Below are 47,865 nucleotides of genomic sequence, written 5' to 3'. Positions count from 1 at the left end.
ACGATCCTGCGCGACCTCGAGCTCGCGCGCCATGGGTATCGGTCGACGCCGGTCGGGCCGTACTTCCTGCCGTTCCCTGACGGTCGCGCCATCCTGCAGGCCGACGACGACGCGAAGAAGAACTACGAGTCGTTCGCCCAGTTCAGCAAGCGCGACGCCGACGCGATCGAGCGATGGGACGCGTGGATCGGCGGACTCGCCGAGGTGCTGGGGCCGCTGATGATGACGACGCCGCCCAGGCTCGGCTCGTTGAAGCCCTCCGATCTCACCGAGCAGCTGCGGCTCGCGTGGCGCTTCCGAGGGCTCGACGTGCGCGGGCTCGCCGACGTGACCCAGCTGATGACGATGTCGGTCGTCGACCTGCTCGATCGGTTCTTCGAATCCGACCAGGTGAAGACGGTCATGGCGCTCAACGGCCTGATCGGCACGTGGGCGGGGCCGTACGAGCCCGGCACCGGCTACGTGATGGCGCACCACTCGATCGGCGACGTGGGCGACGGCCACCTCGGCTCGTGGGCGGTGCCCGAGGGCGGCATGGGCGCCGTGAGCGACGCGATCGCCTCGAGCGCCCGTTCCTATGGCGCCGAGATCCGCACCGGGGCCAGGGTCGCGAGGATCCTCGTCGAGGGCGGCGCCACGACCGGCGTCGTGCTCGACTCCGGTGAAGAGGTGCGGGCGCCGCTCGTCGTCACGGCGATCCACCCGAAGATCACGTTCCTCGAGCAGATCGACCGGGTCGACCTTCCCGCCGACTTCATGGACGACATCGCGAACTGGAAGACGCGCAGCGGCGTCGTGAAGATCAACGCCGCGCTCGACCGCGCTCCGGTCTTCACCGCGATGCCGGAGCTCACCGACCTGACGGGCGGGTTCGAGCTCGCGCACTCGGTCGCCTACCTCGAAAAGGCCTTCGAGCAGGCGCGCGCTGGAGAGCCGGCGACCGCGCCGTTCAGCGACGGCGTGATGCCGACCGTCTTCGACCACACGCTCGCCCCCGAGGGCAAGCACGTCGTCTCGCTGTTCACGCAGTGGGTTCCGCACGAGTGGAGCGAGGAGCCGCACCCGGCCGAGCTCGAGGCGTACGCCGACCGCGTGATCGCCGGTTACGACGAGCTCGCGCCCGGGTTCGCCGACTCCGTGCTGCACCGCCAGGTGATCGGCCCCCACGAGATGGAGCAGGAGTGGGGGCTGATCGGCGGGAACATCTTCCACGGGGAGCTCAGCGCCGAGCAGCTCTTCCACATGCGACCGGCGCCCGGATACGCCGACTACCGCACGCCGATCCGGGGGTTGTACCAGTGCTCCAGCGCCACGCACGCCGGCGGCGGCGTCTGCGGCATCCCCGCGTACAACATGGTCCGCGAGATCAAGAAGGACCGCCGGCGCGGTCCGCTGAGACGGAAGGGTTGAGCAACCGATGGCCGAGCCGAACTCGTCGTTCCCGTTCTACTTCGCGAGCTGGTACAAGAAGTCGCCCTACTTCCAGCGCACCGTGGAAGCCGGGTGCACCAGCTGGGATCTGTACAACCACATGCTGATCCCGACGCTGTACGACGACGACATCAAGGAGTACTGGCACCTCGTCGAGAAGGTGACGCTCTGGGACGTCGCGGTCGAGCGTCAGGTGGAGATCACCGGTCCCGACGCCGCGCGGTTCACCCAGCTGCTCACGCCCCGCGACCTGTCGCAGACCCAGCCCGAACAGTGCAAGTACGTGCTGCTCTGCGCGCCCGACGGCGGCATCGTGAACGACCCGATCCTGCTGAAGCTCGCCGAGGACCACTTCTGGCTCTCGCTCGCCGACAGCGACGCGCTGCTGTACGCGCTCGGCGTGCAGGCGTTCGCGGACATGGACGTCGAGATCCGTGAGCCCGACGTGTCGCCGCTGCAGATCCAGGGCCCGCTGTCGAAGCCGCTGATCCGCGAGCTCTTCGGCGACGACGTGGCCGACCAGAGGTACTACTGGCACAAGCAGACCGAGCTCGACGGCATCCCGGTAGTCGTCTCGCGCACGGGATGGAGCGCGGAGCTGGGCTACGAGGTGTACCTGCGCGATTCCTCGATGGCCCACGACCTGTGGGACGCGATCATGGCCGCCGGCGAGGAGTTCGGGCTGCGGGCGATCGCCCCGAGCGACCAGCGCCGCATGGAAGCCGGCATCTTCAACTACGGCAGCGACATGGACATCACGAACAACCCGTTCGAGATCACCGGCCTCGAGCGGCTTGTCGAGCTCGACAGCGACAACGAGTTCGTCTCCCGGAACGCGCTCGAGCGGATCCGCGACGAAGGCGTGCAGCAGAAGCTCGTCGGCGTGAGGATCGACGGCGATCCCCTCGGCATGTGGCTCGAGGACTTCTGGCCGGTCGTCGATGGCGACGAGCAGGTCGGCCGGCTCGTGAGCGCCTCGTACTCGCCGCGGCTCGAGTTCAACATGGGCTTCGCGTGGGTGCCGATCGACTTAGCCGGCGATGGTACGCGCGTCGAGATCGCGTCACCCGACGGCCCGATGACGGCCACGGTGACCCCGTTGCCGTTCCTCGACCCGAAGAAGGAGATCCCGGCGAGGAGCTGAGCCGTACGCTCTTCCGCGTGACCTACGAGCATCTGGAGGTCTGGCGCGGCGACCCTCGGCTCTCATCATGGCTCGACGAGCTGCCGGCGATCCTCGACGCGTGCTCGCGGCGGTGGTCGCTGACGCTCGGGGAACCGTGGACGAACAGCATCGCCTCGCTCACGATGCCGGCGAGTCGCGACGGCGAGGCGGTCGTGCTGAAGATCGGCATCCCCGACCGCGAGGGAGAGCTCGAAGGCGAGGCGCTCCGCCGGCTCGACGGGAGCGGCGCCGTGCTCCTGCTCGACGAAGATCCCGACCGACGGGTGATGTTGCTCGAGCGCTGCACGCCGGGCACGCCGCTCACGAACGAGGACACCGAAGCCGCCCTCGACGTGTTGATCGGGCTGCTCCCGCGGGTCTGGATCGCGGCCGGTGAACCGTTCAGACCGCTCGCCGATGAGGTCGCCGACCTGATCGTCGAGATGCGCGAGCACTGGGAGGGCACGGGTCGCACGATCGAGGAGCGGCTGATCGACGCCGCGACGGAGGCGTTCGAGTCGCTCGCGCCGACGCAGGGCGAGCAGGTGCTCGTGAACCAGGACCTGCATGCCGACAACGTGCTCGCGGCCGAGCGAGAGCCGTGGCTCCTGATCGACCCGAAGCCTCTGATGGGAGAGCGCGAGTTCGGGGTCGCGTCGATCGTGCGTGGCCGGGAGCTCGGACACACCCGGGAGGCGGTGTTGCGACGACTCGACCGGGTCACCGCGGAGCTCGGGCTCGACCGGGAGCGGGCGCGGCTGTGGTCGATGGCACACACGGTGTCGTGGTGCTTCGACGACGACGGGCCGATGCGCGAGCACATCGAGGCAGCCACATGGCTGCTCGACGCGGCATGATGGAGGGGTGGAACCTCTCACCGGCCATCTGCTGATCTCGAACTCGAACCTGTTCGATCCGAACTTCCGTCGCACGGTCGTGCTGGTCGGCCATCACGACGACGACGGGGCGGTCGGGGTCGTGCTGAACCAGTCGCTCGGGGTGTCGGTCCGCGAGGCGGTGCCGCCGCTCGGTGACCTGGTCGACCCCGAGGAACCGCTGTTCGATGGCGGCCCGGTCGAGCCCGCATCGATCGTCGTGCTCGCCGACTTCCTCGATCCTTCGAGGGCCGAGCTGTTGGCGGTGGGGTCGATCGGCTTCCTGCCCCCGGAGGCCGGCGGCGACATCGGCGAGGTGATCCGCCGTGCGCGCGTATACGCGGGGTATGCCGGGTGGGGCCCCGGCCAGCTCGAAGCGGAGCTCGAGGAGGAGAGTTGGGTGACCGCGCCCGCGCTGCCCGACGACGTCTTCCACGACGATCCGGGGCGCCTGTGGGAGGACGTGCTGCGCAGGCTCGGGCGCGGTTACGACCTGCTGCGCCTGATGCCGCGCGACCCTTCCTTGAATTGACCGGCGGGACTTGCCGCGGCCCGGCCGGCCAGGGATGCTGACCGCATGAGCGCGGCGCCGGTCGACCGAGATGCATTGCAGCGGTGCGCCAGCCCGTTCGGGCTCTCGCACGGGCTCCCCGGCGAGGCCTACACGTCGCCAGACGTGCTCGCGTGGGAGCGAGAACGCTTCTTCGACCGATCGTGGGTGTGTATCGGGCGGACCGGCGCCCATCGCCGTGCGGCCGGGCAGATCGAACGCGGGGGGTGGGTGTTCGTGCGCCGTGACCCCGACGGCATCGACGCCGAGGAGCAGTTCGGGAACCTCTGGGAGCACCTCGCGCCATGGGAGCCCGAGCGACTCGTGGCGGCAGCGCGGCACTCGTACGAGATCGCGGCGAACTGGAAGCTGATCCACGAGAACTACCAGGAGTGTTACCACTGCTCCGAGATCCACCCCGAGCTCTGCACGGTGACCCCGCCCGACAGCGGCTACTCGATCGACATCCAGGGACTCTACGTCGCGGGGCCGATGGACCTGTACGAGGGCGTCGAGACGATGTCGCTCGACGGAGCATCGCACGGCGTGCCGATCCGCGGCCTGCGCGGTCACCAGCTGCGCGAGGTGGGCTACTTCGGCATCTTCCCGAACCTGCTGATCAGCCCGCACCCCGATTACGTGCTCACCCACCGGATCGAGCCGATCGCACCAGACCGGAGCTACGTGGAGTGTGAGTGGCTGTTCCCGCCGGAGGCGCTCGAGCTCGGGGGCTTCGATCCCGCCTACGCGGTCGACTTCTGGGACGTCACGAACCGTGAGGATTGGGCCGCGTGTGAGTCGCTGCAGCGCGCGGCGACCTCGCGCGGTCACCGGGCCGGGCCGATGTCGACCGTCTGGGAAGGCGGTGTCTACATGCAGGTGCGCATGATCGCCGACGGCTACCTGCGGGGCGACGTGCCGGGGCGACCCGAGCAACCTTCATCCACCGCGTACCCGCGTCGGGAACTGCTGCACGGGGCATGAGCGACTCGGTCTCGTTCGACCGGGCTGCCTCGTTCTACGACTCCACCCGCGTCACCGACGAGGAGACGCTCCGCGTCACGGTCGACCTGCTCGACCGTGACGTCGCGATCGGCGAGGGTCCCGTGCTCGAGATCGGGGTCGGCACCGGGGCGCTGGCCGTGCCACTCGCTGCCAGGGGCGTCCGGGTCGTCGGCATCGACCTCTCCCGCGAGATGATGGCGCGGCTCCGCGAGAAGTCCCCGAACGTCGGGCTGGCGCTCGCGGACGCCACCCGACTGCCGTTCCGCGACGAGGCGTTCGTCGGCGCCTACGCCCGATGGGTCCTCCATCTGATCCCGGCGTGGCCCTACGCCGTGGCCGAGCTCGTCCGGACGGTGCGGCCGGGCGGGGTGGTCGCGATCGAGCCCGGGGGGTTCTCGGGCCTGTGGCGCGAGGTCATGGATCGCATGATCTTCGAGATCGGCCCCGATGCCGAGCCGGTCGGGTTGTCCCGCGACCGGGAGCCCGGGGCGCTCGACGAGGCGTTCACGGCTGTCGGAGCCGAGCCGTTCGGCGTGGTCGACGCCCCGGGCCACTTCGGCGGCTCGCTCTCGAAGTTCTTCGACGAGGCGTCGGCTCGCACGTACTCCTGGACGTGGCGGGCGAGCGACGAGGATCTCAGGCGTGCGATCGACGACGTGCGGGCGTGGGCGGCCGAGCGTTACGACGACTGGGATGCGCCTCTCGACCCCGAGGCGCCGATGCGCTGGCACCGCTACCGAGTCTCGGGCTCCACGTAGTCGTCCGGATGGTCGACGACGCCGGGCGCCTCGTCGACGACGTGCATCGCGGCCAGCTCGGCCGGCACGGGCCCGTCTGACGCCTCGGGATCGCCGACGAGATCCTTCTCGCGATCGACGCCGTCGTCGCTCTCGTCGACGAGGTCGACGCCTGCGAAGTCTCGGCGCGCCGCGAGCTGCTCGCGGCGGTTCCGCTCGTCGATCGTGTCGCCGTCGTGCTGCTCGGCGAGGGTCGTGTGCTCATCGGCACCCGCGTACCGGTCCATGCCGCTGATCAGGTCTTCCATCGTCTCACCATCGTCGGCGTCGACGTCGGTTGGCGACGGCCCCTCGCTCGGCGTCAGCTGATCCTCGTGCATACCGGCACACTACCGTCTTCCGTGCCTGGATCCGGCGTCGGCCCGTCTCGCGGGAGACGCCCGCCATCGGTATCCTTAAGGGCTACGCCCGTGTGCATCCCGCTCACGGACGACCCGAGGAGGTTCGACGGTGCCGATCACCGAGGTCGAGACGATCTGGATGAACGGCGAGCTCGTGCCCTGGCAAGAGGCCAAGGTCCACGTGCTCAGCCACGCCCTGCACTACGGCAGCGGCGTATTCGAGGGCATCCGGGCGTACGAGACGACCCGCGGCCCCGCCGTGTGGCACCTCGACGCGCACCTCGACCGCATGTACTCGTCGGCCTCCATCTACTTCATGGAGATCCCGTTCTCCAAGGCGGAGCTCATCGACGCGGTGAAGGACACGATCCGCGCCAACGGGTTGCAGTCGTGCTACATCCGCCCGATCGCGTTCCGTGGCTACGGCGAGATGGGCGTCAGCCCGCTCGCCAACCCCGTCGACGTCTCGATCGCGGTGTGGCCGTGGGGGGCCTATCTCGGCGAAGAAGCCCTCGAGCAGGGCGTTCGGGTGAAGATCAGCTCGTGGAAGCGCCACGACCAGAACTCGCTCCCCTCCGCCGCCAAGGCGACGGGCGGTTACCTCGGCTCGATCCTCGCGAAGGTCGACGCCACGAAGTCCGGCTACGACGAGGCCGTGCTCCTGAACGACGATGGCTACGTCACGGAGGGCTCCGGCGAGAACATCTTCGTCGTCAACGGCGGCACGATCGTGACGCCGCACACGGGACACGGGTGTCTGGCGGGCGTCACCCGGGCCGCGGTCATGACGATCGCGCGCGACCTCGGCTTCCCGGTGATCGAGCAGCACCTGGTGCGCACCGACCTGTACACGGCCGACGAGGTGTTCTTCACGGGGACCGCCGCCGAGATCACCCCGATCCGCGAGGTCGACGATCGCACGGTGGGCGCGGGGCATCGGGGGCCGGTCACGAAGGCCCTGCAGGACGCGTTCTTCGCCGCCACGAAGGGCGACGACGCGAAGTACGCGGACTGGCTGACCTACGTGAACGACTGACACCGGTACCGGTCCGGCTCACCCGATCTCGAGCGTCCGCACGACGTCCCATTCGTTGGTGCTCGGCGGCGCGCCGAGCTCTCGCGCGACCCCGAGCACGATCGTGTCCCCGCCGGGCTCGCCGGCGCGTGGCACCCAGAACGTGTACGCGACACCCGGTCGGAAGGCGATCGTGCCGCCTTGCGGCACCTCGAACACCGAGCGAGCCGGGCCGGGGAACGGGAAGGAGACCAGGTCGCCGCGCCGGCCGTCGTAGATCACGTCGTCGGCCACCTCGATGGGGCCGCGGTCGGTGAACGTCAGCAGCCATGCCAGGACCGGCGGCCCCCGCCAGTCGAGCCGGTGGCCGACCACCCGATCGCGCAGGCGAGGCTCCACGCGCGCCGTGTAGTCTCCGAGCGACCGTCGGAACCAGGCCGGGGTGCCCGGACGATCGAGCGGGGCATCCTTCGACACCGAGTACGGATGGAGGCGTCCGACGTCGAGGAGCGCGATGCTGACCGAGGCTCCCCGTCGCCCGCTGGAGACCGCCGCGAGCCCCTCGCCCGCCGTACCCCAGATCGAGTTCCCGGCCGACCACCCGGCCGGCACGGTGATCGAGACGGGGGCGGAGAGACCGGGCAGCGGATAGGTCCCTGGCTGCAGCGCCGACGTACCGGGGACGCCGGCGTCGCTCACCGTCGCGGACCGTGGAGGCTCGTTCCCGTCCTCGCTCACGATCACGGCCGCGATCGCGAGGAGGGTCACCACACCGAAGGACGTGAGCGTGACCATGCGCCGACGCGCGTCGGTTCGACGGTCGTGGTCGGAGACACCGGGTTCGGTCACGAACCCGAGCTCCACGTGGCTCCGGTCGGTGCCTTCGTCGCTTCGTGACGTTCGCATGGGTCCTGTCGGAACCTCCCCGAGCAGGGTCTCACGGGTTCGCGTTCACGGGGAACGATGCCGCGGAACGCACCCACCTCACGAGCGGTGGCGGCACGATAGGCTTCGGGTCCATGCAGGATCGTTACCGGCTTCCCCGCACCGTCGTCCCGACCCGATACGACCTAGTCCTCGAGCCCGACCTGGAGGCGGCGACCTTCTCGGGCACGGTCCGCGCCGTCGTCGAGGTGCACGAACGCGTCGACGAGATCGTGGTGAACGCGCTCGATCTCGCGATCGACGATGCGGTCCTGCGTCACGACGACGGCACCGAGATCACGGTCACGGCCGTCGCGCTCGACGAAGAGCTCCAGCGCGCCACCCTGACGCTCGAGAGCGCCGCCGATGCGGGGCCGTGGTCGCTCTCGGCCTCGTTCCGAGGGGTGCTGAACGATCAGCTCCACGGTTTCTACCGGTCCACCTACACCGACGACGAGGGCACCCACACGATCGCGACGACGCAGTTCGAGGCGGCCGACGCTCGCCGGGCGTTCCCGTGCTGGGACGAGCCCGACCTCAAAGCGGTCTTCGGCATCGCGCTCGTCGTGCCCGGCGACGTCGTGGCCCTCTCGAACGGGCCGGAGATCGAGCGCGAGCGGATCGGGGACGGCCGCGTTCGCGTGCGGTTCGCCGACACGATGTCGATGTCGACCTACCTCGTCGCGTTCGTCGTGGGCCGGCTGGAGATCACCGACCCGATCGACGTCGACGGCGTCCCGCTGCGGCTCGTGCACCTGCCCGGCAAGGGTCACCTCGCCCGGTTCGCCCTCGAGGCGGGCGAGTTCTCGCTGCGGTTCTTCACGGAGTACTACGCCATCCCCTACCCCGACCGGAAGGTCGACTTCATCGCGATCCCCGACTTCGCGCAGGGGGCGATGGAGAACACGGGCCTGATCACCTACCGGGAGTCGCTGCTGCTCGTCGACCCCGAACACGCGACCCAGCCCGAGCTCGAGAACATCGCCGACGTCGTGGCGCACGAACTCGCACACCAGTGGTTCGGCAACCTCGTCACGATGCGGTGGTGGAACGGGATCTGGCTGAACGAGGCGTTCGCCACGTTCATGGCGCTCGTCACGGTCGACGCGTGGCGCCCCGACTGGGAGCAGTGGAACACGTTCGCCCGCGGCGTGACCGCCGCGAAGGAGGTCGACGCGTTGCGCTCGACCCGTGCGATCGAGTACCCCGTGCACTCGCCCGACGACGCCTCGGGCATGTTCGACGTGCTGACCTACCAGAAGGGTGCCGCGATCCTGCGCATGCTCGAGCAGTACCTGGGGGCCGACCGCTTCCGCGAGGGCATCCGGCTGTACCTCGCCCGTCACGCCTACGGGAACACCGAGACGCATGACCTGTGGCACGCGATCGAGGAGGCGAGCGGCGAACCGGTCCGTCGCATCATGGATCAGTGGATCTGGCAGGGCGGCTACCCGCTCGTGACCGCCTCGCCGAGCGCCGACGGGGTGCGACTCGATCAGCGACGGTTCCTTGCCGACGGCGGCACCGATCACTCCGTGTGGGATGTGCCGTTGCGCGTGCGGGCGCTCGACGGGGGCGAGTCGTCGGTGTTGGTGCCGGCCGACGGCATCCTCGTGGACGAGGCCGCCGACGCCGCCGTGGTCGCGAACGCGGGGGCGAGCAGCTTCATCCGGGTCCGCTACGAGGGAGGTCTGCTGGAACGCCTGACCGACCGGCTCCCCGAGATCTCGCCCCTCGAACGTTACGGCCTGGTCGACGACCACTGGGCCGCGGTGTCGTCGGGGGCCGCGTCGGCGTCGGAGTTCGTGGTCGCGGCATCGCGGTACGGCGACGAGGACGACCTCGCCGTCTGGCAGGTGCTGCTGCAGGGCCTGGGGTGGTGCGACCGCTTCCTCGAGGGGGAACCGCGGGAGCGGTTCCGTGCCTTCGTCCGGCGCCTCGTGGCGCCCGCGATGGATCGGCTCGGGTGGGAAGCCGATGCCGACGAGTCCGACCGCATGCGGGCACTGCGGGGGGCCCTGCTGCAAGGCCTCGGCGTGCTCGGCGCAGACCCGAACGCGGAGGCGGCCGCCCGGGAGTTCGAGGCGGAGGCGCGCGCTGGCAAGCCGGTCGACGCGTCGCTCGCGGCGGCCGCCGTGAACGTGGTCGCGACGAACGGCGATGCGGCCGACTACGAGCACTACTGGACGGCCTACCGGGAGTCGCCCACGCCCCAGGAGCAGTACCGGTATCTGTTCGCCCTGCCGCTCTTCCGCGATGCCGAGCTGTTCGAGCGCACACTCGAAGCGACGTTCGGCGACGACATCCGCAGCCAGGATGCGCCGTTCGTTTTCGCGTACTCGCTGATCAACCGCGACCTGGGCGATCGCGCGTGGGCGATCCTCCAGGAACGCTGGAACGAGGCCGAGGAGCGGTTCCCGTCACAGCTCACGATCCGCCTGGTCGAAGGCGTGCGCTACCTCACGCTGCCCGAACAGGTGAACGAGGCCCAGGCGTTCTTCGCCGCGCACCCGATCCCGCAGTCGGCCAAGATGCTCGAGCAGATGCTCGAGCGCCAGCGGGTGGCGGCGGCGCTGCGCGAACGGGCGACGCCCGACCTCGAGGCGCACTTCTCCGGGTAGGCGCGCGGCCCGGGCGGTCAGCCGATCCGGACGGTGCCGACCATGCCGAACGCGTAGTGCCCGGGCAGGTGACAGCCGAACAGCGTCGTCTGGGGCGACGTCGGGAAGGTGACGGTCGTCGCCTGCGTCGCGCCCGCGGGCACCGTGATCTCTCCGGGCCCCGGCGGATGGTGCGCCTCCGAGCCGCGCTCGTGCGCGAGCTGCACGCGGGCGTCGCCGACGATGAACTCGTGGTCGATCGGGTCGGTGTTCTCGAGCACGAACCGCACGGTCTCACCCGACTCGACCTCGACGGTTGCGACGTCGAAGCGCGAATGGTGCACGACGATCCTTACCTCCCGGGCCCCGTCAACGCCCGGGACCGCGCCGCCGCCCATCGCCAGCGCGCCGAGGAAGATCACGCCCACGGTGGCGACGGTGAGTCCGGCGGCGGGCCGGGCGATCACGCGGGCCGCCGGAAGCCGCCGCGTCGCCGACCGATCAGCGCCAGCCCCGTGGCCACGACGAGTGCCGTGCCGACGGTGACCGCCGCGAGGGCACCCACGGGGATCGTGCCGGCGGAGGCCGCGCGCATCGGCCGCGCCAGTCCCGCCGCGATCGGATCGGGCTGTCCGTAGCCGCTCGCGTCGATCGCGAGGTCATGGGTGAGCCGGTCGGCTCGCTCGTTGACCTGCACCTGGGTGAGCCACATGTCCTGCTCCGGGAGCCAGCCCATGCGCGCGTCCGAGCGCAGATCGCGCATCAGGGAGTCCGACGCCCGCTCGCTGGTCCGCAGGATCAGCCCCCGCTGATCCTCGTCGCCGTTCGGCTCGACCGCCTGGGGGAGCATCGTCGGGGCCACGTCGGTCAGCAGGAACACATCGGCCTGCACGATCTCGGACGGCTGCCGTCCGAGCCCCAGGATCCGAAGGGGCACCCACGGGTCGGGGGTCGGGATCACTACGTGGATCGGGGTGCCTTCCCCGCGCTGCTCGCCTTGCTCGGCGGCCCGCTCCGCGTTGAACCGGGCAGCGAGGAAGATCGGGCTCCGCTCGGCGTAGAACTCCAGCACCGCGGGGGCGTCTGGGGGCAGGAAGTAGCCGTGCTCTCGGGCCCACGTGCCCACCGCGAGCGCCCCGCCCCTGAGGACGGTGATGTCGAGGGAATCGATCTCGGTCTCGAGCAGCACCTCGGCCGCGCGGTCGGCGGCGACCGCGAAGAGGGCGGATTCCGGGGCGGGAGGCTGCGTCTCGATCACGAGCCGCTGCAGCGTCCAGTCGCCGCCCTTCACGACCTTCGTCGGCACGCCGGGCAGGGGCACGATCGAGCCGATCTCCTGGCCCTGGCCGGCGAACTCGAACGACGTGACGTAGTGCTCGACGCCCCGGTGGTAGGCGGCCAGGGTCGTCGTGCGCACGAGGTTGATCGTGCCGTTCGGCGTGACGAGCCCACCGCACGCCAGGGCGGCGCCGGCCGGCCCGGTCACGAGGATGGCCGCCGAGAGTGCCACGATCGCGGATCGACGCAGACGGTGCGGTGTCCCTGCCATGTCGGGTCCTTTCCGTGCTGAGGCGACTCCGACGAATGGGGTGGCTGCATCGGTTCCCAACCGCCCGGGTTCGAGGGCTGCCGGGAGCGCGGGCTCCGGCTTGACAGCTTCCCCTGCCCCCCATACCGTTCGGACACGAACGACCTTCCGAGGTCCTCTGACATGGGGAGGGAGCACGACGAGTCGCGCCGTCGTCGAAGGCATCGAGGTCTCGACCGAACACTGGATCGGTGGCCGACGCGTGCCTTCGACAACCTCGTTCTCCGACATCTCTCCGATCGACGAGCAGCCGATCGCTCAGGTGGCACGCGGCGGCGCCGGCGAGGCCGAGAACGCGGTCGCTGCTGCCCGTGCGGCGGGGGCGACGTGGGGATCGACGTCGCCGAAGGAGCGCGCCGAGGTGCTGCACCGCATCGCCGACGGGGTCGAGGCGCGGGTACCCGAGCTCGCGGCGGTCGAGACGCGCGACAACGGCTCGCTGCTCCGCTCGATGCGGAACTCGGTGATGCCGAGGGTCGCGCGCAACTTCCGGTTCTTCGCGGATCAGCTGCTCTCCCTCGAGACCGGCGTGAAGGACTACGACGGGTTCGCCGAGCGTGTGGCGTGGGACCCCAGCGGCGTCACGGTCGTCATCACCCCTTGGAACGCCCCGCTGATGCTCGCCACCTGGCGGGTCGCGCCGGCCCTCGCCGCCGGCAACGCGGTCGTGCTGAAGCCACCGGAATGGGCGCCGCTCACCGCCTCGATGCTGGCCGACATCGCCCACGAGGCGGGGCTGCCCGTCGGCGCGTTCAACGTGCTGCAGGGCATCGGCGAGGAAGCGGGCGCCGCCCTCACCGCGCACCCGGGTGTCGACCGCATCGCCTTCACCGGCAGTGTGCCGACCGGGAAGCTCGTCGCCCGGGCGGCCGGCCCGAACCTCACGCCGGTCTCACTCGAGCTCGGTGGCAAGTCGCCGTTCCTGGCGTTCGCGGACGCGGACCTCGATGCGGTCGTGCGCCAAGCGGTGAACCAGTTCGACAACGCCGGCCAGGTGTGTCTCGCCGGCACCCGGCTCATCGTCGAGCGCTCGATGTACGACGCCTTCCTCGAACGGTTCGTCGAGGCGGCGGGCGCGATCGTGCAGGGCGATCCTCGCGACGAGGCCACCGACATCGGACCGCAGATCACGCGTGAGCATCTCGAGCGGGTCGATGGGTTCGTGCAGCGCGCGAAGGCCGACGGGGCGACGGTCGTGTTCGGCGGGGGTCCGAACGAGGACCTCGGCGGCCTCTACTACCGGCCGACGTTGTTCACCGACGCGCCCGAGGGCTCGGAGATCCTCACACAGGAGGTCTTCGGGCCGGTGCTCACCCTGCAATCGTTCGAGGGCGAGGACGAGGCCGTCGCGCTCGCGAACTCGACCGAGTACGGCCTGGCGGCCATCCTCTACACGGGCGACGAGGCCAGGGCGGAGCGCGTCAGCTCCCGTCTCGTGGCCGGCACCGTGTGGGTCAACTGCTTCTTCGTCCGCGACCTCGCGGCCCCGTTCGGTGGCGCGCGCGGTTCGGGCATCGGCCGCGAGGGCGGACCCTGGAGCTTCGACTTCTACGCGGACGTGAAGAACGTCTGCACCGCACCGTGGAGCTAGGTCAACGATCAGCGCGAGGATGAGGAGGAACGCAGATGGGTGAAGTCGTCGGCGGGGCCCTGGTGGCCCACGTTCCCACGATCATGCTGCCCGAGGAGACCCGTCGGGAGATCAACGACGGCAACGAGATCACCCTCGTGCCCGGGCTGCATCGCATGAAGAGCGAGTGCCTGGACCGTCTGAAGCCGGACACGGTGGTCGTGTTCGACACGCACTGGGAGTCGACGTTCGAGCACATCGTGACGGCGCACGAGCGACGGCAGGGGAAGTTCACGAGCCACGAGCTGCCTCGTGGCATGGCTGGCATCCCGTACGACATGCCGGGTGACCCCGATCTCGCGAAGGGGATCGCGGCGCAGGCCGACGGCCGCGACGACTGCTGGATCCTGGCGTGCGACGACCCGTTCCTGCCGATCTTCTACGGCACGGTCAACATCTGGACGTTCCTCGGCGATCCGGCGACCCGTTGGATCAGCGTCGCGATCAACCAGACCTGCACCACCGAGGACTTCCTGCTGTTCGGGAAGCTGATCGGCGACGCGATCGCCCAGAGCGACCGCCGCGTGGTGCTGCTCGCGTCGGGGGGCATGACGCACCGGTTCTACCCGTTCCGCGAGCTGCGGCAGCACGAGAGCTCGAAGGCGCCCGGGAACATCCTCCACCTGGAGAGCTACGAGGCAGACCAGCACGTGCTCTCGATGTTCGCCAAGGGCGATCACGCCGGCGTGATCGACTGGATGCCCGAGTACCGCAAGGCCGCGCCCGAGGGGCACTTCGGCCATTACCTCATGATGGCCTCGGCTCTCGGCGGCGCGCGCTGCCAGGCTCCGGGCGAGCTGTTCAGCGAGTACGAAGCCTCCGTCGGCACGGGCCAGGTGCACGTCTGGTTCGAGCGCCCGGCCGACGGCTGGACCGGGAGCGGCGCCGCGGCGTAGCGTTCGTCGGCACGGAGAAGGAAGGGGGGCTCCAGTGGCAGACCAGCAGGGTCAGTCACAGGATCTGGGCTACGAACGATTGGGCGAGGCGAAGCTCTCACTCATCGACGTGGTGGCCCAGTCCGTCGGATTCATGGGACCGGTCTTCTCGGCCGCGTTCATCATCCCGCTGATCATCGGCGTGAACGCTGCCGCCAGGGGTGCGGGAACGTCCGCTCCGCTCGCTGTGCTCCTCGCGGGGGTGGGCGTCTTCGCCCTCGGGTGGATCGTGGCTCAGTACGCGAAGCGCATCCACGCGGCGGGTTCGCTCTACGACTACGTCACCGAGGGGCTGGGCTCGACGATCGGCGCGGCCTCGGGGTGGCTCTACTACGGCGGGACGATCATCCTCACGACCGGCCTCGGTGTGTTGCTCGGCTGGTTCGTGAACGACAACGTGCTGCCGGCGCTGGAGATCGACCTCGATCTTCCGCTGTGGTTGTGGGACCTGATATTCACGGCGCTGCTATTCGTGGTCCTCTACTTCGGCGTGCAGATCTCCACGCGTGTGCAGCTCACGCTCGCCCTGATTTCGATCGCCGTCGTGCTGGTCTTCTTCATCATGGTGATCATCGATCTGGGCGACGCGAACGACTTCGGGCAGGCGCTGGACCCGAGTCCCGAAGGTGGGTTCAGCGGCGTCCTGTTCGGGGTCCTCTACGGTGTGCTGATCTTCGTCGGTTTCGAGACCGCCGCGAACCTCGCAGAGGAGACGACCGATCCCAAGCGTTCGATCCCTCGGGCGGTCCTCGGTGCGGTCGTGCTCGTCTCGATCTTCTACCTGATCGCGGCCTACACGGAAGTGGCCGGCTTCGGCTTCGACCTCGCGGTGATCACCAGCCCCGAGGTCGCAGGGGCGCCGCTGTTCGCGCTCGGGGCGCCGGGCTCTCCGTCGGGTTCCGAGCTCTGGCTGAAGGTCCTGCTCGTCGTCGTCTTCCTCGACATGCTCGCGGTCTACGTTGGGGCGGCGGTCGCATCGACCCGTGGGACGTTCGCGATGGCCCGCGACCGGCGCTTGCCGGCGTCGATGGCGTCGGTTTCGTCGAAGTACGGCACCCCGATCGGCGCGATCGTGCTGCTGATGATCGTGCAGCTGGCCTTGATCGCCGCCGCGGAGTTCTGGGATTCGCTCTTCGCGCTCGAGGGACTGGATCATTACTTCGCCCTGTTCGCCTGGTGCGCGACGTTCGGTGGGTTCGCTCTCCTCGTCGTCTACCTGCTGATGTCGATCGGCGTGCTGGCCAGGCTCGGCGAGCAGCCGAAGCCCGTCGGTGTCGCGATCGCCGCCGTCGTGGGGATCGCGATCACGGGTGCGGCGATCTGGGGCTCCTTCTACAAGGTGCCGGCGCCCACGATCTGGGCTCCGCGCTACGCCGTGATCTGGTTCGTGATCGGACTCGTCTACATGGCGATCGTGAAGGGTCGGGAACCGGCGAGCCAGGCCCTCCCCGACCTCACTTCGAAGGAAGCGGGGTAGGCCGGGGTCGGTACCATCCCGGCATGAGCGACGACCGACCGCTGCGGCTCGATGCGCCTCGCGACGAGGCGCTCGAGCACGCGGCGCGCCTGGTCGCCGAGGCCTGGCGCAGCTTCGACCGCTTCCGCCCTGAGGAGCCGCCGCTCGACGACCGGGTGCGGCGGCTCCTCCAACGCGCCTTGCCCGCCGAGCCGTCGCCGGTGCACGACGTACTCGACGACGCCGCGCGCATCCTCGACGAGTCGATCGCGCAGGCACGGCCCCGGTATTTCGCGTTCATCGGGTCGAGCGGGCTCGAGATCGGCACGCTCGGCGACTTCCTCGCGCACTCGTACGACATCAACCTCGCGGTCGACGCTCGGGCGGCGACCCAGACCGAGGACCAGGCCGTCCGGTGGGTGGCCGAGTTCGTAGGCTTCCCGGCCACAGCCGGGGCGTTCACGAGCGGGGGCACCGTCAGCAACGTGACGGCGATCGCCGCCGCGCGGGAACGCGCCCTGCCAGGGGCGCGCCACCGGGGGCTCGGGCAGGTAACCACTGCCGTGTACTGCTCGCAGGAGGTGCACTACTCGGTGACCCGGGCCGTCGAGCTGCTGGGCATCGGCTCCGACAACCTGCGTGCGATCGAGATCGACGGGCTGCGGCGCATGCGGCCGGAGGCGCTCGACCGCGCGATCGTCGACGATCTCGGGGCGGGCGTGACGCCGATCGCCGTGGTGGCGACCGCGGGCACCACCCTGACGGGCGCGATCGATCCGCTCGGCGACGTGGCCGACGTGTGTGAGGAGCGCGGCGTCTGGATGCACGTCGACGGGGCCTACGGCCTGCCGGCGGCGTCGGTCCCGTCGAGGCGCGACCTGTTCGCGGGGCTCGACCGGGCCGATTCCTGCTCGATCGACGCGCACAAGTGGCTGTACCTGCCCAAGGCGTGCGGCGTGGTCCTCGTGCGCGACGACGAGGCGCTGGCGAGCGCGTTCAGCCACGAGCAGGGCTACCTGCCGCACCAGCAGCACGAGCTGCACGCCGCCGACATCACGCTCGAGTACTCCCGCCCGTTCCGGGCGCTGAAGCTCTGGCTCGCGTTCCGGGCGCACGGCGCCGCGCAGTTCCGCGACGCGATCGAACGGAACCTCGCCGAGGCGGACCTGCTCTACCGGCGGGCGCAGCACACGGAGGACTTCGAGGTGATGGAGGCCACGCCACAGCTCTCGATCGTGCCGATCCGGCACGTGCCCAGCGGCGTCGCCGACGTCAACGCCCACAACCAGGCGCTGGCCGAAGCGATCCAGGCCGACGGCCGCGCGTACCTCGCGCCGGCCCTCATCGACGACGAGGTGTGGCTGCGCCCCTGCTTCGTGAACTTCCGGACCACCGAGGAGGACGTGGTGGCGCTGCTCGACGTCGCACGCGAGCTGGGTGAGCGGATCGCCCGCACGGGGAGCGCGGCGTGAGCCACACGACGCGCCCCGGTGAGCGCCACCTGCCGGGCGAGGACGGCCTGCTGCCGGCCGAGCGGAAGGTGCAGGAGGAGCTCGGGCAGCTCCACCTCGACTTCCGGGCGATGTGGGCGATCTCGAACCTCTTCCGCAGCTCCGCCGCGATCCGCCGGCACATGGAGGCGAAGGTGCTCGCGCCCGACCGCCTGAGTTGGACGTCGTTCGTCGGGCTGTGGGTGCTGTGGGTCTGGGGCGAGATGGAGGCCCGCGAGTTCGCCGCCGCCGTCGGCATCAGCCGACCGACGGCGACCGGGGTGATGACCACGCTCGAGTCCCGGGGGCTCGTCACCCGCCGGAAGGACGCGAAGGACGGGCGGATGGTGATCGTCGAGCTCACGCCGTCGGGCCGCGCCACGATCGAAGATCTATTCCCGAAGTTCAACGCTGAGGAATCTGCGGTGGCCGGCCACCTGGATCCCGAGCAGCAGGACGACCTGGCAGCGATGCTGCGGTCGTTGCTGCGGGCCGTGGCGCCCTCGACGAGCGAGGATCCGGGCCCGGTCGTCTGAGCCGGACTAGCCCCGGACGCGCGCCTCGACGCCGTCGACGACACGCCGCAGGAGCGCCGGGATCTCGGTCGGATCGTCGGTGAACTGGCTGGGCTTGATGCAGATCGTGGTGAACCCCCGTTCCACGTGCTCGGGGATCTGGTCGAGTGCTCCGTCGAGCGCGGCCGGGTGGCTCGCGTCGGGGAACGAGCCTCGCGTGCCACCGACCATCTCGAGCTCCGCCATGTCGCGGCCGGCCGCAGCCATCGCCGAGGCGAGGCGTTCCAGGTCGTCGTCGCTCGCGCGGCCGAGCGGGTTGAAGCCGTGGCCGTAGGTCACGAGCCGCCGCAGCTGCCGGTCGTGCAGGCGCTCACCGCCGAACCACAGGTGCGGCCCGTCGGTTCGGAAGGCCTTCGGCTCGAGCCAGACGTCGTCGAACGCGTAGTGCACGCCGCGGAAGCTGCCGGGGGAATCCCGCCAGAGCAGCTTCCACGCCTCGAGGTGTTCGTCCAGGCGCACGCCGCGCGTCTCGAACGCCACGCCGAGCGCTTCGTACTCCGCGCGGTGCCAGCTCACGGTTGGCTGCACGACGAGCCGGCCACGCGAGAGTAGGTCGAGGGTCGCAAGCTCCTTCGCGATCTGCAGCGGGTGCCGAAGCGGCGGGATCACCGCGCTCGCGATCAGCCGCAGGTCGGTGGTGACCGTCGCGATCGCCGCGAGCAGCAGCAACGACGAGGGCCACGGCGTCGCCGGGTCTTGGTTCCCCGGCAGGGCGTAGTCGCGCGGGTTCTCGGGCAACCCGTCGACGTCGGCTCCCCGGCCGAGCACGATGTGCTCGCTCACCATGACGCCGTCGAACCCCGCGCGTTCGGCCTCGACCGCGACGTCGACCAACGCGCGCAGGTCCCGGGCCGGCACGAGGGTGTGGTTCTCGCTCAGCACGAGCACCAGCCGCGGAGGCTTCATCGGGCGCTACTTCGTTCGCACGCGCACCGGCATGCGCTTGATGCCGTTCACGAAGTTCGAGCGGATGCGCTGGACGGGCCCGGTGAGCTCGATCGCGTCGAGGCGGGGGATCAGCTCCTGGAACAGGATCTTCGTCTCGAGCCGCGCCAGGTGCGCCCCCAGGCAGAAGTGGGGTCCCCCGGGCCCGAACGTCACGTGGTCGTTCGGCGTCCTCGTGACGTCGAACGTGTAGGGGTCGGGGAACATCGCCGGGTCGCGGTTGGCGCTGATGTACCAGGTCACGACCTTGTCGCCCATCGCGATCGGTTGACCGTGCAACTCCGCGTCGCGGGTGGCGGTGCGCCGGAAGTGGAACACCGGGGTGGCCCACCGCAGGATCTCCTCCGTGGCGTTCGGGATCAGCTCCGGCCGCTCTCGCAGCAGTTCGAACTGCTCCGGGTGTTGCATCAGGGCGAGCATGCCGTGGCTGATGGTGTGCCGCGTGGTCTCGTTGCCCGCGATCATCAGCACCCCGAAGTAGTTATGGAACTCGCGCTCGTCCAGCACCCCTTCGCTCTGCGCGACCGTGAGGGCTTGCAGCACGTCGTCGGCGGGCTCGGCCAGGCGCTGGTCGCGCTGGCGGTCGGCGTACTCGAACACCTTGAGCGCGGTGGGGGAGCGGAACGGCAGCAGCCGGTACGCCTCGGTGTCGACCTTGTCGACCACGGCAGCGGAGAGATCCGGGTCCTGGTTCGCGATCATGCTGTCGCCCCAGGCGATCAGCTGCGGGGCGTCTTCCTGTGGCACGGTGAAGATCGAGCACAGGAAGCGGATCGGCAGGTCGCGGCTGATCTCGCTCACGAAGTCGAACTCGCCTTTGGGCAGGGCGTCGTCGAGCACCGTGCGGGCGACGTCGCGGATCCAGTCCTCGTAGCGGCCGACGCCGCGCGCGCTGAACCGCTTCGAGCAGATCTTGCGCAGCTCCGTATGCCGGGGTGGGTCGGTCTCGAGCATCGACTTACGCACCTCGAGCTGTTCCTCGTCGAGCTCCTCGAGGGCGACGGCTCCGAGCTCCGAGGAGTAGGTCTGCCAGTCCATGTGCACGTTGGTGAGGTCGTCGTAGCGGGTGACGGCCCAGAAGCCCGTGTTCGGCGAGGGTTCCGGGTGCCAGACGATCGGGTGATCCTCGCGGAGGTGATCGAACCACTCGAACGGCACGCGTTCGACGTAGTTGTCGGGGTTCACGAGGTCGATATCGCCCAGCGTGTCACCCATGCGATCGGCTCCCCTCCGTCGGGTCGAGGCGGTGCGCGGCGCAGGTATTTTGCTACCGAACGACTTTCCGGGCAACTCAGCCCACTACGCTCGCGCGATGGACGAGCCGGAAGGACCCGAGGAGTTCTTCGTTGGTCATCCCGCTGCGCTTGCGGTGTTCGACCGGGTGCGGAGCATCCTCGACGAGGTCGGACCGCATCAGGTCCGCACGTCGAAGTCGCAGGTGGGCTTCCGCCGAGGTCGTGGCTTCGCCTTTCTCTGGCTGCCCGACCGGTATCTGCACGGCGACGTCGCTGAAGTCGTGCTCTCGATCGCGTTGGATCGCCCGATCGTCTCCGATCGGTTCAAGGAGGTGGTGCAACCCGCGCCGGGGCGTTGGATGCATCATCTCGAGGTGCGTCATCCCGGCGAGATCGATGACGAGGTCGCCACGTGGCTCCGGGACGCCGCGGACCGCGCAGGGCCTCAGATCACCTCGAAGTAGCGGCGGCGTTCCCACTCGGTGACGACGTCGGCGGCGAGGAACCGCTGCCATTCCCAGCGGGCGGCTTCCGCGTAGTGGGACACGACGTCGGCGCCGAACGTCTCGGCCGTCCAGTCGCTGTCGCGGAACGCGCCGGTCGCATCGCCGAGGTGCGTGGGCAGTTGTGGCACCTCACGATCCCAGTCCTCGCCGACGAGGGGCTCGCCGGGGTCGGTGCCGTCGGCGATGCCCTCACGAGCCGATGCGAGCAGCCCGGCGATCGCCAGGTAGGGGTTCACGTCGGCGCCGGGCACACGCCATTCGAGTCGGGTCGACGAGGGCTCCTCGACCAGCACGCGGCACGAAACCATGCGGCTGTCGAAGCCCCAGCTCAGTCCGTTGCCCGAGAACTCGCCGCCCGCGATGCGCCGGTACGAGTTCACGGTCGGCGCGTACCAGAGCATCAGCTCGGGGGCGCGAGCGAGGAGGCCGCCGATGGCGCCGCGCAGCGGCGCTGCGAGCGTCTCGCCGCTGGAGCCGTCGCCGAAGACGTTCCTGCCGCGGTCGTCGGCGAGCGAGAGGTGCAGGTGGCACGACGAGCCGGTCGTGTCGGGGAAGGGCTTCGCCATGAACGTCGCGGCCATGCCGTTCGCGGCGGCGAGGTCGCGCATCGCGAGCTTGAACAGGATGTGCCGGTCGGCCATCTCGAGCGCCTGCCGGTACTCGAGGTTGATCTCCCATTGACCGAGCCCCCACTCGACCTGGCTCGTCCAGGGGCCGAGGTTCGAGTCCACGAGCGCCTGACGGGCCGGGCCGAAGAAGGTCTCGTGCTGGTCGCCGGCCTGCACCGTGTAGTCCGCCCGCGCGGTCGTCGTCGGTACGAGCGTCTCGTACCCGTTCATCCGGCCGTCGTCATAGGTGCCTCGATAGAGCGCGAACTCGAGCTCGCTCGCGACCTGCGGGGTGTACCCGTCGGCGGCGAACCGCTCCACCTGCCGGCGCAGGATCGTGCGGGGCGCGACCGCGACGAGCGCATCACCGCCCATCTCCACGAAGTCGGCGACGCAGACCGCGGTGGCGTCCAGCCAGGCGGCCGGCCGGAGGGTGTCGAGGTCGGGCACGAGTCGCACGTCGTGCCACCCGGTCTGGTGACCCGTGTACGCTTGTGCCGGCCCTGGCCACTGGTCGAGGTCCCACCCCAGCACGCACGACGAGAGCGGCACCCCTTCGTCGAGCAGCCGGCGGAACACCTCGACCGGGAAGCGCTTGCCCACGAGCCGGCCGGTCACGTCGGCCGAGGTCACGATCACGGTGCGGAGACCGGCGTCGGTCAGGTGATCGGGACGGATCGCCGGACCGATCGGCGGCACGGTCATCGCGTGAGCCACCCCCCGTCGATCGGCAGCTGCGCGCCGGTGATGAACGAGGCCTCGTCCGAGAGCAGGAACGACGCCGCCGCCGCCACGTCCTCGGGCTCTCCGACGCGGTCGATGAGCAGGCGCCGCGACATGAACGCCCAGGCCTCCGGCGATCGGAGGTCGCCGCCCGGGATGAACGACGTGGCGATCGGGCCGGGTGCGACCGCGTTCACACGGATCCGCCGATGCGACAGCTCGACCGCGAGCGCCTTCGTCAGCATCTTCACCCCGCCCTTCGACGCGTTGTAGTGCACCTGCGGGTGACCCGCCGACGACACGACCACCTCGGACTCGACCGTCGACATGTTCACGATCGCCCCGCCACCGGCGTCGCCGATCGCGGGAGCGACCGCCCGGGTCACGATGTACATACCCTTGAGGTTCGTGTCGAGCACGAGGTCCCATTCGTCCTCGTCGAGATCGTCGAGCGCCGACATGCGGACGAGCCCGGCGTTGTTGACGAGGTAGTGGAGCGAGCCGAACGCCTCGAGGGCGGCGTCGCGGGCGGTCGCTGCCTGGGAAGGATCGCGCACGTCGAGCTCGATCGCGACGGCGCGGCCGCCGCGGCGGCCGATCTCGGCCGCCGCCTCGTCCGCAGCATCGAGGCGCACATCGGCCACCGCAACCGAGGCACCTTCGGCGGCGAGCCGTATCGCCACGGCTCGGCCGATGCCCGATCCCGCCCCGGTCACGAACGCTGTCCTCCCCGTGTGGTCGAAGCTCACTCGGTTTCTCCGCGCACTTCGTCGAAGGCGACCGACGCGATGTCGACGGCCATGCCCCCGCCGTCGACCACGAGCGTGGTGCCCGACACGTACGACGCCGCGTCGCTCGCCAGGAACAGCGCGCACTCCGCGATCTCGCCGGGCTCGGCGGCCCGCCGCATCGGCACGAGCTCGGTTGCGAGCCGGTACGCCTCGTCCCGCGAGACGCCGCGGACCTCGGCGAGCTCGTCCATCGACTCGTCGCCCATCGGCGTGTGCACCCAGCCCGGGCAGAGCGCGTTGGCGCGGATGCCCCGCGGACCAGCGTCGACCGCGATCGACTTCGCGAGGCCGATCATGCCCGCCTTCGACGCGACGTACGCGGCGCTCGAAGCAGAGCTCACGAACCCCGAGACCGACGATACGAGCACGATGGAGCCGCCGCCGCGGGCCTCGAGGTGCGGCATGGCGGCTCGAACGAGGTAGAGCGCTCCCGACAGGTTGATGTCGATGGTGGCGCGCCACGCGTCGTCGGCGACGTCGCCGGCCCCACCCCCGAACCCGACCCCCGCGTTCGCCACGACCAGGTCGAGCACGCCGAACGCGCGGACAGCCTCATCCACCGCTGCCGTGGCGTGCGCCGGGTCGGACGTGTCGCCCGCAACCGCGATACCGCCGATCGCGGCTGCGACCTCGCCGATCGGCTCGGGCCGCCGGCCGGTCACGACCACTTTGGCCCCCTCGGCCGCGAAGAGTCGTGCGATGGCCGCCCCGATGCCCGAGCCACCACCGCTGATCACCGCCACCTTGCCCTCGAGCCGCATCGCCCCTCCCGTCCGGTGCGGGGTAGTGTGCCGCATCACGGGGTCGTGAGCGAACGCCGAGGCCCCGGCCGGATCCGAGGGGTGACGTGGCGAACATGCGGCCCCTGCGACGTGAAGACCATCCGGAGCTGGAGCCACTCTTCGCCCACTACGACGAGACCCTCCGCTTCGTCCCCAACTCCTTGTTCACGATGGCGCGACAGGCCCGAGATCTTCGTGGCGTTCGGCGAACTGATCACGCAGATCTGGAACACCGGCACCCCGCCCAAGGCGCTGAAACCGCTGATCGCGATCGCCGCGAGCGTGGTCGCCGGGTGCCGCGACTGCCAGGCGCACGAGGCGATCGACGCCCGCGAGCGCGGGGTCGACGGGGAGAAGATCACAGAGATCTGGAACTTCGAGCGCAGCGCCCGCTACACCGAGGCGGAGCGTGCGGCGCTGCGATTCGCTCGTGACGCGTCACTCGTGCCCAACGAGGTCACGCCGGCGCCCTTCGTCGACCTCCGTCGTCACTGGGACGAAGGTCAGATCGTCGAGATGCTCTGTGTGATCGGCCTGTTCGGGTTCCTCAACCGATGGAACGACACGATGGCGACCGAGCTGGAACCCGAGCCGCTCGAGTTCGCCACGACGCGCTTCGGCGTCAACTGGGAGCAGGCAAGCACGCGACGGGGTGAGGGCTGCCTCTCAGTGGTACGGCATGTAGTAGCGCAGCTCCCAATCGCTCACGTCGGTCGTCGAGGTGTCTTCGACCGCCGCGACGTAGCGCTCCCACTCGCCGCGCTTCAAGATCGTGAACGCCTCGACGAGCTCGGGGCCCATGGCCTGCACGAGCCGTTCGTCGGCGTTCAGCTCGTCGAGTGCCACGGCGAGGTTTGCGGGGATGCAGACATCGGTGTCGGGGTCCTCGCCGACCGGCTGCGGAGGCTTGAGGACGAGCGAATCCTCGACGCCGAAGCGGGCGGCGTTGAGCACCGCGGCCCCGACCAGGTACGGGTTCGCGGCCGCATCGGCGGTGCGCTGCTCGAGTCGCGTGCCCTCGCCGCGCGCCGGGGGCACGCGCACCGTGACGCTGCGATCGTCGTGGCCCCAGTTGGCCCAGTACCCGTTCAGCATGTCGGGTTGCAGGCGCTTGTAGGCGTTCACGTGCGGCGCCATCAGCGCCGCCATGCCGGTGTGGTGTTGGAGGACTCCCGCCGCGCAGCGACGGGCGACCTCGGAGAGACCGTCGGGGTCGTTGGGGTCGTGGAACGCGTTCGAGCCGTCCTCGCGGCGGAAGCTGAGGTTCACGTGCATGCCGCTGCCGCCGCGGTCGTTCAGGGGACGGCCGATGAACGTCGCGAGCTTGCCGTGGTGCTCGGCGATCTCACGGACCAGCAGCCGGAACACGAACGCATCGTCGGCCGCCGGGATCGCGTCGTTGTACCGGATGTTGACCTCGTAGGCCGACTCGTCGTACTCGCTGCCCCAGCTCTCCACGGGGAAGCCGCACTCGAGCGCCGTGGTCACCATCGCGTCGACGCACCCCGTCGGGTCGATCGACGTGCCGGTGCCGTAGACGCGGTGGGCGGGGAGCGAGACCGGACGCCATCCGCCGCCCCCGTCGGGTTCCATCAGGTAGAACTCGAGCTCGAACGAGATCTGCGGCTCGAGGCCCATCGCCCGCCAGGCCTCGACCGCCTGTCGCAACACGTGACGCGGATCGATCGGGACGGGTTCCCCCCGGAACCGCGCGTCGCCGATGCCGATCACGGTCTCGGGCTCCCAGGAGTGACGCAGCGAGTCACGGTCGAGGTGCACGTCGATATCGGGTAGTCCGACGTCGAACTGGGTCTTCGGCACGGGCAGGATCTCGCGGTCGTGCGTGAGGGGGTACACGCCGATGCAGAACGCGGCGTGGCCCGACTCCGCGACCTCGCCGAACAGGTACTTGCCTCGCTCCAGCCCGTGGACGTCGGGGTAGAGCAGCCGCAGACGCTTGCCGTTCGTGTCCATGAACCCCCCTGGCGCGGTCAGGTGTGCACGGTATCGGCTGGGACCGAAGTTTGCGCGGCCCGGTCGTTCGGGCACAAAATACCCCTTCCGGGGAACGCGCGCGAAGGGGGTTCACGGCTCCGATGACGATCGGCGGGACGGTCACCCTGGAGGCGCTCGAGCGCGACCCCTACCCGATCTACACACGCCTGCGCGACGAGGAGCCGGTGAGCTTCGTGCCGGCCGTCGGTCTGTGGCTCGTCACCCGCCACGACGACGTGAAGCGCGTCACGAACGACCCCGAGACGTTCACGGCCGCGACCGAGCCCTCGACCCTCAACCGCACGATGGGCAAGAACATGCTCGGCATGGAAGGCCCCGAACAGCGGTGGATCCGGGCGATCACCGAGTCGCCGTTCCGTCCCCGCGACGTCGAGGAACGCACGCAGGGCATGATCCCTCGCCTGGCCGACGAGCTGATCGACGGGTTCGTCGAGCGCGGGCAGGCCGACCTGTTCCACGAGTACGCCGACCCGATGAGCGTGCGATCGCTTTGCTTCATGCTCGGGCTCGACGAGGTGCCGTGGCAGGACATCCTGCGATGGAACGAGGGCCTGATGCCCGGGCTGGCGAACTTCGAGGGGGACCCGGCGAAGCAGGCTCCGGCCGACGAGGCCTCGGCGGCCCTGCACGCGGCGATCGGCGGTGTGCTCGACCAGCTCGCCGACGAGCCCGACGGCTCGGTGCTCTCGTGGATGCTGCATCACGAGCAGGACGGACGGCGCATGAGCCGCGAGCAGATCGTCGCGAACACCACGCTGATGCTCAGCGGCGGCCTGCAGGAGCCACGTGACGTGATCGCGCTGACGCTGTGGGCGCTGCTTTCGAACCGCTCGCAGTTCCAGGAGGTCCGCGAGGATCGCTCCCTCGTGAAGGCCGCGGTCGAGGAGACACTGCGGTGGGCCGGCCCGGTCGGCACGGCGACGCGCCAGGCGACCCGAGAGGTCTCGCTCTCGGGGGTCGAGCTCGAGCGGGGTGCCTTGATCGGCGCGGTGCTCTCGTCGGCGAACCGCGATCCGCGCCGTTGGACCGATCCCGATCGCTTCGACGTCCACCGCAAGGAGGGCGCGCACCTCGCGTTCTCGGCGGGCACACACTTCTGCCTCGGCGCGTGGTTCGGCCGGCACCTCGCACGGGTGACCCTCGACCACGCGCTCGACCGGCTTTTCGACCTCGAGCTCGTACCGGAGCGCCCGGTGACGCTGAGTGGGTGGGAGTTTCGCGCGCCCGACTCGCTCTGGGTCCGCTGGGCGGTGTGACGTCCGTGGAATACGCGTTCGCGTCGCATCGCTGAGCCGGAGATGACGATGGGAACCATCGCGGTCACGGGGTGCACGGGGAAGGTCGGGGGCCGTGTGGCTGGTCGGCTCGCCCAGCGAGGCGTGCCGCAGGTGCTCTGCGTCCGTGACCCGGCACGCGCACCGGACTGCCGGGCGCCGAGGTGGCGGTCGCGGCCGGATACGACGACCACGACGCGATGCGCCGTGCCTTCGAGGACGTCACGAGCCTGTTCCTCGTTTCCGGACGGGAGACCGAGGATCGGCTCTCCCAGCACCGCAGCGCGGTCGACGCGGCCCGTGACGCGGGCGTCGAGCACGTCGTGTACCTCTCGTTCCTCAACGCTGCGCCCGACGCAACGTTCACGCTCGCTCGTCAGCACCACGAGACCGAGCGGATGATCCGCGAAGCCGGCTTCGTCTTCACGTTCCTGCGGGATTCGCTCTACGCCGACTTCGTGCCGTTCTTCACCGGGTCCGACGGCGTGATCAGAGGACCGGCCGGGGACGGGACCGTGTCGCGGATCGGGCGCGACGACATCGCCGAGGTGGCGGCCACGGTACTCGCCGAGCCGGGTCACGAGGGCGCGACCTACGACGTCACCGGTCCGGCCGCGCTCAGCCTCACCGAGACGGCCGTGGTTCTGAGTGGCGTGACCGGACGCACGATCGCCTTCCAGGAGGAGACGATCGAGGAGGCGTGGGCATCCCGGCGCCCGTCCGGCGCGCCGGACTGGGAGATCGAGGGATGGATCACGTCGTACCAGGCGATCGCCATGGGCGAGATGTCCACCGTGAGCGACGACGTCGAACGCATCACCGGCGTGCCGCCGGAGGCCCTCGAGCCGTTCCTGCGACGACGGCCGGAACTGTGGCAGCACCTCACCGAGCCAAGAAGGAGCGACGAGCGATGAGCGACGAGAAGCTGATCGAGGAAGCGCAGGCGTACCTGGGCGACGGCGAGCAGGTGCTCGCGGCGGGCATCTTCCAGCCGCGTGGCACGTCGGGCGGCATGGGCGGTGCGGTGGGCGCCGGCCTCGCAACGAACAACATCGTCGGCGAGCTCGCCGGGGCCGCCGCCTCGGTCGAAGCCGGGCGGGCGATGTCCCACGTCGACGGCGTGCCTCGCTGGACGATGCTCGCCGTCACACCCACGACGCTCTACGCGATCTCGTGTGGGCAACACGGCGTCGGGTGGCAGCCGCAGGAGACGTTCGCGACGTTCGACCGGTCGACCGCTCGCTTCACGGTCCACGGCCGGGTGAACGTACGCACGCTGTCGGTCGAGGAGCCCTCCTCGGGTCGCAGCTACCAGTGGGAGGGCAACCGCATCGGCCCAGCGCACGCCAAGGCGGTGATCGAGGCCCTCGAAGCCGAGGAGGTCGACCCACCCGAGGGGGAGGAGTGACCGGAAGGTCCCCGGCCCGGGCCGAGGTCGTCGGATCACTCCTGCGGCCGTCGGCGCTCCTGGCTGCGATCGATGCCTTCTACGAGCCGGGACACTCGGCGACGCTCGAAGAGGAACGCGCGAAGGATCGCACGGCGCTGCGGCAGACCGAAGACGAGGCGATCCGTGTTGCCGTGCAACGACAGCGCGACTGCGGGCTCGACGTGATCACCGACGGCGAGTTCCGCCGTTGGATGTTCATGAACTCGTTCTACGACGCGGTGAGCGGCGTTCGCACCGGCAAGTCCGTGACCTTCCGCAACGACCGTGGCGACGACGTCGAGCTCGCGGTGCACGAGATCGTCGCGCCGCTCGAGGCGGTCGATTCGCCGGGCGCGCGCGAGGCTGCGTTCATGTGCGAGGTCGCCGGCGACACGCCGTTCAAGGTCACGTTCCCGGCGGCGTCGATCTTCGCCCACCCGTTCACGACCGTGGAAGGCGCCTACGAGAGCGTGGACGCGTTCGTCGAGGCAGCGATCGCGATCGAGCGCGCGCTCGTGGCCGACGCGATCGAAGCCGGCGCCCGATACGTGCAGTTCGATTTTCCCTTGTATCCCTACCTGGTCGACCCGGCGTGGATCGGTCGGTTCGAGGTGGCGGGCCACGACGTCGAGACCCTCGTCGATCGCGCGATCGCCGCCGACGCAGCCGTGCTCGAGGGCATCCAGGACGAGGTCACGGTCGGGTTGCACATCTGTCGCGGCAACTTCCGGTCGTCGTGGATGTGCGAGGGATCCCTCGAACCGATCGCGGACCGGGTCTTCGGCGAACTTCCGTACGACTCGTTCCTCGTGGAGTGGGACGACGAGGGCCGTGACGGCGGGTTCGCGCCGGTGCGCCACCTCCGCGACGGATCGATCATGGTCATGGGGCTGATCAACTCGAAAACGCCGGAGCTCGAGGACGAGGGCGATCTCGTCCGCCGGCTCGAGGAAGCCGCGTCATACGCCGGTGGGATGGACCGGCTCGCGATCAGTCCGCAGTGCGGGTTCGCGAGCGTGATGCTCGGCAACGAGACGAACGAGGACGCGCAGTGGCGCAAGCTCGAGCTCGTCGGGAGGGTCGCCGACCGCCTCTGGTCGTGAGGAACGTCAGCGGCGGGGGATGAACCGGCGGTCGTCGGGGTTCGTGACGTTCGAGACGTAGCTGTCGTGCCGCCCGGGCTGCCTCGAGAACCACGCCTTCAGTCGCGCCCAGGCGCTCCGGCGTCGCTGCACGCCCTCGTCTCCGTAGTCAGGGCGCTCGGCGGGCTCCTTCGGCATCGAGAACCCGGGAGCGACTCCCGGGTGCGGTGGCGGGATATGGGGGCGGTCACCTTCGGAGTTGCTCATGGAGTCATCGTACGCCCGTCGCTATCGTTGGCGTCGATGCGTGTCTTGATCCTGAAGCCGCACGAGCTCGCGGATCCCGGTCTCGTAGGCGAGGCGTTCCGAGCGGGAGGCGCCGATCTCCACGAGCACGTGCTCGCCGACGCCGGCCCGCCGCCACCGCTCGACGGGTTCGACGCGACCGTCGTGATGGGCGCCCCGTGGTCGGTGTACGGAGACGAGGTCCGCGACTGGATCGGGCCGCTGCTGGAGCGGCTGCGAGAAGCCGTCTCCGACGACGTGCCGGTGCTCGGGATCTGTTTCGGCGCGCAGGCGTTCGCCGAGGCCAACGGCGGGTGGGTGGCCCGCGCCCGTGACACCGAGGTCGGGCTGCAGGCCGTCGAGAGCGCCGCTCCGGACGTCGTCCCGTCCGGACCGTGGTTCATGTGGCACGGTGACACGTTCGGACCACCGCCCGGTGCGAGCGTCCTCGCCGCCACCACGAACGGCCCCCAGGCGTACACGCTCGGGCCGCACCTGCTCGTGCAGTTCCATCCGGAGGCGACCGCCGACATCGTCGCCGGGTGGGTCGCATACGACGATGCCGACTTCCGGAACGCCTCTCTGGACCCGATGGACACCGTCGAGGCGTTGCGAGCCGATGAGAACGCCGCCCGCGAGCGGGCCCATCGGTTGGTCGCCGCGTTCCTCGAGGGCGTCTAGCAGATCAACGGTCGTCGCTCCCGAGGCCATGCCCGAAGCGCGAGCAACTGCACGATGCCCCCGGTGTCGGTCGCAGGCGTGCCGTCGTAGGAGCCGATCCCTCCGGTCGTGAAGAGCCCGTCGCGGTCGCGGCCCTCGCGCCACGCACGGGACAGGTAGGAGTCGAACGCCGGGCGCACGCCCGGCTGGCGAGGGCCGCTCGCGTCGAGTGCAACCAGGTTGCGGAACCACACCGCGTTGAACACCGGCGGATGCCTCCACGTGCGGTCGGCGCCGAAGCGTCGTAACGACGCTCGAGCGGTCGCTCGTGCCTGGTCGAGGGCGACGTCGTCGCCGGTCGCTCGATACACGAGCAGGTGCGCGCCGACCGGAGCCCCCTGGTTGTAGGTCCAGAGCGTCTGGGTGACCTTGCCGCGCGGATCGACGTGGTCTGCGTACAGGCCACCGCGCACCCGCAGTGTCCCGTCGAGCCAGGCGAGCGTGCGCCGGGCGAACACCAGCGTCTCGTCGTCACCGTCGGCGAGGTGCAGACGAAGGGCGAGCTGGGCGGCCGGGGCGGCCGAGCACGTGTGTCGTGCGCGTCGTCGCTCGACCCAACGCATCCCGCCGTCGGGGTCTTGTCCCTCGCGCACGAACCGGAAGACCTTCCGCGCCCGCCGCAGCCACCGCGCCTCGCCCGTTTGCAGGTGCAGCTGTGCGAAGCAGAGCCCGATCCACGCGTTGTCGTCGTAGTAGCGGCGGCGATCCCCGGGTGCGGGCAGGAAGCCGTCACCTGCCGCGTACGTGCGCAGACCGATCACGAGCCGGTCCACGTCGTCGAGGTCGCCCGTGAGCTCCGCCAGGTCGATCGCCGCCGCGAGCACCTGGCTGACCGGCCAGACGGGGCCGAGCTTCCGACGGCCTGGCCGCTCGCGCACGAGGAGCGAGCCGTGATCACCCGGGCGCAGACATGCCCGCGACAACGATTCCCACGCCTCGAGTGCACGGTCTGCCCGCGGCGCCGCCACGCGTCAGGCGCCCGGTTCGAAGAGTTCGACGACGTTGCCCGACGGGTCCTCGGCCAGGATCTGGCGCCCACCGGGTCCTTCGACGACGTCGTTGCGGAAGACCACGCCTCTCGCACCGAGCGCCTCGACGCGTCCGTCGAGGTCCTCCACCTCGATCACGAGCCGGTTCCAGCCCCCGGGTTCGGGCGCGCGGCCGTCGGGCATCGGCCGGGCCGCCGACGACGTCGGTCCGGCGAGCCACAGGACGAGATCGTCACGACGCACGATCGCGATCGCGGGTCCGTAGCGCTCGACGAGCTCGAAGCCGAGACCGTCGACGTAGAACGCCAGCGCGGAACCGACGTCGTGCACCAGGTATCGGACCGTCGCCATCTGCTAGTCCTCCCTCGGGGATCGCACGCCCCTGAACTCCCAGTCGCCGCCCAGAGCCGTCGAGGTCACTTCCTCGCTCTCGCTCGGCTGCGCGCCGACGTCCTCGCGCACCGGCACCGATCCTTCGACGATCGTGTTTCGCAGTACCCCGAGGCCCTCGACCTCGACCTCGACGACGTCGCCGGGCTCAACGGGGCGCGAGTTGGCCGGCGTGCCCGACAGAATCACGTCGCCGGGCTCGAGCGTGATCGTGCGCGCGATGTCGGCGACGAGGTAATGCATGTCCCAGATCATCTCGTCAGTGTTCCCGTCCTGGACGACCGCGTCGTTCACGCGCGTCTGCAGCCGCTTGCCGCGGAAGTCCCAGTCGGTCACGAGGCCCGGTCCGAGCGGACACAGCGAGTCCGAGCCCTTCACGCGGAGCATCGAGCCCGCGTCCGTGTCGCGGAAGTCGTGGAGCCCGTAGTCGTTGCCGATCGTGTACCCGGCGACGTACGCATCGGCCTCGTCGGGCGCGACGTGGCGGCACCGCTCGCCGATCACGATGCCGATCTCGCCCTCGTAGTTCAGGAAGCGGCACCGCGGCGGGCGTACGATCTCGCCCCCGTGCGCGTTCAGCGACGAGATCGGCTTGTGGAAGTAGGTCGGGGCCGGTCCGAGCGTCGCCTGGAACTCGGCGCGCCGGCTCTCGTAGTTCAGGTGCACGCACACGACCTTCGTGGGCTCGACCGGCGGCAGATGGATCGGGTCGTCGAGGGGCATCCGCCGGCCGTCGGGGGCAACGAGCTCGTCGCCCTCGCGCGTCACCCTGGTGGGCACGCCGTCGAGCAGGATGCGCCTCGTCTCCATCGCGTCGAAGCGTACGATAGGCGCCGTGTCGGAGGAGCTGCGAGGGTTCATGGTGCCGCGCACGCCCCAGGGCCGCGCGTCGATCGTGCCGAGCCCTCCATGGCACTACTCGGGCGACGTGCTCACGATCGAGTACCGCACCGACCCGGGCAACATCGAAGCGCTGTTGCCACCGGGCGTGGGACTGGCCGATGAGGACCCCGGCGCCGTCGCGATCATCTGGGCCGACTGGCAGTCGTGCAGCGACGGGGGGGAGGAACTGCTCGACCCGGTTCGCAGTCAGTACAAGGAGGCGTTCGTCGTCGTGCGGTGCACCCACGGGGGCGAGACGTTCTCGCGCTGCGTCTACATGTGGGTCGACAAGGACTTCGCGCTCGCCCGCGGCTGGTACCAGGGATACCCGAAGAAGCTGGGTCAGATCTGGATGACGCGGCCCGTGAGGGTGGGCAGGGCCGGCCCGCGGCTCGAGCCGGGAGGCCGATTCGGCGCCACGCTCGCCGCGAACGATCGGCGTCTCGCCGATGTCACCCTGACGCTCACCGGCGAGAGCGAGACCGGAGGGTTCGTGAACGCGCTGCCGATGCTGCACTCGCGCTGGATGCCGAGCATCGACCCCTCTCTGCCCCCCTCGCTCGACGAGCTCGTCACGATGCGTTCCCGCGACGTCGAGCTCGGGCCGGCATACGTGGGCGAGCCGACCGTGACGTTCTTCGAGGCACCCGCCGACGAGCTCGCAGCGCTCGAGCCCGTCGAGACGATCGCCGGCTACTGGCGCCAGGTCGGGGCGACGTTCGCCGGGGGCACCGCCGTGTAGCCTCGGACGTCATGCGACTCCTGCGCTTCCGCCACGGCGACCGCATCGCGACCGGCGTCGCCGAGACCGACGAGGACGCCGTCCGGGTGCTCGGGGGCACGTTCTTCGAGGATCCGCTGCCGACGGGGGAGGAGCTCTCTTTCGACGAGCTGCACCTGCTCGCGCCGGTGCTGCCGTCGAAGCTCGTGTGCGTCGGCAAGAACTACGAGGCGCACGCCGCCGAGTGGGGCCAGACCGTGCCGGAAGAGCCGCTGCTGTTCCTGAAGCCCTCGACGGCCGTGATCGGCCCGAACGACCCGATCACGCTGCTGCCGGTCAGCCGCCGGATCGACTTCGAGGGCGAGCTGGTCGTCGTGATCGGGCGGCTCGCCAAGGACATCAAGGCCGAGGACGCCTACCGCGTGATCCTCGGCTACACGTGCGGCAACGACGTCACGCTCCGCACGCTCCAGCGGTCCGACGACCAGTGGGCGCGCGCGAAGGGCTTCGATGGTTCCGCGCCGATCGGGCCCTGGATCGAGACGGACCTCGACCCGAACGACGTGGTCGTCGAGGCGCGCCTGAACGGCGAGATCCGCCAGCGCGCGAGCACCGTCGACATGGTCTTCGGCGTCGCGACCCTGATCGAGTACATCACCTCGTTCATGACGCTCTTGCCCGGCGACATGATCATGACCGGCACCCCCGATGGGGTCGGTCAGCTCGCCCCCGGCGACGTGGTCGAGATCGAGGTCGAGGGTGTCGGTACCCTCGCGAACACGGTGCGATGAGCGCTGCCGGGGCTTCGGCGTCTGCCGTCCGGTGCCGGTTCGCGCCCGCGCCGAGCGGGTCGCTGCACGTCGGGAACGTCCGCAGCGCGCTCTTCTCCTGGCTGTTCGCCCGCCATCACGGCGGGGCATTCGTCCTGCGGGTCGAGGACACCGACGCGAGCCGCGTCACCGAGGAGGCGGTCGCCGGCGTGCTCGAGGACCTCCGGTGGCTCGGCCTCGATCACGACGAGGGCCCCGACGTCGGTGGTCCACACGCGCCGTACCGCCAGTCCCAGCGCCTCGGCATCTACCGGGACCACGCCGAGCGGCTGCTCGCCCAGGGCGACGCGTATCGCTGCTACTGCACGCCCGATGAGCTGGAGGATCGCCGGAAGGCCGCGATGGCCGCCGGCGAAGCGCCCGGCTACGACGGCCACTGCCGCGATCTCTCCGCCGAGCGGATCGCCGGCTTCGAGGCCGAGGGGCGGGATTCGGTCGTGCGCTTCCGCATGCCCGACCACGAGTGGGTGGTCGACGACATGGTGAAGGGGGAAGTGCGGTTCGGCCCCGGGCAGCTCCGCGACTTCGTGCTGCTGCGTTCCGACGGTTCTCCCGTGTTCCTGCTGGCGGTAGCCGTCGACGACCTGCTGATGGGCGTCACGCACGTCGTCCGCGGCGACGACCTGCTCGCAAGCGCGCCACGCAACGCCGCGGTGATCGAGGCGCTGGGCGGAACGCCGCCACGGTACGCGCATGTGCCCCAGGTGCTCGGCCCCGATCGCCAGCCGCTGTCGAAGCGCCACGGCTCGACCAGCGTCGAGTCGTTCCGCGAACAGGGGTTCCTGCCGGAAGCGATGGTGAACTACCTCGCTCTGCTCGGATGGTCGCCCGGCGACGACCGCGAGGTGCTTTCGCTCGACGAGCTGGTCGAGGCCTTCGACCTCGAACGCGTCTCGTCGAACCCGGCCGCCTTCGACACCGAGAAGCTGACCTGGCTGAACAATCGCTACATCCAGTCGCTCGACGACGACGACCTCGCCGCCCGCTGCCTGCACTTCCTCACGGAGGACGGCCTGATGCCCGATCCGGCCACGCTGCGCTCGGCGATGCCGCTCGTGAAGGAACGCATGAAGAACCTCACCGAGGCGCCGGTGTTGCTGCGGTTCCTGTTCACCGACGACCTTGAACTGAACGAGAAGGCGTCGGGGCTGGTCGCCAAGGCGCCCGACCGGTACTTGGCGCGGGTCGCCGGAGCCCTCGAGGGCGTCGACCCGTGGACCGCGGGTGCGATCACCGACGCGCTCGACGCGCTGGCCGAGCGCGAGGGTCTCAGCCGCGCGAAGGCGTTCCAGCCGGTCCGCGCGGCGGTGACCGGGTCGAACGTGTCGCCGCCCCTGCCGGAGTCGCTCGAGCTGCTCGGCCGTGACCGCACGCTGGAGCGCATGCGCCGCGTCGCGACGGCGCCCGACTAGTCCACACTGGAATAGTGCGCCTGCTCGGCTCAAGGGAGCCGCACCGGGCCCCGATACCTGCCGCATGGGGGACCGGACCGTCCGCCGGACGAGCCTCGAGAGCGCCGTCGCGATCGCCGTGCTCATCACAGCCTTCCTGCCTGCCGCGACCGTGCCGGTCGCCGCCACGTCCCGTTCCGACCCGGGATGGGACCTGCAACCCCAGATCCTGCGGAAGCCGATCCCCTTCCCGGACCTGCGCAGGGACCAGATGGCCGCGTACTCCCGGCGCCACTACGGCCGGAGCGGCTGGCGACTTGCCCCGGCGGTGATCGTCCAGCACTACACGGGGGGCTCCTCCTTCGCCAGCGCGTGGAACACGTTCGCCTCGAACGCGCGCCACCTCGGCGAGAAGCCTGGCGCGTGTGCGCATTTCCTGATCGACAATGACGGCACGATCTACCAGCTCGTCGACCGCGAGGTGCGGTGTCGCCACGCGATCGGGCTGAACCACGTCTCGATCGGCATCGAGCACGTCGGCCGCAGCGCGGCGGCGGTCCTGCGGAACCCCGCCATGATGCGGTCGTCGCTGCGCCTGACCCTCTGGCTGATGGCGACGTACGGCATCGAGGCCCGCAACGTGATCGGACACGCCGAGAGCCTCGAGAGCCCGTTCCACTACGAGCGGTACGCCGAGTGGCGATGCATGACCCACGCCGACTTCGATCACCACGACATGCGGGCCTACCGGGATCGACTCCGCGACCTCGCCCGTGCGAACGACGTCCCTGTCGGCCCATCGCCGGAGTGGGTCGACCCCCGCTGTTGATGCACCTTCCCTAGCCCGTCCGGGGGCCCCGCAATTTGGCCCGACCGACCGATGCGGGGGACTCCGCGAGCGCATAGAGTCCCGCTTCGTGAACGGTCCGTTGCGTGGGCGCGACTTCCGATTGCTCACACTGTCGACCGGCCTCTCCTCGCTCGGTGACGAATTGGCCTTGATCGCCCTTACGATCAAGGTGGCCGAGCTCACCGCTTCCGGATGGGCCGTTGCGGCGTTGCTGCTGTGCGGAGTGGTGCCGCTCGTGATCTTCGCGCCGTCGGCCGGCGTGATCGTCGACAACTACGAGACGCGCAGGACGCTCGCGATCGCCACGGCGATCCAGGCCGCGCTGGCCGTGGGTCTCGCGTTCTCGGACGAACTGCCGATGATCCTGATGCTCACGTTCCTGCTCGGCACGGCCTCGGCCGTCGAGAACCCGTCGATCTACACCCTCGTGCCGCGCGTGGTCGGCGAAGAGCACGCCACCGAGGGGAACGCCTACCTCGAGGGCGCCCGCTACACGGGCATGATCGCCGGCCCGGTGCTGGCCGGCTCGCTCGCCGCCGGGGTGGGTACCGAGGTGGCGCTGCTGGTCGATGCGGGCACGTTCGTCGTGATCGCCGTCGCGGCGCTGCTGCTGCGGGTGCGGCGAGCGGCGGCCGAGGAGAGACGCCCGGAGGAGGGCGCCGCCCGTGAGGGGTTCCGCGTGATCCGCGGCGACCGCGTGCTCGTGGTCGCGTTCACGGTGATCGGCGCGGTGATCCTGTTCGCCGCCATGGACAACGTGGCCGAGGTCTTCTTCGCGACCGACACGCTGGGCGTGGGCGCCTGGGGGTACGGGGTGCTCGCCTCCGCCTGGCTCGTGGGCATGGTCGGTGGGGCAACCCTGATCGCCCGTCGGCTCCGCGACGACCGGCTCCTCTGGTCGATGGCGCTCGCCGCGGTGGTGAACGGCCTCGCGGTCTTCGGCGCGGCCGCGGCCGCCGTGTTCCCGCTCGCGATCGCCCTCTTCGTCGTGGGCGGCCTCGCGAACGGGGTGGAGACGGTCGCGATGAGGAGCCTGATCGTGCATCACGTGGCTGACCGGTTCCGCGGACGAGCGTTCGCCTCGTACGGCGCGCTGGTCAACGGCATGCAGATCGGCGCGACCGCGGCGGCAGGCGCGATCGTGGCCGGGCTCGGCGGCCGCGCGGCGCTCCTGATCGGCGGCACGGGCACGGCGCTCGCGGGCCTCGCCGGGCTGATCGCCGCTCGGTCGCTCGATCGCCGAGCTGCAGCGGCCGCGGAGCTGCGGGCGGCGCAGGCGGCCACGGTGCTCGTGCCGGAGTCTCAGCCCGAGCCCGCGACCGAGCCCGAGCGCGAGCCCGTCGCCGGCGGCCCGTGGGTCACCCGGCTCCCCGAGTCCGAGCCGGTGGAGCGCGTCATCGAGCCCTGAGGCGGCCACACGTCGGGCTAGGCTGGCGCATGATGCCGGCGACCGACGCTATCGCTGGTCTGCGCGGCGCCGACGCCGCCGAGCGTCTGCGTCTCGACGGGCCGAACGCCTTGCCGGCGGCCAAGGGTGTGTCGTGGGCGCGCCGCCTGGCGGGACAGCTCTTCCACTTCTTCGCCATGATGTTGTGGGTCGCGGCTGGTCTCGCCGCGATCGCGGGGCTGCCGCAGCTGAGCGTCGCGATCGTGGCCGTGATCGTGCTGAACGCGATATTCGCCTTCGCGCAGGAACGCCGCGCCGAACGCGCGGCCGAGGGACTGCGGGACCTGCTGCCTCGTCGCGCTCGCGTGATCCGCGACGGGGACGAGGTCGAGATCGACGCCGCGGAGCTCGTCGTCGGGGACCTCGTGCTGTTGGAAGCGGGCGATCGCGTCTCGGCCGACCTACGGATCGTCGAGGCACACGCGGCGCGGGCCGACACCTCGACGCTGACCGGTGAGAGCCATCCCTCGTCGCTCGAGCGAGATGGCCGTGCGTTCGCGGGCACGTTCCTGAGCGAAGGCGAGGCTCGCGGCCTCGTCGAGGCGACGGGCGCACGCACGCGACTGGCCGAGATCGCCCGCCTCGCGTCGGGCCCGTCGCCCGTGCCCCCACTCGTCCGGGAGATCCGTCGGGTCGTGCGGACGATCTCGGTCGTCGCCGTCGGCGTGGGCGTCAGCTTCTTCGGGGTCTCGCTGCTGCTCGGCACGGAGCCCCAGAACGGCTTCCTGTTCGCGGTCGGTGTGACCGTGGCCCTGGTTCCGGAGGCATTGTTGCCGACGGTGACGCTGTCACTGGCGATCGGCGCGCAGCGCATGGCCGATCGAAACGCCCTCGTGCGACGGCTCGAATCGGTGGAGACGCTCGGATCGACCACGTTCGTCTGCACCGACAAGACGGGAACGCTCACGCACAACGAGCTGACCGCGGTCGAGGTCTGGACCCCCCGGGGGAGCGCGACGATCGAGGGTTCCGGATACGACCCCGCAGGTCGCATCACGTCCGACGATCCCGACGTCGTCGATGCGGTGACCAGGCTGGCCCGTGCGGCCGTGCGATGTTCCACGGGAAGGGTCGTGCCGCAGGGCGAGCGATGGGTCGCGCTGGGCGACCCCCTCGACGCGGCCGTCGACGCGCTGTCGCGCCGGGCGGGCGTCGACCCCGAGGGCGACCGCGCGGAGCACCCGGACGTCCGACGGTTCCCGTTCGACCCGAGGCGACGACGCATGTCCGTCGTCGTCGACCACGAGGTGTTCGTGAAGGGCGCGTCCGACGGGTTGCTCCCCCTGTGCGCCCCCGATGAGGGAGTCGACGCGGCGCTGGCCACGATGACGGTGCGAGGCCTCCGCGTCATCGCCGTCGCGACGCGACAGGTCGGCGACACCGAGGATCCGGCCACGATCGACCGCGACGAGGCCGAACGCGATCTGGAGCTGCTGGGGTTGGTCGGCATGCACGACCCGCCGAGGCTGCACGTCAACGAGTCGATCAGGTCGTGCCGCACGGCGGGCGTGAAGGTGGCCATGATCACCGGCGACCACCCTGCCACGGCCGCCGCGATCGCCCGCCAGACGGGTCTCGCCCTCGGCGACGCTCCCGTGCTCGAGGGCGCCGACCTACCCGAGGGCGATACCGAACTCGGGGAGCTCGTCGACCGCGACGGCATCGTGCTCGCCCGCATCGATCCCGAGGTCAAGCTGCGCATCGCGCGTACGCTCCGCGAACGGGGACACGTGGTCGCGATGACGGGCGACGGTGTGAACGACGCGCCCGCGCTGCGTGAGGCCGACATCGGGGTAGCGATGGGCCTCTCGGGCACCGATGTCGCGCGTGAGGCCGCCGACCTCGTGCTGCTCGATGACGACTTCGCCACGATCGTGGCCGCGATCGAGCACGGTCGCGGCATCTATGCCAACGTCCGCCGTTTCCTCACGTACCACCTGACGGACAACGTGGCGGAGGTGACCCCGTTCGTCGTGTGGGCGCTGTCAGGGGGCTCCATCCCGCTCGCGCTCGGCGTGCTGCAGATACTCGCGCTCGACATCGGCACCGACACGCTTTCGGCGACCGCTCTCGGCGCGGAGCGGCCGGAGGGGCGTGTGATGAACGGCCCGCCGGACCGCGAGCGCCTGCTCAACCGCGAGGTCGCTCGTCGCGCGTTCGGGGTACTCGGCCCGACGGAGGGGTTGCTCACGATGATCGCGTTCTTCGCCTCGTTCCTGGCCGCCGGGTGGCGTCCGGGGCAGTCGTTCCCAGGCGGCGACGTGCTCATGCGAGCCTCAGGGGCCGCCTTCGCGACGGTCGTGATCGCGCAGACCGCGAACGCCTGGGCGTGCAGGAGCGCGACACGATGGCCCGGTTCGCTGGGGTGGCTCTCGAACAGGCTGCTCGTGTGGGGTGCCTCGATCGAACTCGTGATCGCAGGAACCTTCCTCTTCGTACCGGCGCTGGCATCGCTACTCGAGCAGGCGCTGCCCGCCGTCGTCGGGTGGGCCGTCGCCCTCGCCGCGGCACCCGTGATGCTCGCCCTCGACGCGGCGTACAAGGCCGTGCGCCGCCGACACACGACGTAGGAGCGCGACACGACTGCGGTGCCCGAGGAAGGAGCGTCATCGGTAGGGTGGCGCCGACGACGAGCGAGCGGGAGGTGACGCAGATCGGCAGGACACCGGATCGATCCCACGACGCCACGCCGCAGGCCGTCGCGCGCACGCCGGAGCGGCGGTGGCCGATGGCGCTGGCGGTACTGACCGCGATCGTGTTCCAAGTGGTCACACCGCACGCCGGCAGGCTCGTGTTCTGGTGGGTGTTCCCGGTGCTCGAGTTCGTCCTCCTCGCCGTCTTGATCATCCGTGATCCCGGTCGTATCGATCGCCGGACGCGCGCGCAACGCCGCGCCACGATCGTGCTGATCGTGGTCATGACCGTGGGTACGCTGGGCGGCATCGTCGTGCTGCTGGTGGACATCGTCGACAGCGCCTACAGCGTCGGCCCCACGGTGTTGCTCGGACGCGGCGCCGCCCTGTGGGTGACCAACGTGTTGGTGTTCAGCCTCTGGTTCTGGGAGCTGGATCGTGGCGGCGCAGCCGAACGTGCGGCCGGCTCGTCGATCCCCGCGAGCTTCGGATTCCCCGAGGACGCGATGCCCGAGCTGGTTGCCGCCGGATGGATGCCGCGCTACCCCGACTACCTGTACCTCGCGTTCACGAACGCGACGGCGTTCAGCCCGACGGACACGCTGCCGCTTCGGACGTGGGCCAAGATGACGATGATGGCCCAGGCGGTGATCTCCCTCATCGCCGCGATCCTGGTGATCGCGCGGGCGGTCAACGTGCTGCCGGGGTGATGAAGGGCGTGGCGCCCTCGAACGCCACCCCGTTCGTCTCCTCCGTCATCGCTCGACCGTGTGACTCCGACCGAGGCCCACGGCTCCCAGACCGATCACTGTCAGCAGGCCCATGATGACCGTCGGACCGGCGAGCTCGCTGCCGGTGAACGCCGTGGTCACCCGAGGCGAGGTTCCGGTTCCGCCTGCCGGCAGTATCGCTCCACCGTCGTCGGACTCCCAGCCGGGCTCCCATGGCTCGACGTCGCCGCAGCCCGTGGGTTCCTCGGCGACCGCGTCGAAGAGGTCGTCCTCGCCCACGTGACGATGACCTCCCCGAACTCGACCTCGACGTCTTGCTCGGATCCGGCTGCGATTTCGATCGGTACACGCCGTTCACCGTGAACACGACGGGCTCGTCGGTCGGATCGAGCAGCGTGACGAACGCGGCGTTGTCGCAGTCGCCTGGGTCAGGACCACGGAGGGCTGGTCCTCGGGCGGCTCGAGGCGCAGTTCCCCTGGGGAAGGGCGATCTCGTCGAAGGTCGCCGTCTGATCGTGCCCGTCGGAGTACGAGTAGGTGACCGACCTGCCGGCGAGCGGGAAGTCCGTCGCCGTGAGCGAACCGTCGTCCTGCGGCTCCGTCCCGGACTCGATGTCGGCGGCACCGTCGGTGTCGATCGTGTCGTCGACCCCTAGGTGCGGGCCTCGGGGTCCACGCAGAACGCCACACCGCCGATGGTGGGCAAGTGGATCACGGGGTCGCCGTCGGGGCAGTCCGCAGCCGTGGGCTCGGGCTCCATCGGTACCTCGCCCAGCACGTACGAACGGCCCTGCGCGTCGGCGAAGTAGGAACCGACACCATGGAGTCCGGGCTGGCGTTGATGGTCACCTCGATCGGGTTCTGCCCGGTCTGCAGGCGCTCATCGACGCCCGGGGTACCCACGTACTTGCAGACGCTCACCTTGCCCCGTGGATAGGCGGAGGCCGACACCACCACCGATCCGACAGCCGCCACCGCAGATGCCGCGGCCACGGCAGCGACGAAGACCTTCCTCGCGCGATGACGGGGAAGCGTGCGGGAGACTGTCATCGCAACCACCTTCTTTCGGTTGGCGGCAGATCGGGGTCCCGACACATCTCGGGACGGAGGCCGATGACGAGGGTCGAGATCCTCCTTCACTCGACGCATCGAGGTCGGAACAGCGTTCGTCGCTCGTCGCTAGACTCGCGCCATGACCGACGTCGACGAACAGGGACGGGAGGAACTCGTCCCGATCGCGGGCGACGAGACCGCCACGCTCCTGGGCTCTCTCGAACGCCAGCGCGCGATCCTGGCGTGAAAGTGCGGAGGGCAGGACGACGCCGGCCTGAGGGCGACGGTCGGCGCCTCGACGATCACCCTGGGCGGGTTGCTGAAGCACATGGCGGCCGTCGAGGACGACCATTTCCACCAGAAGATGCTGGGGCGGGAGCCGGCTCCCCCTTGGGACTCGGTCGATTGGGATGCCGATCCCGACTGGGAATGGCACTCGGCCGTCGACGACACCCCCGACGAGCTCATGACGCTGTGGCGCGACGCCGTCGACCGATCGCGCGGGCCACGCCGACCTGATCCGGGAGTCGGTGGACGGGCTCGTCGGGGAAGATCCGCCGCGTTGACGCGATGACCGAGCGGATCATGCCGCAGCGCTCGATCTGAACCCGTTCTCCACGTTTCCCGGACCACGCTCACTCACTCCAGGACGACGGGGATCCCCACGGCGATCGGGCATCTGATCCGGGCGGGAGTGCTCGGCGAACGGCGCGGACGAGCCGTCTCGGCGGTGGCGCCCAGGGTTCCCGGTCGTGGTGATCCCACGCATATGCCGGGGTGGCGAGGCTGAGGAGGTCGGTGACCTCCGGGATCCGCAGCTCGTGAGCCGACCCAGCGATACAGCTCGGTGAGGCGTGGAACGATCACGCCCAGGTCGAGGAGCCGGCCGAAGGCGTGCTCGTCGGCGATGTAGTCGTCGAGCTCGCCCCACAGCGGATAGACATGAGGCAGGACCCGCGACACCGAGAGGAACATCCCGGTCATGTCCAGTCGCGGATCGCCGAGCCATCGGGCGATCGGCGCGAGCCAAGCCAGTGCGAGCCGGGGCGCGGCGACGAGGGCATGGGCGTACAGCACGCGGACCAGGACGAGGTTGATGAAGAAGCGCTCGACCCGGTTCTCCCGCTCGGCCAGTTTGCGGTGATCGAGGTACGCGTTGACGATCGTGACGTTGTGGGCCAGGTACCACGTGCGTGGCGAGGGATGACGGGCGAAGCGGACCGACAGCTCGATGCTCGGCGACGACGCCGGACCCGGGTGGCCGAGGATCAGCGAACGCGCCTCGCACGTGTCGCGCAGCAGCCGCTCGTTCACCGCTCGCCACCAAGGGCTGCCCGGCCGCTCGTGATCCAGCGGGTTGAGGAGACCGCGACGGAGCTGCCAACCCATGAACGCGAGCGCCGCGCGCGGATAGGCGAGATGGAGAGGCGGGGCACCCGGGGTTGGTGCGTACGACGACCGGAGCAGTTCCAGCCGGCCGTGTGGGCGGTCGCGGACTTCGGCGACACGCTGCGCGGCGATCGTCGCGGCCGGGACGCGGCCCGGCGACCCTCCGAACACCTCGAAGCCTCCGGCCCGATCGCTCACCCGCGTGAGTATCGCCGCCCCGCGCGAGGAGGTCGATCCGCGACCCTCGCGGTCGAGCACGATGCCCGTGTCGTGGGGGGCGTGCGATTCGGCCGGGCGCGCTGCGCGCTCTCGACGAAGCAGTGCGAACGTGAACAGTGCTCAGGAACGGCAACGACGTGATGGAGCGAGGCCGAGGCGCGCGTCCGGGCGGAGCCGCGACCCGTGGATGCGTCCCGATCCTCACGCCCCCGTTCCCGGAGTTCCCTCGACCGCAGGGGCGACGACGGGGGGGTCCGCCGCGGGCACCAGGGGCACGCCAAGGAGCAGGTGCAGGCTCGAGCCGACCACGACGCCGATGGCCGCACCGCTCACGACGTCGAGCGGAAGATGTGCCCCCGTGTACACACGCGCGAACGCCATGAACAGCGGGAACAACAGCACGGGCGGTCTCCAGCGCGGAGGTAGATAGGGCAAGGCTGCCACCACCATCGCCGCAGAGACCGCGGCGTGGCCGGACGGGAAGCCGAGTCCTGTCGCGTCCACATCGCGCAGCTGCAGGTCGGCGAACACTTCGCCCGGTCGCCCGCGCCCGACGAGGTGTTTCCCGAGACGCGCGAGCAGGTAGGCCACGAGTCCGGCGATGCCGAGCACGAACCCCATCCGGAACTTCCGGAACAGACCGCAAACGACCATGAAGAGCGGGACCGACGCGAGCGTGCCGAGGAACATCGGAGGCGTGACCACCACGTTCCATGCGGAGGGCAGACCGTTGATCGCACGGAACACGTTGCGCTCGAGTTCGGGCACGCGGTCGAGCCGCCCCAGCAACCCGATCGAGATCGCCAGCACGACGAGACCGCACGCCAATGCAACGACGTCAGCGCGCCGCCGCCGCACGTTCGATGCGACGAGTCTCGCGAAGCCGGTGCGGGCCTGAACCTCCATGCGGGGATCGTCCCCACGTCGCCGTCCGCGGAAACTCGCCGCTTGCAGGTCAGCTGATGCATGGCTCCCGGTGTTTCGGGTAGGAGAACGCGGGAGGCGGGACATGCGGAGGGCCGACAGAGACGGCGGGGGCTGCTGCCGAGCGAAGGTGCCGCAGCGTGCGATCGGCACAGTCGATCGCCCTCTGGAGGCGCCAGGGTGACGGCGTCCGGTCCCACCACGACGCGGCCCGAGGACGATGCCGTCGTCAATGACGACGTCGCCGAGGAGTCTCCCCTCGCGACCCTGCCACTGATCAAGCGACGCCGTCCGGCCGGCGGACCCGAGCGTCTGCCGATCGACATGGGCTGGATGGGTTGGACCTGGATCCTCGGAGCATTCATCCTCTCGGTGATCTGGTTCGTCCTGTTCGAGGACGGACGGCCGATCGGGGTGGCGCAGCGTGCCGACGCCGCATTGCTCGATGCGATGGTTGCCGTTCGGTCCGATGGGCTGACGTCTGCAGCTCGAACCATCGCGCTCCTCGGATCGGTCGGGCTGGTCCTGTTCCTACGGTGGGCGCCGGTGCTCGTGCTCGCTGTATTCCAACGGGGGCGAACGCTGGTCGTCTTCATCGGGACACTTCTCGTCGTCCGTCTCGCCGCCTCGACCCTCACGTGGGTGATCCAGCGGCCCCGACCCTGGGACGTGCCCTACCTCTATGGATGGGAGGGCTACGCCAACCCCTCGACCCACGTCGCGGCCTTCGCCGTGGCCGTGGTCGCGGCCGGACACGCACTGGTCCCGGCGGGCCGTTGGCGGACCCGCGCGATGTGGTGCGCGGCAGCCCTCGTGAGCCTGCTGGCGCTCGCGCGCGTCTACCTCGGCGTGGACCACCCCAGCGACGTGCTCGTCGGTGCGATCGGGGCGGTGGCGGTGGCGACGATCGCCTTCCGCCTCTTCGTCCCCGACGAGATCTTTCCCGTGAGGTATGACCGCGGCCGGGCAGCGCACCTCGCGATCGACGAGCGCAGGCAGGAGGCGATCCGCGAAGCCCTCGACGAGCAGGCCGGGCTCGAGCTGATCACCGTCGAGCCCTTCGGCGAGGAGGGATCCGGCGCGTCGACGCCGCTACGGCTCGAGGTGCGTCGCGTGGACGGGGGCCGCGTGGAAACGTTGTTCGGCAAGCTCTACTCCGCTGGGCACCTCCGGGCCGACCGCTGGTACAAGCTCTCGCGGACGATCCTGTACGGCGAGCTGGAGGATGAGGTCGCGTTCGAGTCCGTCCGACGGCTGGTCGAGTACGAGGACTACATGCTGCGCGTGATGCACGAGGCAGGCGTTCGCAGCGTGGAGCCCCGCGGGTTCGTCGAGCTCGAGGCCGAACGTGAGTACCTCTTGCTGATGACCTTCCTCGAGCGAGCGACCGAAGCGGACCAGGACGCCGAACTGTCGGACGCCGCGATCGACGATGGCCTTCGCATCATCCGCACCCTCTGGGACCACGGGCTCGCGCACCGCGACATCAAGCCGGCGAACGTGCTCGTGCGCGGCGACCACGTATTCCTGATCGACGTCGCGTTCGGCCAGATGCGACCGACGCCATGGCGCCAAGTGGTGGACCTCGCGAACATGATGCTGGTGCTCGGGCTCGCCACCACCCCGGAGCGCGTCTACGACCGGGCCGTCGGGATCTTCGATCCTGATGAGATCGGGGAGGCCTTCGGTGCGGCTCGAGGACCGGCGATCCCGCGCCAGCTCCGCGAGCACCTGAAGGAGCACGCGCCGGACCTCATCGGTCGGTACAGGACCCTCGCTCCCGAACACGACACGATCGCGATCCAGCGATGGAGCATGCGTCGGATCGTGTTGACCGCGCGCACCGTGATCGTCGCGGCCGCGTTCCTTGCCTTGCTCGCCTTCAACCTGGCGAACCCGAGGGCGCTGTGACGCGCTCGCACCTGACTCCCGGCGCATGGCTGCTCGCGGTCGCTCTCTCGTGGGCTCCTCTGGTCGCGTGCGGCCGCCCGATCGAGGAGCCTCGGTGCCGGGCCGTTCCGCCGACGGTCTTGATGGCCGAATCGGTCCCCGCCGCCCGACTGGTGCCCTGCGTGGCCAACCTTCCGGACGGATGGGTCGTCGACGCCTTCTCCGCCGACGACTCCAGCGGAACCTTCACCCTCGCTCACGAAGACGGGGCATTGCTCCGGGTCGTACTTCGAGCTTCGTGCATACCAGCGGACGATCCGGTCGACGGCGAGGCGCCGACCGACGGAGTTACACAGCGGATGTCCACGCTCGATGACGGCGACATCCGGTGGACATCCATCTTCCAAGGCGGTTGCGTGGTGGAAACCCTGGTCCTCCCGTCCGCGACAGCCGCAGAGACTGCTTCCGCGATCCACGGGGCCATCGACCTCCTGACGCGCGATGAGCTCGGCCGCCAGCTCGGCTGACCATCCCCGGCTGCCGACACCAGCTCGAGATGAGGGCCCGAGTCTCCTCGGTCATCGACGTCGGCGAGGGCCATCCCCAGCTCAAGCAGCACGCGGGCCCGAGCCGGCCCGGCTATCGAGAGGTCCACCGCTTGCTCCAGGACGCTCCGCGCCAGCGAGGTGTCCCCGCACTCGTGGTGAGCAAGGCCCGCCTGGTGGGTCCGACGCAGAAGGTCCTCGCCTCGGT

General features: G+C 70.1%; 46 protein-coding genes and 1 pseudogene. 30 read left to right on the top strand and 17 right to left on the bottom strand.

The annotated features are described in order from the left end of the window. The 6 genes from VFI59_10805 to VFI59_10780 all read left to right on the top strand — a co-directional run. The coding region (locus VFI59_10805; protein ID HET6714186.1) for an NAD(P)/FAD-dependent oxidoreductase at positions 1–1,410 on the top strand (1,410 nt) is incomplete at its 5' end. A 7-nt stretch (positions 1,411–1,417) separates the two neighbouring features. After that, positions 1,418–2,575, top strand: a complete 1,158-nt coding sequence (locus VFI59_10800) for a glycine cleavage T C-terminal barrel domain-containing protein (protein ID HET6714185.1) — start codon at positions 1,418–1,420, stop codon at positions 2,573–2,575. Positions 2,576–2,592: 17 nt separating this feature from the next. Then, entirely contained in the window at positions 2,593–3,453 is an 861-nt protein-coding gene (locus VFI59_10795) for an aminoglycoside phosphotransferase family protein (GenBank protein ID HET6714184.1), read from the top strand. Positions 3,454–3,460: 7 nt separating this feature from the next. Next, the gene (locus VFI59_10790) at positions 3,461–4,003 is read left to right on the top strand and encodes a YqgE/AlgH family protein (protein ID HET6714183.1); all 543 of its coding nucleotides are present in this window, start codon (positions 3,461–3,463) and stop codon (positions 4,001–4,003) included. Positions 4,004–4,048: 45 nt separating this feature from the next. Next, entirely contained in the window at positions 4,049–5,005 is a 957-nt protein-coding gene (locus VFI59_10785; GenBank protein HET6714182.1) for an RHO alpha subunit C-terminal catalytic domain-containing protein, read from the top strand. Then, positions 5,002–5,784, top strand: a complete 783-nt coding sequence (locus VFI59_10780) for a class I SAM-dependent methyltransferase (GenBank protein ID HET6714181.1) — start codon at positions 5,002–5,004, stop codon at positions 5,782–5,784. Before VFI59_10785 ends, VFI59_10780 begins: the two co-directional genes overlap by 4 nt. Here the strand turns inward: VFI59_10780 and VFI59_10775 are convergent. Further along, positions 5,760–6,143: a hypothetical protein gene (locus VFI59_10775; GenBank protein HET6714180.1), complete on the bottom strand. Its 384-nt coding sequence runs from the start codon at positions 6,141–6,143 to the stop codon at positions 5,760–5,762. The two genes, VFI59_10780 and VFI59_10775, sit on opposite strands and share 25 nt — an antisense overlap. A gap of 130 nt (positions 6,144–6,273) precedes the next feature. Between VFI59_10775 and VFI59_10770 the strand changes: the two genes are divergently transcribed. Then, positions 6,274–7,200, top strand: a complete 927-nt coding sequence (locus tag VFI59_10770) for a branched-chain amino acid transaminase (GenBank protein HET6714179.1) — start codon at positions 6,274–6,276, stop codon at positions 7,198–7,200. A gap of 18 nt (positions 7,201–7,218) precedes the next feature. On the opposite strand, the gene VFI59_10765 is transcribed toward VFI59_10770, so the two are convergent. Continuing rightward, positions 7,219–8,085, bottom strand: coding sequence for a hypothetical protein (locus VFI59_10765; protein HET6714178.1), 867 nt, complete (start codon positions 8,083–8,085; stop codon positions 7,219–7,221). Positions 8,086–8,198: 113 nt separating this feature from the next. Here VFI59_10765 and VFI59_10760 point away from each other — a divergent pair, with 113 nt between their 5' ends. Further along, the gene (locus VFI59_10760) at positions 8,199–10,724 is read left to right on the top strand and encodes a M1 family metallopeptidase (protein ID HET6714177.1); all 2,526 of its coding nucleotides are present in this window, start codon (positions 8,199–8,201) and stop codon (positions 10,722–10,724) included. Between the two features lie 17 nt (positions 10,725–10,741). On the opposite strand, the gene VFI59_10755 is transcribed toward VFI59_10760, so the two are convergent. Together VFI59_10755 and VFI59_10750 are read right to left on the bottom strand one after the other, a co-directional pair. Then, a complete protein-coding gene (locus VFI59_10755) occupies positions 10,742–11,170 on the bottom strand; it encodes a plastocyanin/azurin family copper-binding protein (GenBank protein ID HET6714176.1) in 429 nt (142 codons plus the stop codon). Further along, positions 11,167–12,252, bottom strand: coding sequence for a DUF2330 domain-containing protein (locus tag VFI59_10750; protein ID HET6714175.1), 1,086 nt, complete (start codon positions 12,250–12,252; stop codon positions 11,167–11,169). The genes VFI59_10755 and VFI59_10750 overlap by 4 nt, the downstream gene beginning before the upstream one ends. Before the next feature lie 241 nt (positions 12,253–12,493). On the opposite strand from VFI59_10750, the gene VFI59_10745 reads away from it, so the two are divergent. The 5 genes from VFI59_10745 to VFI59_10725 are packed head-to-tail and all read left to right on the top strand — an operon-like array spanning position 12,494 to position 18,338. Further along, complete coding sequence (locus VFI59_10745) at positions 12,494–13,882, top strand: aldehyde dehydrogenase (protein ID HET6714174.1); 1,389 nt, start codon at positions 12,494–12,496, stop codon at positions 13,880–13,882. A 35-nt stretch (positions 13,883–13,917) separates the two neighbouring features. Continuing rightward, positions 13,918–14,817: a catechol 1,2-dioxygenase gene (locus tag VFI59_10740; GenBank protein HET6714173.1), complete on the top strand. Its 900-nt coding sequence runs from the start codon at positions 13,918–13,920 to the stop codon at positions 14,815–14,817. A gap of 34 nt (positions 14,818–14,851) precedes the next feature. Beyond that, positions 14,852–16,333: an APC family permease gene (locus VFI59_10735; protein HET6714172.1), complete on the top strand. Its 1,482-nt coding sequence runs from the start codon at positions 14,852–14,854 to the stop codon at positions 16,331–16,333. Positions 16,334–16,356: 23 nt separating this feature from the next. Beyond that, on the top strand, positions 16,357–17,784 hold the full coding sequence (locus VFI59_10730; GenBank protein HET6714171.1) for an aminotransferase class V-fold PLP-dependent enzyme: 1,428 nt from the start codon (positions 16,357–16,359) through the stop codon (positions 17,782–17,784). After that, positions 17,781–18,338 carry a MarR family transcriptional regulator gene (locus VFI59_10725; protein HET6714170.1) on the top strand — a complete coding sequence of 186 codons (558 nt, stop codon included), beginning with the start codon at positions 17,781–17,783 and terminating at the stop codon, positions 18,336–18,338. The genes VFI59_10730 and VFI59_10725 overlap by 4 nt, the downstream gene beginning before the upstream one ends. A gap of 6 nt (positions 18,339–18,344) precedes the next feature. Here the strand turns inward: VFI59_10725 and VFI59_10720 are convergent, their stop codons facing one another. After that, positions 18,345–19,283, bottom strand: coding sequence for a TIGR03619 family F420-dependent LLM class oxidoreductase (locus tag VFI59_10720; GenBank protein HET6714169.1), 939 nt, complete (start codon positions 19,281–19,283; stop codon positions 18,345–18,347). 6 nt (positions 19,284–19,289) lie between these two features. After that, positions 19,290–20,537, bottom strand: a complete 1,248-nt coding sequence (locus VFI59_10715; GenBank protein ID HET6714168.1) for a cytochrome P450 — start codon at positions 20,535–20,537, stop codon at positions 19,290–19,292. A 97-nt stretch (positions 20,538–20,634) separates the two neighbouring features. Here VFI59_10715 and VFI59_10710 point away from each other — a divergent pair, with 97 nt between their 5' ends. Then, positions 20,635–21,021: a DUF5655 domain-containing protein gene (locus VFI59_10710; protein ID HET6714167.1), complete on the top strand. Its 387-nt coding sequence runs from the start codon at positions 20,635–20,637 to the stop codon at positions 21,019–21,021. On the opposite strand, the gene VFI59_10705 is transcribed toward VFI59_10710, so the two are convergent. The 4 genes from VFI59_10705 to VFI59_10690 all read right to left on the bottom strand — a co-directional run bounded on the left by VFI59_10705 (position 21,003) and on the right by VFI59_10690 (position 25,941). After that, entirely contained in the window at positions 21,003–22,376 is a 1,374-nt protein-coding gene (locus VFI59_10705) for a glutamine synthetase family protein (GenBank protein ID HET6714166.1), read from the bottom strand. The two genes, VFI59_10710 and VFI59_10705, sit on opposite strands and share 19 nt — an antisense overlap. Then, entirely contained in the window at positions 22,373–23,143 is a 771-nt protein-coding gene (locus VFI59_10700; protein HET6714165.1) for an SDR family NAD(P)-dependent oxidoreductase, read from the bottom strand. Before VFI59_10700 ends, VFI59_10705 begins: the two co-directional genes overlap by 4 nt. Then, positions 23,140–23,946: a glucose 1-dehydrogenase gene (locus VFI59_10695; protein HET6714164.1), complete on the bottom strand. Its 807-nt coding sequence runs from the start codon at positions 23,944–23,946 to the stop codon at positions 23,140–23,142. The genes VFI59_10700 and VFI59_10695 overlap by 4 nt, the downstream gene beginning before the upstream one ends. Positions 23,947–24,633: 687 nt before the next feature. Beyond that, on the bottom strand, positions 24,634–25,941 hold the full coding sequence (locus VFI59_10690; GenBank protein HET6714163.1) for a glutamine synthetase: 1,308 nt from the start codon (positions 25,939–25,941) through the stop codon (positions 24,634–24,636). A 122-nt stretch (positions 25,942–26,063) separates the two neighbouring features. On the opposite strand from VFI59_10690, the gene VFI59_10685 reads away from it, so the two are divergent. The 4 genes from VFI59_10685 (at position 26,064) to VFI59_10670 (ending at position 29,789) form a co-directional block, all read left to right on the top strand. Continuing rightward, positions 26,064–27,239 (top strand): cytochrome P450, encoded by a 1,176-nt coding sequence (locus VFI59_10685; protein HET6714162.1) that lies wholly within the window; start codon positions 26,064–26,066, stop codon positions 27,237–27,239. Between the two features lie 182 nt (positions 27,240–27,421). Continuing rightward, on the top strand, positions 27,422–28,171 hold the full coding sequence (locus tag VFI59_10680) for an SDR family oxidoreductase (protein HET6714161.1): 750 nt from the start codon (positions 27,422–27,424) through the stop codon (positions 28,169–28,171). After that, complete coding sequence (locus tag VFI59_10675; GenBank protein HET6714160.1) at positions 28,168–28,665, top strand: hypothetical protein; 498 nt, start codon at positions 28,168–28,170, stop codon at positions 28,663–28,665. Before VFI59_10680 ends, VFI59_10675 begins: the two co-directional genes overlap by 4 nt. Next, positions 28,662–29,789 carry a hypothetical protein gene (locus tag VFI59_10670; GenBank protein ID HET6714159.1) on the top strand — a complete coding sequence of 376 codons (1,128 nt, stop codon included), beginning with the start codon at positions 28,662–28,664 and terminating at the stop codon, positions 29,787–29,789. Before VFI59_10675 ends, VFI59_10670 begins: the two co-directional genes overlap by 4 nt. A 6-nt stretch (positions 29,790–29,795) precedes the next feature. On the opposite strand, the gene VFI59_10665 is transcribed toward VFI59_10670, so the two are convergent. After that, positions 29,796–30,035 (bottom strand): hypothetical protein, encoded by a 240-nt coding sequence (locus tag VFI59_10665; protein HET6714158.1) that lies wholly within the window; start codon positions 30,033–30,035, stop codon positions 29,796–29,798. Between the two features lie 36 nt (positions 30,036–30,071). On the opposite strand from VFI59_10665, the gene VFI59_10660 reads away from it, so the two are divergent. After that, the gene (locus VFI59_10660) at positions 30,072–30,734 is read left to right on the top strand and encodes an aminotransferase (GenBank protein HET6714157.1); all 663 of its coding nucleotides are present in this window, start codon (positions 30,072–30,074) and stop codon (positions 30,732–30,734) included. Here VFI59_10660 and VFI59_10655 read toward each other — a convergent pair. The 3 genes from VFI59_10655 to VFI59_10645 form a co-directional block, all read right to left on the bottom strand. Beyond that, positions 30,731–31,651 (bottom strand): glycoside hydrolase family 76 protein, encoded by a 921-nt coding sequence (locus tag VFI59_10655; GenBank protein HET6714156.1) that lies wholly within the window; start codon positions 31,649–31,651, stop codon positions 30,731–30,733. The genes VFI59_10660 and VFI59_10655 overlap by 4 nt on opposite strands. Positions 31,652–31,744: 93 nt before the next feature. Beyond that, complete coding sequence (locus VFI59_10650) at positions 31,745–32,113, bottom strand: VOC family protein (protein ID HET6714155.1); 369 nt, start codon at positions 32,111–32,113, stop codon at positions 31,745–31,747. A 3-nt stretch (positions 32,114–32,116) separates the two neighbouring features. Further along, positions 32,117–32,962 carry a fumarylacetoacetate hydrolase family protein gene (locus VFI59_10645; protein ID HET6714154.1) on the bottom strand — a complete coding sequence of 282 codons (846 nt, stop codon included), beginning with the start codon at positions 32,960–32,962 and terminating at the stop codon, positions 32,117–32,119. Between the two features lie 49 nt (positions 32,963–33,011). Here VFI59_10645 and VFI59_10640 point away from each other — a divergent pair, with 49 nt between their 5' ends. The 7 genes from VFI59_10640 (at position 33,012) to VFI59_10610 (ending at position 41,616) form a co-directional block, all read left to right on the top strand. After that, positions 33,012–33,776: an acetoacetate decarboxylase family protein gene (locus tag VFI59_10640; protein ID HET6714153.1), complete on the top strand. Its 765-nt coding sequence runs from the start codon at positions 33,012–33,014 to the stop codon at positions 33,774–33,776. A gap of 11 nt (positions 33,777–33,787) precedes the next feature. Next, complete coding sequence (locus tag VFI59_10635; GenBank protein ID HET6714152.1) at positions 33,788–34,546, top strand: fumarylacetoacetate hydrolase family protein; 759 nt, start codon at positions 33,788–33,790, stop codon at positions 34,544–34,546. Beyond that, positions 34,543–35,997, top strand: coding sequence for a glutamate--tRNA ligase (gene gltX / locus VFI59_10630; protein ID HET6714151.1), 1,455 nt, complete (start codon positions 34,543–34,545; stop codon positions 35,995–35,997). Before VFI59_10635 ends, gltX begins: the two co-directional genes overlap by 4 nt. 64 nt (positions 35,998–36,061) lie before the next feature. Next, positions 36,062–36,805 (top strand): peptidoglycan recognition family protein, encoded by a 744-nt coding sequence (locus VFI59_10625; GenBank protein HET6714150.1) that lies wholly within the window; start codon positions 36,062–36,064, stop codon positions 36,803–36,805. Positions 36,806–36,893: 88 nt separating this feature from the next. Then, complete coding sequence (locus tag VFI59_10620; GenBank protein ID HET6714149.1) at positions 36,894–38,234, top strand: MFS transporter; 1,341 nt, start codon at positions 36,894–36,896, stop codon at positions 38,232–38,234. Between the two features lie 32 nt (positions 38,235–38,266). Then, positions 38,267–40,843 (top strand): cation-transporting P-type ATPase, encoded by a 2,577-nt coding sequence (locus VFI59_10615; GenBank protein HET6714148.1) that lies wholly within the window; start codon positions 38,267–38,269, stop codon positions 40,841–40,843. A 47-nt stretch (positions 40,844–40,890) separates the two neighbouring features. Continuing rightward, a complete protein-coding gene (locus VFI59_10610) occupies positions 40,891–41,616 on the top strand; it encodes a hypothetical protein (GenBank protein ID HET6714147.1) in 726 nt (241 codons plus the stop codon). Positions 41,617–41,661: 45 nt separating this feature from the next. Here VFI59_10610 and VFI59_10605 read toward each other — a convergent pair whose 3' ends face one another. Then, positions 41,662–41,916: a hypothetical protein gene (locus VFI59_10605; protein HET6714146.1), complete on the bottom strand. Its 255-nt coding sequence runs from the start codon at positions 41,914–41,916 to the stop codon at positions 41,662–41,664. Positions 41,917–42,829: 913 nt separating this feature from the next. On the opposite strand from VFI59_10605, the pseudogene VFI59_10600 reads away from it, so the two are divergent. Next, positions 42,830–43,256, top strand: a pseudogene (locus VFI59_10600) (DUF664 domain-containing protein). Positions 43,257–43,329: 73 nt separating this feature from the next. On the opposite strand, the gene VFI59_10595 reads toward VFI59_10600, so the two are convergent. Together VFI59_10595 and VFI59_10590 are read right to left on the bottom strand one after the other, a co-directional pair. Next, positions 43,330–44,277 (bottom strand): hypothetical protein, encoded by a 948-nt coding sequence (locus tag VFI59_10595; protein HET6714145.1) that lies wholly within the window; start codon positions 44,275–44,277, stop codon positions 43,330–43,332. Positions 44,278–44,499: 222 nt separating this feature from the next. Beyond that, positions 44,500–45,204: a phosphatase PAP2 family protein gene (locus VFI59_10590; GenBank protein HET6714144.1), complete on the bottom strand. Its 705-nt coding sequence runs from the start codon at positions 45,202–45,204 to the stop codon at positions 44,500–44,502. Between the two features lie 198 nt (positions 45,205–45,402). Here VFI59_10590 and VFI59_10585 point away from each other — a divergent pair, with 198 nt between their 5' ends. The 3 genes from VFI59_10585 to VFI59_10575 form a co-directional block, all read left to right on the top strand. Continuing rightward, positions 45,403–47,133: a phosphatase PAP2 family protein gene (locus VFI59_10585; GenBank protein ID HET6714143.1), complete on the top strand. Its 1,731-nt coding sequence runs from the start codon at positions 45,403–45,405 to the stop codon at positions 47,131–47,133. Between the two features lie 122 nt (positions 47,134–47,255). Continuing rightward, positions 47,256–47,639, top strand: coding sequence for a hypothetical protein (locus VFI59_10580; protein ID HET6714142.1), 384 nt, complete (start codon positions 47,256–47,258; stop codon positions 47,637–47,639). A 29-nt stretch (positions 47,640–47,668) separates the two neighbouring features. Continuing rightward, a partial coding sequence (locus VFI59_10575; protein ID HET6714141.1) for a hypothetical protein occupies positions 47,669–47,865 on the top strand: 197 nt, incomplete at its 3' end.

This window comes from Actinomycetota bacterium (assembly GCA_035697485.1).
GTDB lineage: Bacteria > Actinomycetota > UBA4738 > UBA4738 > HRBIN12 > JAOUEA01.
The sequence above is the reverse complement of the archived record's forward strand: the minus strand, read 5'-3'. Positions and strand labels throughout refer to the sequence as shown.

Bases quoted from the DNA above. Each gene is read 5' to 3' on its own strand.
- VFI59_10800 (HET6714185.1), top strand. From the start codon at position 1,418: ATGGCCGAGCCGAACTCGTCGTTCCCGTTCTACTTCGCGAGCTGGTAC.
- VFI59_10785 (HET6714182.1), top strand. From the start codon at position 4,049: ATGAGCGCGGCGCCGGTCGACCGAGATGCATTGCAGCGGTGCGCCAGC.
- VFI59_10780 (HET6714181.1), top strand. From the start codon at position 5,002: ATGAGCGACTCGGTCTCGTTCGACCGGGCTGCCTCGTTCTACGACTCC.
- VFI59_10775 (HET6714180.1), bottom strand. From the start codon at position 6,143: ATGCACGAGGATCAGCTGACGCCGAGCGAGGGGCCGTCGCCAACCGAC.
- VFI59_10765 (HET6714178.1), bottom strand. From the start codon at position 8,085: ATGCGAACGTCACGAAGCGACGAAGGCACCGACCGGAGCCACGTGGAG.
- VFI59_10760 (HET6714177.1), top strand. From the start codon at position 8,199: ATGCAGGATCGTTACCGGCTTCCCCGCACCGTCGTCCCGACCCGATAC.
- VFI59_10750 (HET6714175.1), bottom strand. From the start codon at position 12,252: ATGGCAGGGACACCGCACCGTCTGCGTCGATCCGCGATCGTGGCACTC.
- VFI59_10740 (HET6714173.1), top strand. From the start codon at position 13,918: ATGGGTGAAGTCGTCGGCGGGGCCCTGGTGGCCCACGTTCCCACGATC.
- VFI59_10730 (HET6714171.1), top strand. From the start codon at position 16,357: ATGAGCGACGACCGACCGCTGCGGCTCGATGCGCCTCGCGACGAGGCG.
- VFI59_10720 (HET6714169.1), bottom strand. From the start codon at position 19,283: ATGAAGCCTCCGCGGCTGGTGCTCGTGCTGAGCGAGAACCACACCCTC.
- VFI59_10715 (HET6714168.1), bottom strand. From the start codon at position 20,537: ATGGGTGACACGCTGGGCGATATCGACCTCGTGAACCCCGACAACTAC.
- VFI59_10710 (HET6714167.1), top strand. From the start codon at position 20,635: ATGGACGAGCCGGAAGGACCCGAGGAGTTCTTCGTTGGTCATCCCGCT.
- VFI59_10705 (HET6714166.1), bottom strand. From the start codon at position 22,376: ATGACCGTGCCGCCGATCGGTCCGGCGATCCGTCCCGATCACCTGACC.
- VFI59_10695 (HET6714164.1), bottom strand. From the start codon at position 23,946: ATGCGGCTCGAGGGCAAGGTGGCGGTGATCAGCGGTGGTGGCTCGGGC.
- VFI59_10690 (HET6714163.1), bottom strand. From the start codon at position 25,941: ATGGACACGAACGGCAAGCGTCTGCGGCTGCTCTACCCCGACGTCCAC.
- VFI59_10685 (HET6714162.1), top strand. From the start codon at position 26,064: ATGACGATCGGCGGGACGGTCACCCTGGAGGCGCTCGAGCGCGACCCC.
- VFI59_10675 (HET6714160.1), top strand. From the start codon at position 28,168: ATGAGCGACGAGAAGCTGATCGAGGAAGCGCAGGCGTACCTGGGCGAC.
- VFI59_10665 (HET6714158.1), bottom strand. From the start codon at position 30,035: ATGAGCAACTCCGAAGGTGACCGCCCCCATATCCCGCCACCGCACCCG.
- VFI59_10660 (HET6714157.1), top strand. From the start codon at position 30,072: ATGCGTGTCTTGATCCTGAAGCCGCACGAGCTCGCGGATCCCGGTCTC.
- VFI59_10650 (HET6714155.1), bottom strand. From the start codon at position 32,113: ATGGCGACGGTCCGATACCTGGTGCACGACGTCGGTTCCGCGCTGGCG.
- VFI59_10645 (HET6714154.1), bottom strand. From the start codon at position 32,962: ATGGAGACGAGGCGCATCCTGCTCGACGGCGTGCCCACCAGGGTGACG.
- VFI59_10640 (HET6714153.1), top strand. From the start codon at position 33,012: ATGGTGCCGCGCACGCCCCAGGGCCGCGCGTCGATCGTGCCGAGCCCT.
- VFI59_10635 (HET6714152.1), top strand. From the start codon at position 33,788: ATGCGACTCCTGCGCTTCCGCCACGGCGACCGCATCGCGACCGGCGTC.
- gltX (HET6714151.1), top strand. From the start codon at position 34,543: ATGAGCGCTGCCGGGGCTTCGGCGTCTGCCGTCCGGTGCCGGTTCGCG.
- VFI59_10625 (HET6714150.1), top strand. From the start codon at position 36,062: ATGGGGGACCGGACCGTCCGCCGGACGAGCCTCGAGAGCGCCGTCGCG.
- VFI59_10615 (HET6714148.1), top strand. From the start codon at position 38,267: ATGCCGGCGACCGACGCTATCGCTGGTCTGCGCGGCGCCGACGCCGCC.
- VFI59_10590 (HET6714144.1), bottom strand. From the start codon at position 45,204: ATGGAGGTTCAGGCCCGCACCGGCTTCGCGAGACTCGTCGCATCGAAC.
- VFI59_10580 (HET6714142.1), top strand. From the start codon at position 47,256: ATGGCCGAATCGGTCCCCGCCGCCCGACTGGTGCCCTGCGTGGCCAAC.